The 52,974-nt window shown below is 70.0% G+C and carries 49 protein-coding genes and 2 tRNA genes; 27 read left to right on the forward strand and 24 right to left on the reverse strand.

What is annotated here, in order from left to right; all coding sequences use genetic code 11:
- Positions 1-9 precede the first annotated feature (9 nt).
- Genes JUB11_RS20285 through JUB11_RS20295 form a run of 3 tightly spaced genes read left to right on the forward strand, consistent with a single transcriptional unit; the run spans position 10 to position 2,686 of the window.
- Entirely contained in the window at positions 10-795 is a 786-nt protein-coding gene (locus JUB11_RS20285; RefSeq protein ID WP_207460399.1) for a HAMP domain-containing sensor histidine kinase, read from the forward strand.
- Positions 792-2,330, forward strand: a complete 1,539-nt coding sequence (locus tag JUB11_RS20290) for an ATPase domain-containing protein (RefSeq protein ID WP_207460400.1) — start codon at positions 792-794, stop codon at positions 2,328-2,330. The genes JUB11_RS20285 and JUB11_RS20290 overlap by 4 nt, the downstream gene beginning before the upstream one ends.
- A complete protein-coding gene (locus JUB11_RS20295) occupies positions 2,327-2,686 on the forward strand; it encodes a response regulator (RefSeq protein ID WP_207460401.1) in 360 nt (119 codons plus the stop codon). The genes JUB11_RS20290 and JUB11_RS20295 overlap by 4 nt, the downstream gene beginning before the upstream one ends.
- 175 nt (positions 2,687-2,861) lie before the next feature.
- Here JUB11_RS20295 and JUB11_RS20300 read toward each other — a convergent pair whose 3' ends face one another.
- The 3 genes from JUB11_RS20300 to JUB11_RS20310 all read right to left on the reverse strand — a co-directional run bounded on the left by JUB11_RS20300 (position 2,862) and on the right by JUB11_RS20310 (position 4,890).
- Complete coding sequence (locus JUB11_RS20300; protein ID WP_207460402.1) at positions 2,862-3,488, reverse strand: hypothetical protein; 627 nt, start codon at positions 3,486-3,488, stop codon at positions 2,862-2,864.
- A complete protein-coding gene (locus JUB11_RS20305) occupies positions 3,485-4,297 on the reverse strand; it encodes a hypothetical protein (protein ID WP_207460403.1) in 813 nt (270 codons plus the stop codon). The genes JUB11_RS20300 and JUB11_RS20305 overlap by 4 nt, the downstream gene beginning before the upstream one ends.
- 509 nt (positions 4,298-4,806) lie before the next feature.
- A tRNA-Leu gene (locus JUB11_RS20310) sits at positions 4,807-4,890 on the reverse strand.
- 205 nt (positions 4,891-5,095) lie between these two features.
- Between JUB11_RS20310 and JUB11_RS20315 the strand changes: the two genes are divergently transcribed.
- Positions 5,096-5,263 carry a hypothetical protein gene (locus JUB11_RS20315; RefSeq protein WP_207460404.1) on the forward strand — a complete coding sequence of 56 codons (168 nt, stop codon included), beginning with the start codon at positions 5,096-5,098 and terminating at the stop codon, positions 5,261-5,263.
- Positions 5,264-5,285: 22 nt separating this feature from the next.
- Here the strand turns inward: JUB11_RS20315 and JUB11_RS20320 are convergent, their stop codons facing one another.
- Positions 5,286-6,059, reverse strand: a complete 774-nt coding sequence (locus JUB11_RS20320; protein ID WP_207460405.1) for a molybdopterin-binding protein — start codon at positions 6,057-6,059, stop codon at positions 5,286-5,288.
- Positions 6,060-6,288: 229 nt separating this feature from the next.
- Between JUB11_RS20320 and map the strand changes: the two genes are divergently transcribed.
- From map to fabF, 4 genes are all read left to right on the forward strand, one after another.
- A complete protein-coding gene (gene map, locus JUB11_RS20325; RefSeq protein WP_207460406.1) occupies positions 6,289-7,110 on the forward strand; it encodes a type I methionyl aminopeptidase in 822 nt (273 codons plus the stop codon).
- Positions 7,111-7,198: 88 nt separating this feature from the next.
- Complete coding sequence (radC, locus tag JUB11_RS20330) at positions 7,199-7,969, forward strand: DNA repair protein RadC (protein WP_207460407.1); 771 nt, start codon at positions 7,199-7,201, stop codon at positions 7,967-7,969.
- 212 nt (positions 7,970-8,181) lie between these two features.
- Complete coding sequence (locus tag JUB11_RS20335) at positions 8,182-8,760, forward strand: helix-turn-helix domain-containing protein (protein ID WP_207460408.1); 579 nt, start codon at positions 8,182-8,184, stop codon at positions 8,758-8,760.
- Positions 8,761-8,782: 22 nt separating this feature from the next.
- Complete coding sequence (gene fabF, locus JUB11_RS20340) at positions 8,783-10,048, forward strand: beta-ketoacyl-ACP synthase II (RefSeq protein WP_207460446.1); 1,266 nt, start codon at positions 8,783-8,785, stop codon at positions 10,046-10,048.
- Positions 10,049-10,072: 24 nt separating this feature from the next.
- On the opposite strand, the gene JUB11_RS20345 is transcribed toward fabF, so the two are convergent.
- Positions 10,073-13,378: an EAL domain-containing protein gene (locus JUB11_RS20345; RefSeq protein ID WP_207460409.1), complete on the reverse strand. Its 3,306-nt coding sequence runs from the start codon at positions 13,376-13,378 to the stop codon at positions 10,073-10,075.
- Between the two features lie 367 nt (positions 13,379-13,745).
- On the opposite strand from JUB11_RS20345, the gene purB reads away from it, so the two are divergent.
- Both purB and JUB11_RS20355 read left to right on the forward strand, forming a co-directional pair.
- Positions 13,746-15,041, forward strand: coding sequence for an adenylosuccinate lyase (purB, locus tag JUB11_RS20350; protein WP_207460410.1), 1,296 nt, complete (start codon positions 13,746-13,748; stop codon positions 15,039-15,041).
- Positions 15,042-15,559: 518 nt separating this feature from the next.
- A complete protein-coding gene (locus JUB11_RS20355; protein ID WP_207460411.1) occupies positions 15,560-15,754 on the forward strand; it encodes a hypothetical protein in 195 nt (64 codons plus the stop codon).
- 15 nt (positions 15,755-15,769) lie between these two features.
- Here the strand turns inward: JUB11_RS20355 and JUB11_RS20360 are convergent, their stop codons facing one another.
- On the reverse strand, positions 15,770-16,783 hold the full coding sequence (locus JUB11_RS20360; RefSeq protein ID WP_207460412.1) for a DUF6352 family protein: 1,014 nt from the start codon (positions 16,781-16,783) through the stop codon (positions 15,770-15,772).
- Positions 16,784-17,054: 271 nt separating this feature from the next.
- On the opposite strand from JUB11_RS20360, the gene JUB11_RS20365 reads away from it, so the two are divergent.
- Positions 17,055-17,609, forward strand: a complete 555-nt coding sequence (locus JUB11_RS20365) for a septal ring lytic transglycosylase RlpA family protein (RefSeq protein ID WP_207460413.1) — start codon at positions 17,055-17,057, stop codon at positions 17,607-17,609.
- A 31-nt stretch (positions 17,610-17,640) separates the two neighbouring features.
- Here JUB11_RS20365 and JUB11_RS20370 read toward each other — a convergent pair whose 3' ends face one another.
- Positions 17,641-18,510, reverse strand: coding sequence for an SDR family NAD(P)-dependent oxidoreductase (locus JUB11_RS20370; RefSeq protein ID WP_207460414.1), 870 nt, complete (start codon positions 18,508-18,510; stop codon positions 17,641-17,643).
- A 282-nt stretch (positions 18,511-18,792) separates the two neighbouring features.
- Between JUB11_RS20370 and JUB11_RS20375 the strand changes: the two genes are divergently transcribed.
- Entirely contained in the window at positions 18,793-19,731 is a 939-nt protein-coding gene (locus tag JUB11_RS20375) for a bifunctional riboflavin kinase/FAD synthetase (RefSeq protein WP_207460415.1), read from the forward strand.
- Between the two features lie 478 nt (positions 19,732-20,209).
- Here JUB11_RS20375 and JUB11_RS20380 read toward each other — a convergent pair whose 3' ends face one another.
- Both JUB11_RS20380 and gpt read right to left on the reverse strand, forming a co-directional pair.
- Positions 20,210-21,910 (reverse strand): hypothetical protein, encoded by a 1,701-nt coding sequence (locus JUB11_RS20380; RefSeq protein WP_207460416.1) that lies wholly within the window; start codon positions 21,908-21,910, stop codon positions 20,210-20,212.
- Between the two features lie 146 nt (positions 21,911-22,056).
- A complete protein-coding gene (gene gpt / locus JUB11_RS20385; RefSeq protein ID WP_207460417.1) occupies positions 22,057-22,554 on the reverse strand; it encodes a xanthine phosphoribosyltransferase in 498 nt (165 codons plus the stop codon).
- A gap of 202 nt (positions 22,555-22,756) precedes the next feature.
- On the opposite strand from gpt, the gene JUB11_RS20390 reads away from it, so the two are divergent.
- Positions 22,757-22,833 (forward strand) — tRNA-Arg (locus JUB11_RS20390).
- Positions 22,834-22,941: 108 nt separating this feature from the next.
- Here JUB11_RS20390 and JUB11_RS20395 read toward each other — a convergent pair.
- Positions 22,942-23,229, reverse strand: coding sequence for a hypothetical protein (locus tag JUB11_RS20395; protein ID WP_207460418.1), 288 nt, complete (start codon positions 23,227-23,229; stop codon positions 22,942-22,944).
- 136 nt (positions 23,230-23,365) lie between these two features.
- On the reverse strand, positions 23,366-23,584 hold the full coding sequence (locus JUB11_RS20400) for a hypothetical protein (protein WP_207460419.1): 219 nt from the start codon (positions 23,582-23,584) through the stop codon (positions 23,366-23,368).
- A gap of 581 nt (positions 23,585-24,165) precedes the next feature.
- On the opposite strand from JUB11_RS20400, the gene JUB11_RS20405 reads away from it, so the two are divergent.
- Complete coding sequence (locus JUB11_RS20405) at positions 24,166-24,720, forward strand: YgjV family protein (protein WP_207460420.1); 555 nt, start codon at positions 24,166-24,168, stop codon at positions 24,718-24,720.
- Positions 24,721-24,869: 149 nt separating this feature from the next.
- Here JUB11_RS20405 and JUB11_RS20410 read toward each other — a convergent pair whose 3' ends face one another.
- Positions 24,870-25,382, reverse strand: coding sequence for a ferritin-like domain-containing protein (locus tag JUB11_RS20410; protein ID WP_207460421.1), 513 nt, complete (start codon positions 25,380-25,382; stop codon positions 24,870-24,872).
- Between the two features lie 199 nt (positions 25,383-25,581).
- On the opposite strand from JUB11_RS20410, the gene JUB11_RS20415 reads away from it, so the two are divergent.
- Positions 25,582-26,028 carry a PA2169 family four-helix-bundle protein gene (locus JUB11_RS20415; protein ID WP_207460422.1) on the forward strand — a complete coding sequence of 149 codons (447 nt, stop codon included), beginning with the start codon at positions 25,582-25,584 and terminating at the stop codon, positions 26,026-26,028.
- Positions 26,029-26,081: 53 nt separating this feature from the next.
- On the opposite strand, the gene JUB11_RS20420 is transcribed toward JUB11_RS20415, so the two are convergent.
- Both JUB11_RS20420 and JUB11_RS20425 read right to left on the reverse strand, forming a co-directional pair.
- Positions 26,082-27,158, reverse strand: a complete 1,077-nt coding sequence (locus JUB11_RS20420) for an alkene reductase (protein ID WP_207460423.1) — start codon at positions 27,156-27,158, stop codon at positions 26,082-26,084.
- 34 nt (positions 27,159-27,192) lie between these two features.
- Entirely contained in the window at positions 27,193-27,966 is a 774-nt protein-coding gene (locus JUB11_RS20425) for an SDR family oxidoreductase (RefSeq protein ID WP_207460424.1), read from the reverse strand.
- Positions 27,967-28,081: 115 nt separating this feature from the next.
- Here JUB11_RS20425 and JUB11_RS20430 point away from each other — a divergent pair, with 115 nt between their 5' ends.
- Positions 28,082-29,053 (forward strand): LysR family transcriptional regulator, encoded by a 972-nt coding sequence (locus tag JUB11_RS20430; RefSeq protein WP_207460425.1) that lies wholly within the window; start codon positions 28,082-28,084, stop codon positions 29,051-29,053.
- A gap of 10 nt (positions 29,054-29,063) precedes the next feature.
- Here the strand turns inward: JUB11_RS20430 and JUB11_RS20435 are convergent, their stop codons facing one another.
- Positions 29,064-29,267 carry a DUF1289 domain-containing protein gene (locus tag JUB11_RS20435; RefSeq protein ID WP_207460426.1) on the reverse strand — a complete coding sequence of 68 codons (204 nt, stop codon included), beginning with the start codon at positions 29,265-29,267 and terminating at the stop codon, positions 29,064-29,066.
- 67 nt (positions 29,268-29,334) lie between these two features.
- Positions 29,335-30,018 (reverse strand): sulfite oxidase-like oxidoreductase, encoded by a 684-nt coding sequence (locus JUB11_RS20440; RefSeq protein WP_207460427.1) that lies wholly within the window; start codon positions 30,016-30,018, stop codon positions 29,335-29,337.
- Between the two features lie 199 nt (positions 30,019-30,217).
- Here JUB11_RS20440 and JUB11_RS20445 point away from each other — a divergent pair, with 199 nt between their 5' ends.
- On the forward strand, positions 30,218-32,641 hold the full coding sequence (locus JUB11_RS20445; protein WP_207460428.1) for a mechanosensitive ion channel domain-containing protein: 2,424 nt from the start codon (positions 30,218-30,220) through the stop codon (positions 32,639-32,641).
- A 155-nt stretch (positions 32,642-32,796) separates the two neighbouring features.
- Here the strand turns inward: JUB11_RS20445 and JUB11_RS20450 are convergent, their stop codons facing one another.
- From JUB11_RS20450 to JUB11_RS20460, 3 genes are all read right to left on the reverse strand, one after another.
- Positions 32,797-34,602, reverse strand: a complete 1,806-nt coding sequence (locus tag JUB11_RS20450) for a glycosyl hydrolase family 17 protein (protein ID WP_207460429.1) — start codon at positions 34,600-34,602, stop codon at positions 32,797-32,799.
- A 236-nt stretch (positions 34,603-34,838) separates the two neighbouring features.
- Positions 34,839-35,612 (reverse strand): ferredoxin--NADP reductase, encoded by a 774-nt coding sequence (locus JUB11_RS20455; protein ID WP_207460430.1) that lies wholly within the window; start codon positions 35,610-35,612, stop codon positions 34,839-34,841.
- Between the two features lie 327 nt (positions 35,613-35,939).
- Positions 35,940-37,382: a short-chain fatty acyl-CoA regulator family protein gene (locus tag JUB11_RS20460; RefSeq protein WP_207460431.1), complete on the reverse strand. Its 1,443-nt coding sequence runs from the start codon at positions 37,380-37,382 to the stop codon at positions 35,940-35,942.
- Positions 37,383-38,193: 811 nt separating this feature from the next.
- Here JUB11_RS20460 and JUB11_RS20465 point away from each other — a divergent pair.
- The gene (locus JUB11_RS20465; RefSeq protein ID WP_207460432.1) at positions 38,194-38,757 is read left to right on the forward strand and encodes a DJ-1/PfpI family protein; all 564 of its coding nucleotides are present in this window, start codon (positions 38,194-38,196) and stop codon (positions 38,755-38,757) included.
- Between the two features lie 135 nt (positions 38,758-38,892).
- On the opposite strand, the gene JUB11_RS20470 is transcribed toward JUB11_RS20465, so the two are convergent.
- From JUB11_RS20470 to JUB11_RS20480, 3 genes are read right to left on the reverse strand one after another with little or no spacing between them, the layout of a single operon-like run.
- On the reverse strand, positions 38,893-40,533 hold the full coding sequence (locus tag JUB11_RS20470) for an oligopeptide/dipeptide ABC transporter ATP-binding protein (protein WP_348771473.1): 1,641 nt from the start codon (positions 40,531-40,533) through the stop codon (positions 38,893-38,895).
- Positions 40,530-41,297 (reverse strand): ABC transporter permease subunit, encoded by a 768-nt coding sequence (locus JUB11_RS20475; RefSeq protein ID WP_207460433.1) that lies wholly within the window; start codon positions 41,295-41,297, stop codon positions 40,530-40,532. Before JUB11_RS20475 ends, JUB11_RS20470 begins: the two co-directional genes overlap by 4 nt.
- Entirely contained in the window at positions 41,294-41,992 is a 699-nt protein-coding gene (locus tag JUB11_RS20480; protein ID WP_207460434.1) for a peptide ABC transporter permease, read from the reverse strand. Before JUB11_RS20480 ends, JUB11_RS20475 begins: the two co-directional genes overlap by 4 nt.
- 315 nt (positions 41,993-42,307) lie before the next feature.
- Between JUB11_RS20480 and JUB11_RS20485 the strand changes: the two genes are divergently transcribed.
- From JUB11_RS20485 to JUB11_RS20510, 6 genes are all read left to right on the forward strand, one after another.
- Positions 42,308-44,644, forward strand: a complete 2,337-nt coding sequence (locus JUB11_RS20485) for a VTT domain-containing protein (protein ID WP_207460435.1) — start codon at positions 42,308-42,310, stop codon at positions 44,642-44,644.
- On the forward strand, positions 44,641-45,444 hold the full coding sequence (locus tag JUB11_RS20490) for an endonuclease/exonuclease/phosphatase family protein (RefSeq protein WP_348771474.1): 804 nt from the start codon (positions 44,641-44,643) through the stop codon (positions 45,442-45,444). The genes JUB11_RS20485 and JUB11_RS20490 overlap by 4 nt, the downstream gene beginning before the upstream one ends.
- 283 nt (positions 45,445-45,727) lie before the next feature.
- A complete protein-coding gene (gene phaZ / locus JUB11_RS20495; RefSeq protein ID WP_207460436.1) occupies positions 45,728-46,951 on the forward strand; it encodes a polyhydroxyalkanoate depolymerase in 1,224 nt (407 codons plus the stop codon).
- A 90-nt stretch (positions 46,952-47,041) separates the two neighbouring features.
- On the forward strand, positions 47,042-47,242 hold the full coding sequence (locus JUB11_RS20500; RefSeq protein ID WP_207460437.1) for an antitoxin Xre/MbcA/ParS toxin-binding domain-containing protein: 201 nt from the start codon (positions 47,042-47,044) through the stop codon (positions 47,240-47,242).
- 110 nt (positions 47,243-47,352) lie between these two features.
- Positions 47,353-47,631 carry a hypothetical protein gene (locus JUB11_RS20505; RefSeq protein ID WP_207460438.1) on the forward strand — a complete coding sequence of 93 codons (279 nt, stop codon included), beginning with the start codon at positions 47,353-47,355 and terminating at the stop codon, positions 47,629-47,631.
- Complete coding sequence (locus tag JUB11_RS20510; protein WP_207460439.1) at positions 47,631-48,068, forward strand: hypothetical protein; 438 nt, start codon at positions 47,631-47,633, stop codon at positions 48,066-48,068. Before JUB11_RS20505 ends, JUB11_RS20510 begins: the two co-directional genes overlap by 1 nt.
- A 45-nt stretch (positions 48,069-48,113) precedes the next feature.
- On the opposite strand, the gene JUB11_RS20515 is transcribed toward JUB11_RS20510, so the two are convergent.
- Positions 48,114-49,175, reverse strand: coding sequence for a COX15/CtaA family protein (locus JUB11_RS20515; protein WP_247887197.1), 1,062 nt, complete (start codon positions 49,173-49,175; stop codon positions 48,114-48,116).
- 173 nt (positions 49,176-49,348) lie between these two features.
- Positions 49,349-49,609: an usg protein gene (locus JUB11_RS20520; protein ID WP_207460441.1), complete on the reverse strand. Its 261-nt coding sequence runs from the start codon at positions 49,607-49,609 to the stop codon at positions 49,349-49,351.
- Between the two features lie 323 nt (positions 49,610-49,932).
- Between JUB11_RS20520 and groES the strand changes: the two genes are divergently transcribed.
- From groES to JUB11_RS20535, 3 genes are all read left to right on the forward strand, one after another.
- Complete coding sequence (groES, locus tag JUB11_RS20525; protein WP_207460442.1) at positions 49,933-50,223, forward strand: co-chaperone GroES; 291 nt, start codon at positions 49,933-49,935, stop codon at positions 50,221-50,223.
- Between the two features lie 49 nt (positions 50,224-50,272).
- Entirely contained in the window at positions 50,273-51,916 is a 1,644-nt protein-coding gene (gene groL, locus JUB11_RS20530; RefSeq protein ID WP_207460443.1) for a chaperonin GroEL, read from the forward strand.
- Positions 51,917-52,390: 474 nt separating this feature from the next.
- Positions 52,391-52,974, forward strand: a 584-nt coding sequence (locus JUB11_RS20535; RefSeq protein WP_247887198.1) for a reverse transcriptase domain-containing protein, incomplete at its 3' end; no start/stop codon positions are given.

Below are 52,974 nucleotides of genomic sequence, written 5' to 3' on the forward strand. Positions count from 1 at the left end.
GGGTTATTTTTGACCGATCCATCCCCCAGCACTGACCGGCCCGGCAGCCGGGAGGACGAACTCGCGGCCCGCGTGGCGGAGCTGGAGGAGGCCGTGCGGGCGCGGGACGATTTCCTCGCGATCGCCGCGCATGAGCTGCGCAACCCCATGCACGCGCTGAGCCTTCACCTGGGGCTGGCCCAGGCGCGGGCGGCCAGGCTCGCGGACGCGGAGCTGATCGGGACGCTGGACGGGGCCGGCCGGTCGCTCGAGCGCTACATCGAGCGGGCGACGGTCCTGCTCGACGTGTCGCGCGTCAACGCCGGGCAGCGGGCGCTGCACCTCCAGGATCTCGATCTCGCCGCCCTGGTCCGGCAGGTTGCCGGCGGCCATGCGGCGGAGGCCGCCTACACCGGCGCCGCCTTGCTGCTGGACCTGCCGGACAGCCTGTACGGCCGCTGGGACGGGATGGCGGTGGAGCAGATCCTCGGCAACCTGCTGTCCAACGCCATCAAGTACGGCGCCGGCGGGCCGGTGGAGGTAACGCTGGCCCGCCGGGAGGCCGAGGCGCTGCTGACGGTGCGCGACCATGGCCCCGGCATCGCGGCGGAGGACCTGGAGCGCATCTTCGGGCGGTTCGAGCAGGTGGTCTCCCGCGCGCCGCGGGCGGGATTCGGGATCGGGCTCTGGCTTGTCCGCTCGCTTCTGGAGGCGCAGGGCGGTAGCATCGCCGTGCAGAGCCGGCCGGGCGAGGGCGCCGCCTTCACGGTGCGGCTGCCGCTTGACGCAACACCCTTCGGACATCAGCGCCCATGACCAACGCGCCGGCCACGGCCCCCGAGCATCCGCCCGCCCTCGACCGCGTGCCGAGCGGCATCCACGGGCTGGACCTCATCCTGCGCGGCGGCTTCCTGAGGGGCGGCGTCTACATCATCCAGGGGGTGCCGGGTGCCGGCAAGACCATCCTGGCGAACCAGATGTGCTTCACCCATGTCGCGTCGGGCGGGCGGGCGGCCTATGTCACGCTGCTGGCGGAGTCGCACACGCGCATGCTCCAGCACCTGCGCCCGATGTCCTTATTCGACGAATCCGCGATTCCCGAGCGGCTCTATTACGTCAGCGGCTTCAAGACGCTGGAGGATGAGGGGCTGAAGGGGCTGGTGGACCTGCTGCGCCGCGAGATCCGCGGCCAGAAGGCGAGCCTGATGGTGCTGGACGGTCTGGTCGCGGCGGAGGAGACGGCGGGCTCCGACCGCGAGTTCAAGAAGTTCGTCCACGAGGTGCAGACCCACGCGGCGATGCACGACTGCACCGTGCTGCTGCTGACCAGCGGCAAGCCGGGGCCGGTGCGGGCCGAGCACACCATGGTGGACGGGCTGATCGATCTGGACGACCAGGTGTTCGAGGTGCGCACCGAGCGCGCGCTCCAGGTCCGCAAGTTCCGGGGCAGCGGGTCGCTGCGCGGCCGCCACCCGTTCCGCATCACCACGGACGGGCTGGTGGTCTATCCGCGCATCGAGGCCGTCTTCGGCACGCCGTCGGCCCAGGACCGGCCGACGCACGACCGGATGGCCTCGGGCATCGACGGGCTGGACGGGCTGATCGGCGGCGGGATCGTCCGGGCCAGCACCATGGCCCTGCTGGGCTCCACCGGCATCGGCAAGACCACCTTCGGCCTGCATTTCCTGGCGCGGTCGAGCGAGGCGGAGCCCGGCCTGATGTTCGGCTTCTACGAGACGCCGGAGCGCCTCCGGCTGAAGGCCGCAGCGCTGGGTCTGGATTTCGAGGGGCTGGAGAGGAGCGGCGCCCTGGAGATCGTCTGGCAGGCGCAGGGCGAGAACGTGCTGGACGAGCTGGCGCACCGGCTGCGCGACGCGGTGCGCCGGCGCGGCGTGCGGCGGCTGTTCGTGGACGGGCTGGGCGGCTTCGTCGAATCGGCCGTCCATCCGGAGCGGATGAGCCGCTTCTTCTCGGTCCTGTCGAACGAGCTGCGGGCGCTGGACGTCACCGCGATCTACACGATGGAAACGCGCGAGATCATCGCGCCGACGCTGCAGGTTCCGATCAACGGCATCTCCTCGCTGGTCGAGAACATGGCCGTGCTGCGCTTCGTGGAGGCGCGGGCGCGGACCCGGCGCCTCTTATCCATCATCAAGACGCGCGACAGCGATTTCGACCCGGCGCTCCAGGAGTTCGAGATCACCGGGCGGGGCCTGCGCATCGTCGGGCCCTTCGCGCGGTACGAGAACCTCCTGTCCGGCCAGGCGCACGCGCCGGACGCGCCTTCGCCGGATGCCTCCGCGCCGGGTGCCGGCCCTTCCGAACCGCCGCCCGGCCGGGGTGACGCGTGAAGACGATCCTCCTGGTCGAAGACGAGTTCGGCATCGCGACCGCCTTGACGCTGATCCTGGAGGATGAGGGATACCGCGTCTTCTCCGCCGCCAACGGGCGCAAGGCGCTGGACCGCATGGGGGAGATCGCGCCGGACCTCGTGGTCACGGACTTCATGATGCCGGTGCTGGACGGGGCGGCGCTGGGCCAGGCGCTGCGCGCCGACCCGGCCTGGAAGGACATCCCCATCGTGATGATGAGCGCCGTGCCGGAGGAGTCCGTCGCCAAGCGCTTCGACGGCTACACCGCCTTCCTGCGCAAACCCTTCACCCTGCCGGGCTTCCTCGGTCTCGTGACCCGGATCCTGGGGGACTGAGGCGGAAGGGCATCAAAATCAAAAGCCTGGGAGATGGTGCGGGCGGCGGGGTTCGAACCCGCATGCCATGGACGAAGGATTTCAAGCCCTTTTCAGATCGCTGCGGCCGGGGAGTTCCAAGGTGCGGCGGCGGACAGGCGGAAGCTTGATGCCGGACAGGGAAAGGGCTGCTCCGTCACGTGGCCTTGGAGGCCGGGAACGCATTCAGCGCGGCCTTCGCGCGATCGGCGAACTGATCGACGCGGGCGGCCAGGGAGACCGGATCACCGAGTTCGGCGAGGTCGATCCACTCGCCATAGACGCACACGCCAGTGGCTTCATCGAATAGGGCTTCCCGGTCGTCGGGCCAGTGGTTGACCTCCACCACGACGTTTGAATGCCATGAGGGCGAATCTTCACGCTTGCGCCGGTACTCCAGCAGGTAGAGACGCAACTCGCTGCGGCAGTCCTCGGGCGGCAGGAAGCGCGACGGGTCCGGCTCAAAATTTCCGTTCCGGTCCTTTTCGGCCTTCAATCCGGTATCCGACACGATGTCAATGTACAGGAATTGGTCGCCGATCTCCGCAGGTTCCGTCCCCCGATAACCTTCGAAGCCGATCAGGCTGAACGGCAGCGCATCCCACATCCATTTGGATTCGATGCCCTGGTCCGGCCGGTCGAACTGGTATTCGATGCGGTAGGGAGCGAAGCCCAGCCGCTCGCGGATCATGGCTGCGATGTGCACCACGCGCTTCTGATAGCCCCACAGAAGGCGGTAGGCGCGGCGCACGTCGAGCAACGCGCCGGAGAGGTCCTGGCTCATGATCGACCCTCACGATGGAAGACGGACGGGGCGGTGGTGATTCCGCCGTGGGTGTCAAGAACGGGGAATGGGCGGGGCCACCGGGGAAAAGCCATCTCCGCCCCAGCGCCCAGGCGCAGACCGGCCCATGACCCGGCCAGCATGTCGATCAGCCAGACCGGCCGCGTCACGCGGACGCCATGCATCGCCAGCCCCTCGCGCAGGTCGCGGAGAAGGCGGCGGTGCTCCGGCTGGTCGGGAAGCGCGCGGTCCACGAGTCCGAACAGGTCCAGCCACGACGCGTAGCCGAGGCGGAAATCCTCTTCGTGATCCTGCCCGGTGGTCTCGCGGATGAACGCCAGCGCTCCTCGGCGGAGATCATCGACCGTTTCCGCGCGGCCGTCTCGCAGGCCTGACACGGCCAGCATCCACACGGGCTTTCCCGGATAGCGCCGCCGCGTGGCCAGCCATTCCCGTCCGATTTGATCGGCCTTCTGGCCGGTGCCACGGTCGAAGCGCTTGGCCTCGATCACCAGGACGCCAGTGTCGAACTCGATGGCGACGTCGGGCTCCACCGTCTTGCGCGGGTCTTCCGCTTGCGGCAAGGGCCAACAGGGCCAGAAGATCACCTCCTGAACCACGCGCGGCGTCGGCGGCATGCCCGCCCCGCTCCACAGCGCCGGATCGAACAGGACGCGGATCAGCGTGGCATCGGGCAGGTATGCCAACCGTTCGAACACGGTCGCGGTCGTGGTGTCCTCCAGCAGGCGGACATCGTCGCCCTCGTTCCCGGAGCGCCGCAGCTTGCCGCGCAGGCAAGCGTTCAGCATGGCGCGTCCCCAGCCCGCCGCCGCCCCCGCCGAGGCTTATCCGCCCCAGCCGCCGCCCGCTCGGCGCGGATGCGCTCCAGCAGGACGGAGGCTGGCTCGTCCTTCGGGTCATGCCGGACCAGTTCGCCCCGGAAGGCCTTGGCGAGGATGGATTGGTTGAGGTTGGGGAGGCGGGCGCGAATCTGCCCAACCGTTTGATCTGTCCTTTCAAGCGATGCCAATGCACGGCCGCATCGCTGAACAATTACCGCCTGCGTCGCGTACACGCTGGTTCCTTAGTATGCCTCTATGGCGAATCACCATAAGGTTTACCGCTTTACGACCTGCGCGTGAAGGGTAGGGGATGCGCGTTCGCGTACCCTATGGAAAGCCGCGCCAACATGCGCGCTAGACCTGAAGAGGATGCAAATTTGTCGTCGGGGCCATATAGATCTAAAGGTGATGCGCATCGCGTAGCCGTTTCCCTAAATGGAAAAAGGCAACCTTAAGCTAATGGTCTTCCGGGAGAATGGTGCGGGCGGCGGGGTTCGAACCCGCATGCCATGGGCGAGGGATTTTAAGTCCCTTGCGTCTGCCAATTCCGCCACGCCCGCACTGTGCCAACCGGCCGTTCCAGCAGAGGGATACCGCCCGGTTTGGTTGAACGCATTGATCTGTATCACACCAGACCTACCCGAATGACTTAGACCGTTCGTGCTGGTCCGGTCAAGGGGGTCAAAAGTCGGATTCCGCGACCCGATATGTTGGGCGGAAATCCCCTTCCTCCTAACGTTTCTGCCAATTCCGAAGGACAATACGATGGGAAGCGTCGATTGGATCAGTGTCATCGCGCTGGCGATGGTGGCCGTCCTGGTCGTGCCCGGCGCGCTGGCGCGCAACCGGGGCACCTGGCTGCCCTACGCCGCGGTCTGGCTGGGGGTGATCGTGGCGCTCGTCTGGGGCTACGACCGGTTCGGGCCGTTCTGATCCAGTCTCCTCTCCGCCGCTCTCAACCCTTCGTGCCGTGGGTGACGTTCGGCGTGCCGCCGAGGTCGCGGACCAGCCCGGCCAGCTCCTCCGTCGCGGCGTCCAGCCGGGCCTCGTCGGTGCCGCGCAGGACGAGGCTGACGCCGAAAAAGCCGTTCCGGAAATAGGGGTAGCTGCCGATCTCCAGCTCCGGGTAGCGGTCCTGGAGGGCGCCCAGCCCGGCGGCGATGTTGCCCTCCGCCAGCTCGCAGGCCACCGTGCGGGCGTGCTGCGCCGGGCCGCCCTGCAGCTTCGGCAGCAGCCCGTCCAGCATCGCGCGCATGATCTGCGGCACGCCGGCCATCACGAAGACGTTGCCGATCCGGAAGCCCGGCGCCTGGCTGATGGGGTTGTCGATGAGGGTGGCGCCCGCCGGCACATGGGCCATGCGCAGCCGCGCCTCGTTGAGCTGGCCGGGGGCGTAGTGCCGCTCCAGCCGGGCGACCGCCTCGGCGTTCAGCTCCAGCGCGACGCCGAAGGCCTTGGCGACGCAGGCCGAGGTGATGTCGTCGTGGGTCGGCCCGATGCCGCCGGTGGTGAAGACGTAATCGTAGCGGGCGCGCAGGGCGTTCACCGCCGCGACGATCTCCTCCTCCAGGTCCGGGACGACGCGCGCCTCGCGCACCAGCACCCCGATCCCCATCAGCGTTTCCGCGATGTGCGCCAGGTTCACGTCCTTGGTGCGGCCGGACAGGATCTCGTTGCCGACGATCAGGACGGCGGCGGTCGGGTTGGCGGCGGCGGGGGCGGCGGTCATGCGGGCTTGATCCCTTGTCGTGGTTGGCCGGGGGACGGCGGGACGGGCGGCAGCATAGATGAGCGCGCATCCCCTGTCGCTTCAAGGGCCAGCCTTCAGGGCCGGCCTTCACCGGGCGCTCCCGCGGGCATGCTTTGCCTTGTGCGGCAGCCGTTTTGCGCCTATGTGCTGGCACGCACCGCGCGACGGCATCACACGACGACACCACAGGACGACAGGGCTGACTTTCGTGGACAACGACGACCTCGATTCCCACCGCATCCGGCTGTATGGGCCGGACGACTTCGAGGGCATGCGCCGGGCCGGGCGGCTGGCCGCCGCGACGCTCGATTTCATCGCCCCCTACGTCCAGCCCGGCATCACCACCGGCGAGCTGGACCGGCTGTGCGAGCAGTTCATGCGCGACCACCGGGGCATTCCGGCGTCGCTCGGCTACCGCGGCTACCCGAAGGCGAGCTGCATCTCGGTCAACCATGTGGTCTGCCACGGCATCCCGGGCGAAAAGCGCCTGATGAACGGCGACATTCTGAACATCGACGTCACTCCGATCCTTGACGGCTATTACGGCGACGCCAGCCGCATGTATCTGGCCGGTGACGTCGGCGTGAAGGCGCGCAAGCTCGTCGAGGTGACCTACGAGGCGCTGATGGTGGGCGTCAACATGGTCAAGCCGGGCGTCACCTTGGGCGACATCGGCCATGCCATCCAGACCTACGCCGAGTCGCACCGCTTCTCGGTGGTGCGCGACTTCTGCGGGCACGGGGTCGGGCGCGCCTTCCACGAGCCGCCGTCCGTCCTGCATTTCGGCGTGCCGGGCACGGGTGCCGTGCTGAAGGAGGGCATGATCTTCACCATCGAGCCGATGATCAACACCGGCCGCTACGACGTGAAGATCCTCAGCGACGGCTGGACCGCCGTGACCAAGGACAAGTCGCTGTCCGCCCAGTTCGAGCATTCGGTCGGCGTGACCAAGGACGGGGTGGAGATCTTCACCCTCTCCCCCGCCGGCCACACCGTGCCGCCTTACCCCGCCGAGGCCGCCTCGGCCTGACCGCCTGACGCCATCCGCATGCATTTGCGTGCGGACATGCGCGCGGAAGAGGTATAGTCCTGCGCACACGAACGCAGGACCAGAGCGCATGGCAGGACGCGGCCGCAGCACCGGGGACGGGACGGCGACGGAGGAGGGGGCGGACTCCCCGGTGGAACCGTCCGCCCAGCCCGCCCCCCATCATGCCAACCACCGCGCCCGGCTGCGCCGCCGTTTCCTGGAGGCCGGCCCGGACTCGCTTCAGGATTACGAGCTGCTGGAGATGCTGCTGTTCCAGGCGAGCCCGCGCCGGGACGTGAAGCCGCTCGCCAAGGCGCTGCTCGCCGCCTTCGGCGACCTGTGGGAGGTGATCAACGCGCCGCCGGAGCGGCTGCGCGGCTTCAAGGTGGACGGGGTGTCGCTCGCCAGCGACGCCGCCGTCGCCTCTTTGCGGGTCGTCGGGGCGGCGGCCATCCGCGCCACCCGCCGCCGGGTGATCGACCGGCCGGTGCTGGGCTCCTGGCAGGCGCTGATCGACTATTGCTCGGCCGCCATGGCGCACGAGCCGGTCGAGCAGTTCCGGCTGCTGTTCCTCGACCGCCGCAATAGGCTGATCGCCGACGAGGTGCAGCAGCGCGGCACCGTGGACCACACCCCCGTCTACCCGCGCGAGGTGGTCAAGCGCGCCCTGGACCTGTCGGCCACCGCCCTGATCCTGGTCCACAATCACCCCTCCGGCGACCCCAGCCCGAGCCGCGCCGACATCGAGATGACCAAGGCGGTCGTCCGCGCCGCCGAGGCCATGGGCATCGCCGTCCACGACCACCTGATCATCGGCCGCGGCGCGCACCGCAGCTTCAAGGAGATGGGGCTGTTGTAGCGCACGCTCCGAGCGCGCCGTCTCCGCCAGCCTCTTTCTTCATCGACCGTGTCTCGCCCGCCGGCCTATCCCGGCGGGAGCTATCCTGCTGCCCGGCCATGATGCTTGCATCATGAAAGTCTCTCTGCTAGAGACGCTTTCATGATGATAGTGACGGTGTGGGGCCGGAGGTGTGCGGCCCGCCCGGTCCATCCATTCAGCGGGTGCGCCGCATGCAGCGAAAGAGTTTCGACGGGATGGCCTGCCCGGTCGCCCGCAGCCTGGAGCGGGTCGGGGAGTGGTGGAGCATCCTGATCCTGCGGGACGCCCTCCAGGGGCTGACGCGGTTTGACGAGTTCGAGAAGAGCCTGGGAATCGCGCCGAACATGCTGAGCCGCCGGCTGTCGGCCCTGGTGGAGAACGGGCTGCTGGAGCGCCGGCAGTACAGCGCGAAGCCGCCGCGCTTCGAGTATGTGCCGAGCGCCGCCGGGCGGGACTTCCTGCCGGTCGTGGCGGCGCTGCTCGCCTGGGGCAACCGGCATTGCGCGCCGGAGGGGGCGTCGATCCTGCTGCTCGACGCGGAGACCGGGCGGCCGCTCGATCCGGTCGTGGTGGACCGCCACAGCCTGAAGCCGGTGGAGGCCGGCACCGTGCGGCTCGGCACCGGCCCGGCGGCGACACCGGCCCTGCGGGACGGCATCGCCCGCCGGCCCATGGCCCGCCCCCGCGCGGCGGGGGATGATTTCAAGGATTCAACCGAAACAACGGACCAAGGCCCGGCGGACCGGGCGGGGAGCGGACGGGATGAGTGACGCGCGCAACGGGGTGACGGGCTTGCGCCGGGTGGTGGTGACCGGCCTGGGGTTGGTCAGCCCGCTGGGGCTCGGGGTGGAGCGGTCCTGGAGCCGCCTTGTCGCCGGCGAGTCGGGCATCCGCCGCATCGAGGGCATGGAGACCGGGGACCTGCCCTGCCGGGTCGCGGCACAGGTGCCCGACGGGCCGGCGGCCGACGGCGGCTTCGACGCCGGGGACTGGGTGCCGGCCAAGGAGCGCAAGAAGATGGGCCGCTTCATCGCGCTGGCGATGGCGGCGGCCCATGAGGCCCTGGACGACGCCGGCTGGCATCCGGAGTCGGAGAAGGACCAGACCCGCACCGGCGTGATGATCGGCTCGGGCATCGGCGGGCTGGCGGAGATCGCCGAGGGGGCGGTGGAACTGCACGAGCGCGGACCGCGCCGCATCTCCCCCTTCTTCATCCCGGCGAACCTGATCAACCTGGCCTCCGGCCACGTGTCGATCCGCCACGGGCTGAAGGGCCCGAACCACGGCATCGTCACCGCCTGTTCGACGGGCGCGCACGCCATCGGCGAGGCCGCGCGCAGCATCGCCCTGGGCGACGCCGAGGTCATGGTGGCCGGCGGCACGGAGGCGGCGATCTGCCGGCTGAGCCTCGCCGGCTTCGCGGCGAGCCGCGCGCTCTCCACCGGCTTCAACGAGGATCCGGCCGGCGCGTCGCGCCCCTGGGACCGGCGGCGCGACGGCTTCGTCATGGGCGAGGGGGCCGGCATCCTCGTTCTGGAGGAGCGGGAACACGCCCTGCGGCGCGGTGCGCGCATCCATGCGGAGCTGCTGGGCTACGGCGCCTCGGGCGACGCCTACCACATCACGGCCCCGACCGAGGACGGGGAGGGGGCCTTCCGGGCGATGCGCGCTGCGCTGGACAAGGCCGGGCTGGAACCGGACGCGCTGGACTATGTGAACGCCCACGCCACCTCGACCCCGGCCGGCGACCCGGTGGAGATCGCGGCGGTGCGCCGGCTGTTCGGCGGGCGGAACCCGACGGATCTTTCCATGTCCTCGACCAAGTCGGCGGTCGGGCATCTGCTGGGTGCCGCGGGAAGCGCCGAGGCGATCTTCTCGATCCTGGCGCTCCGCGACCAGCTGGCGCCGCCGACCCTGAACCTGGAGGAGCCGTCCGAGGATTGCGCCGGCATCGACCTCGTCCCCTTGCTGGCGAGGCCGCGCCGGATCCGCAACGTGCTGTCCAATTCCTTCGGCTTCGGCGGGACCAACGCCGCGCTGGTCTTCGGCCCGGCCTGACGGGGCCGCTTTACGCCGCTCCGCTCATGCCACGGAGGCGGCGGGTTCCAGTTCCGGTTCCGGGAGGGGCGGGTTGCAGGCGGAGAGGAAGGCCCGGAAGTCCTCCAGCGGCATCGGGCGGCCCAGCAGATAGCCCTGGATCTGCTCGCAGCCGAGCCCGGCCAAGCGCTCGAACTGCTCCTCCGTCTCCACCCCCTCGGCGAGCGTGCGCATGCGCAGCGAACGGGCCATGCTGATGATCGCCTCGGGGATGGCGTCGCCGTCCTCCTCGCCGCTGGACAGGCCCTGCACGAAGGAGCGGTCGATCTTCAGCTTGTCCACGCGGAAGCGCTTCAGGTAGCTGAGGCTGGAATAGCCCGTGCCGAAATCGTCGATGGCGAGCATCACCCCCATCTCGCGCAGCCGGGCGAGGGTGCGGGCGACGAGTTCGGAATCGTCCATCAGGACGCTTTCCGTCACCTCCAGCTCCAGGCAGCCCGCCGGCAGGTCGTAGGCGGTCAGCCAGGAGGCGACCCGCTCGGCCAGCCCCTCGCGGCGCAGCTGCACCGAGGAGAGGTTGACCGCCATCACCAGCGGGCCGTGCTTGCGGAACTCCGCCATGCGGCGGCAGGCCTCTCCCAGCACCCAGTCGCCGAGCGGAATGATCAGGCCGGTGTCCTCGGCCACGGGGATGAACTGGCCCGGCGGGATCAGCCGCCCGTCCGGCTGGCGCCAGCGGACCAGCGCCTCCACCCCGACGAGCTGCCGGCCGTCGGTCGAGAATTGCGGCTGGTAGTGAAGCTCCATCTCGCGGTTGGCGATGGCGCGGCGCAGGTTGCTCTCCACCCACATCCGGTCCGAGGCGCGCCGGTTCATCTCGGGCGTGAAGAACTGGTAATTGGCGCGGCCCGCCTCCTTGGCCGCGTACATCGCGATGTCCGCGTTCTTCAGCAGCGTGTCGATGGCGGTCCCGTCCTCGGGGTAGACCGCGATGCCGATGGAGGGCGAGATCTGCAGGTCGTGCCCGGCGATGGCGAAGGGGTGGGCCAGCGCCCGCAGGATCTTGCGCGCCACCGTTCCCGCGGCTTCCGCCGTGGCGACGTCGTTGATGAGGATGACGAACTCGTCCCCGCCCTGGCGGCTGACCGTGTCGCTCGACCGCACCGTCTCCAGCAGCCGCTCGCCCACCTCGCACAGCAGCCGGTCGCCGATCGCGTGGCCGAGGCTGTCGTTGATGGTCTTGAAGCGGTCCAGGTCGACGAACAGCAGCGCCACCCGCGTGCCGTGCCGCTCGGCGATGGCGAGCGCGCGCTCCAGCCGGTCGCGCAGCAGGAAGCGGTTGGGCAGGTTCGTCAGGAAGTCGTACTGGGCGAGATGGCGGATGCGCTCCTCCTGGGCGCGCGACTCCGTGATGTCGGAGAAGACCGCGATGAAGTTGACCACCTCGCCCGCCTCGTTGCGGACGGCCTGGATGCTGAGCCATTCCAGGTAGGTCTCGCCGCTCTTGCGGCGGTTCCAGATCTCGCCCTCCCACTGGCCGCCGCCGTCGAGCTGGGCCCACATCTCGGCGAAGAAGCCCGCCTCCTCCCGCCCGGAGCCGAGGATGCCCGGATCCTCGCCGATCACCTCCTCGCGGGAATAGCCGGTGATGCGGCAGAAGGCGTCGTTCACGGCGACGATGCGGTTGCGCTCGTTGGTGACGATGATGCCCTCGGCGGCGTTGTCGAACACCTTCGCCGACAGCCGCAGCTCCCACTCCGCGCGCTTGCGGGCGGAAATGTCGCGCGCGATGGCGCAGCAATAGACGTCGCCCTCGTAGGCGATGCGGCTCGCCGTCACCTCCAGCTCCAGCAGACGACCGTCCCTGGTGCGGTAGACCGTCTCGTACTGCTCCCGCGCGGCGTCGCCCTGCGCCGCGAAGTCGGCCAGCAGGTCGGCCTCGCGGCCGATCAGCTCCTCGGCCGGGGCGCCCAGCGCCTGGGCGCCGAACGTGTTGACGTAGGCGATTCGGAGATCCGCGTCGGCGAGGACGACGATCTCCGACACATGGTCCACGAAGAAGTTCGCGAGGTAGAGCTGGCGCGCCCGCTCGCGCAGCATGCGGTCGCTCACCCGCGCGCTGGTCTGGTAGCGCGTCACGATGCGCCGGATCAGCCGCGTCAGGAACCAGGACAGCGCCACCGACGCGGCGAGCGCCAGCGCCAGGATCGAGCCGGTGGTGACCAGGCGCCCCTGCAGGGCGCGGCCGGTCTCGGCGCGCCGTATCTGCATGATGCGGTCACGGTCCTCCAGATGGGTGCTGGCGATCAGGATCCAGCCCCAGGCGGCCGGCACGGAGACCTGCGACATGCGCCAGATCCTGGCGCGGGTCTGCGGATGCTCCCACTCGTAGCGCATCATGCCGCCGCCGCGCAGGCTGCGGTCCTGGAACTGGAAGATCAGGTCGCGGTCCCGCTTCCAGGGCAGCTCGTAGCTGCGCAGCCCCACCGTGTTCTCCGCGGTCGGGGCGACCAGGATCAGCCCGTCGGTGTTCACCACGCCCATGGAGCCGCCGTTGCCGAAGCGCAGCACCTGGAGGCGGGCCAGCGCCTCCTGCTGGAGCCGGCGCTCGGTCACCACGAGCTGGTCCTCGGCGCCGATGATCCAGCCGAGCGGCTCGAACAGGCGGCCATAGGCCAGCTTCTCCGAACGGCCGCCGGCCATCAGGTCGCCGCCGCCGCCGGTCATGCTGTAGCCGGCGCCGGTGGCGGCGTGCACGCTCTGGCGGACGAAGGCGCTGCGGTCGGGGTTGCTCATCCCCTCGATCATGCGGCGCACGACGTAGGTGCCCTCCGCGTCCCGCTCGTCCAGGCGGGACTTGCCCTCCACGTCGCGGCGCACCGGGAACAGGACGTTGCGCCCCTCCAGATCGTCGATGACGTAGTAGCCGCGCCCTTCGAAGAAGCGCAGCGGCCGCAGCGTCGCCTTGATGGCCTCCTTCAGCTCGTCGGGCGACAGACGGCCCTTCTCGCGGTCGTAGATGGAGCGTGCGATGGTGTGCGCCTCGTCCACCTTGAGGCGGAGCTGCTCCTTCAGCAGCGGCTCCGTCCGGGAGCGCATGAAGGCGAGGTAGGAGCGCGCGTTCTCCACTTCCTGCTGGAGGGTCTGATCCTGTTCGTCGAGGTAGGTCTGCTCGGAGCGCTGGACGTCGGCTTCGAAATCCTGCCAGTCCTGCCACATGAAATAGGCGCCGAGCCCAAGCACCAGCGCCGCCACCAGAGAGAGCGACGCGAGGAACTGCAGCCTGTACAGGCGCGCCTCGTCCGACGAGCGGGACGGTTCACGCAGGGCTTCGACAACCGGATCGGACAAAAGGCGCTCCCGGCAGGCGGACAAAGGCGTCCGTCACTCGGCATAGGTGATAGATCATTGCTCAGCGCGCGTTATAAGGCAACTCTCGCGGAGAGACATCAGCCGGGGTTGGGCGTCTTCATGGCGGGCTGCCCCGCTGTTGCGGCGCCATTCGCCGGTCCGTCCGCTTTCCCCATGCACCGGAACCGGCCCTTCGCGCCGCGCCGGAGCGGTCCCTTGCCGGGCGGATCCGCGCGGGTTCCGGTGAGGAGGGAGCGTCGGGCACAAGGGGCTTTGCAGGCCGGTTCGCCGCGTTTATGGTCCGCCGCGCGCGCGTGATGCCCCGCCGGACGAGCCCGGCGAACCGTTCCAGCCCGGAGAGAGAACCATGATCCCCCGCTACACCCGCCCCGAAATGGCCCGCATCTGGGAGCCGGAGAACAGGTTCCGCATCTGGTTCGAGATCGAGGCCCACGCCTGCGACGCGCAGGCGCAGCTCGGCGTCATCCCGAAGGAGGCGGCCGAGGCCGTGTGGGCGCGCGGCAAGTGGGAGATCGACCGAATCGACGAGATCGAGCGCGAGACCCGCCACGACGTCATCGCCTTCCTGACCAACCTCGCCGAGCATGTCGGGCCGGAGGCGCGCTTCGTCCACCAGGGCATGACCTCGAGCGACGTGCTGGACACCTGCCTCGCCGTGCAGATGACCCAGGCCGCCGACCTGCTGCTGGCCGACCTGGACGGGCTGCTGGCCGCCATCAAGCGCCGCGCCGTCGAGCACAAGAACACGGTCACCATCGGCCGCAGCCACGGCATCCACGCCGAGCCGACCACCTTCGGGCTGAAGCTCGCTGGCCACCACGCCGCCTTCCAGCGCGCCCGCGAGCGTCTGGTCGCCGCGCGCAAGGACATCGCCACCTGCGCCATCTCCGGCGCGGTCGGCACCTACGCCAACATCGACCCGCGCGTGGAGGAGTATGTCGCCGAGAAGCTCGGCCTGGTGCCGGAGCCCGTCTCCACCCAGGTCATCCCGCGCGACCGCCACGCCTTCTACTTCTCCGTGCTGGGCGTGATCGCGTCGAGCATCGAGAACCTGGCGACGGAGATCCGCCACCTCCAGCGCACCGAAGTGCGCGAGGCGGAGGAGTATTTCCATCCCGGCCAGAAGGGCAGCTCGGCCATGCCCCACAAGCGCAACCCGGTGCTGACCGAGAACCTGACTGGCCTCGCCCGCATCGTGCGCGCCGCCGTCGTCCCGGCGCTGGAGAACGTCGCCCTCTGGCACGAGCGCGACATCTCCCACAGCTCGGTCGAGCGCATGTTCGGCCCCGACGCCACCGTCACGCTCGACTTCGCCCTGGCGCGCCTGACCAGCGTGGTCGAGAAGCTGGTCGTCTATCCGGAGCGCATGCAGAAGAACCTGGACGACCTCGGCGGGCTGGTCTTCTCCCAGCGCGTCCTGCTCGCCCTGACCCAGGCCGGCATGAGCCGCGAGGACGCCTACAAGGCGGTCCAGCGCAACGCCATGGACGTCTGGCTGAACGGCGGCAGCTTCCTCGACAACCTGTCCAACGACGCCGACGTCGCCCGGCACATCTCCCGCGACCGGCTGGAGCCCATGTTCGACATGAGCTACCACACCAAGCACGTCGACACGGTGTTCAAGCGCGTCTTCGGCGAGTGAGGTCGGCGGCGCGCGGGTGATTGGGAAAGCGGGGGAAGTCCTTGGAAAAAGGCTTCCCCTGTATTACCCGCTGCCGTTCATGAGCTTTCCGGCCTGGGGTAAGTGGTTTTCCTTCCGACGCTTGTCTGAGGGAAGAACCATCTCCGTCATCCCCGCAGACGCGCATTGGCGCTAACTTTGACGGCTGAGTGACTGAAGCAAGCCTCCGACCGCCCTTCCACCGTCATCCCCGCGGACGCGGGGATCCAGTGTTTCCAAAGGGTCCGCTATGGGAAGTACTGGATTCCCGCTTTCGCGGGAATGACGCAGAGGGAAGGTGCGGGCTTCGGAAAGACGGACCAATGTGCAAAAGTTAGCGCCTTTGCGCGAAAGCGGGGCTCCGGAGGAGAGGTGCATCATGACGGCAAGGGGCGCTGGCTGATCTGCGCGACGAACTGCGGTCCGTTGCTCGCGGGGACGTTCCGTCGCCGGACTGGCTGAGGGCGGAGCGGCAGCCGCTGCCCGGCGCCGGGAGCGTCATGACGCCGGAAAACCGGGAACTGATGCGGCTGATCGATGAGCGGCGTCCGGCAACATTGCCCGAACTCGCCGCGATGGCTGGCCGGGACATGCCGGACCTGTCGCGGTCACTCCAGGATTTGGCGCGTGCCGGACTGGTCTGCCTGGTCCGCGACGGCAGGACGGTCCGCCCCGTGCCGGGCGACAGAACCTGATAGCCGCAAGCCCCCCTACATCGCCCCCGCCAGCGGCAGGTTGACCAGCAGGTTCTGCGGCTTCAGCCGCAGCCGGCGGTCGGGCGTCATGGCCATGCCGAGATAGACGGGGCGGCCGGCGATGTCGGCGCGCATGGCGGCGGGATCGTCGAAGTCCAGGCGGAACAGGGCGAGGATTCGGGCCAGCCGCTCCTCGCCGACCTCCTCGCCGTTGTAGAGGCCGTTCATGATCGCGGTCGCCTCGGCGTCGAGCCCGACGTGCCAGATCCAGCGCTCGTCGCGGATCTGCTGCACCGGCTGGATGCGCACCCGCGTTTGCAGGAAATGGGCGACCCACAGCTCCAGCACCCGGCACAGCGCGTCGAGCCCCGCCGAGGCGAAGGTGACGTCCAGCACTGTGTCGTGCCGTTCGTCGCGGTCCCAGTAGACGGCGTGGCTGGTCTCGTCGAGGATGTCCAGATCGACGCCGCGCGGCTGGGTTCCCGCCTCCACCACCAGCCGGCCGAGGTTGCCGAAGCCGCCGCTGGCGGCCAGCATCTCCACCGTCTCCCAGTCGGCGGCGCGGACCCGCCCGCCGTCCACGGACACCGCCTGCTGGCGGAACAGCATCTCGCCCGCCCGCGCCCTCAGGCCGGACGGCGTGCCGTCCAGGATGCCGCGCAGGATCGCGTGGACGAGCTGGTCGAGGAACAGCGCCGGCACGCCCCGCGCGCCCTCCCGGAAGATCCGCAGGTAGCAGCCCTCCAGCGTTCCCGCCGCCAGCAGCCGGTCGCGGAAGTCCAGCCAGACGGCCCAGTTCTCCCGCGCGTCCGCGTCGCGCAGGGCGTCGAGCCGCGCTCCCGTCACCGGACGCGCGGGGTCTTCCATCAGGGCGGCGTGGAGGGCCATTTCCTCGCGGCAGGCGTCCTCCGGCGGGCGCATCTCCGGCCGCAGCAGGTAGGCGCGCAGGAAGTCCGGCGTGACCGCCAGCCGGCCGTCCGCGCCGCGCGCCAGCAGTTGGTAACCGGAGGCTTTCCAGAAATCGGTCATGCGCGCGCAACCTTGGAGGGGGAGGGTGCCGGGGCTTCCACGCGGCTGGCCGCTTGGATCGGCCACTTGGATCGGCCGCTTGGATCGGGCCCTGGGGATCGGCCCTAAAGATCGGCCTTCCGGCGCCTCCTGCCAACCGCCCCGAATGGGCGGGTTATGCCGCATCGGGAAGGGAATGGCGTGGCACCCCCAAGGCAGGGATTGCCCGCCGTGGGGGAACGCGAGCCCTCCGGCCGGCGTTTCCCTGAACCAACGAGCGAGGATGGAGAGCATGTTGCCAACGCATATTTCCCCGGGCGGGATCCTGCCGAAGGCCATTGGTCTCGCGCTCTGCGCGGCCGCACTCGCGCTGCCGGCCGCCGCCCACGAGAGCAAGAAGGTGGAGGCGCCGCCCCTCCAGGTCGAGCAGACCGAGGACGGCGAGCCCGCCCTGGTCCATGAGGGCGAGGCCTCCTTCTATGGCAAGGGCTTCCACGGCAAGAAGACCGCGACCGGCGAGCGCTTCGACCAGAACAAGGCGACCGCCGCCTCGCGCGAGCTGCCGCTCGGAACCAAGGCCACCGTGACCAACCAGGAGAACGGCAAGAGCATCGACGTCATGATCAACGACCGCGGTCCCTATGTGGACGGGCGCGTCATCGACCTGTCGCAGGGGGCGGCCAAGAAGCTGGACATGATTGAGGACGGCGTCGCCCCGGTGCGGGTCGAGGCCGTTCCCTCCGAACAGCCGACCGAGAAGGCGAAGGAGAAGATCGAGAGCAAGGCCGAGGAGACGGCGGCCGAGAACCAGACTGCCGAGAACCCCCAGCCCGGCACCCGGCAGTAGCCGGAGTGCCAGCCGGGTTGGTTGGCAGAGTTCAGGGCCGGGGCGGCGTGCGGCTGAAGCGGTTGCCCCGGTCCAGAACGCCCAGCAGGACGCCGAGGCCCCCGGTGGCCGCGTGGCGGGACCACAGGAAGGGGCGCAGCGCCTGCCGCGTCCCGAAGCCGCAGACATGCACGCCGCGCCGGCCCAGCGCCTGAAGCCCCTCGCGGGCGACCTTCATCGGGTCGTCCGCGCCGGGGATCGATTCCAGGGCGAAGCCCGCACGCTTGCCGAAGTTGGTGCGGGTGGCGCCGGGGCACAGCACCAGCACGTCCACCGGCTTGCGCGCCAGCTCCGTCATCAGCGCCTCGCCGTAGGCCAGCACGAAGCTCTTGCTGGCGCTGTAGGTGCCGAGGAAGGGCACGGGCTGGAAGGCCGTGGTGCTCGACACCAGCAGCAGCCCGGCCCGCCGGCCGGCGACCGCCGCGCGCTCGATCATGCCGGGCAGCAGCGCGCGGGTCAGCACCGTGACCGCCACCACGTTCAGCTCCACCGTCGCGCGCTCGAATTCCGGCGTGTTCTCCAGCACGGTGCCGAAGGAACCGACGCCCGCGTTGTTGATCAGCAGGTCGATCCCAAGCTCCTCGGCCCGGCCGATCACGGCCTTGCGGCCATCGTCGGTGGTGAGGTCGGCGGCCACCGTCTCCACCCGCCGCCCGGGGCGCTCAAGCTCCTGCCGCGCGGCGTCCAGGTCCTCGGCGTGGCGGGCGACCAGAAGCAGGTCCGTCTCGTCCGGCAGCGACCGGGCGAAGGCGGCCCCGATGCCCGAGGTGGCGCCGGTGATCAGCGCGAAGCGGTAGGGCCTGGCGGTGAAGGGGGCTGCACCCCCGGAGGCGCTGCTGCTGGAGGTGTGGCTCATGGGCATGGCGGCGGTCTTCCGTTGCGCGGTTCTCGTTCCCTGTGACGGTCGGTCGATCCGCCGGGAAGTCAAGACCGGCCGGACGTCAGACCCGGTCGCGGCCGGGCGTCCAGGGGAACATTTACCGGGCGGCTCCGTCGTCCTATATAGTCGCCACCCGGCCGGGAGCCGGCCGTCATGGGGGCCTGCCCCCGAAGGCTATTGGGGCACGGCCCCGGACATGGTTCATCGGGGCACCGCCCCGACCCCAAGGGGGCGCACCGCCCCGAAAGGCAGCAAGGCGCGCGCATGCGAGTGTTCCGACACACGAACGACCTTCCGGCGGAGGTCCGCGGCGCCGTGGTGGCGCTCGGCAATTTCGACGGCGTGCATCTCGGCCACCGGCATGTCATCGCCACGGCCCAGGGCATCGCGCGGGACCTCGGCGCGCCGGCCGGCGCCCTGACCTTCGAGCCGCACCCCCGCAGCGTCTTCCGCCCGGCCGACGCACCCTTCCGCCTGACCCCCTTCCGCATCAAGACCCGCCAGTTCGAGGCGCTGGGCCTCGACCTCGCCGTCGTGCTGCATTTCGACGAGAGCTTCCTGCAGCGCTCCGCCGAATCCTTCGTGGAGGAGGATCTGGTGCGCGGGCTCGGCGTGCGGCACGTCGTCTGCGGCTACGATTTCCTCTTCGGCCATGGGCGCAGGGGCAACGCGGAGCTGCTGAAGGCGCTCGGCGCGCGCCACGGCTTCGGCGTGACCGAGGTCGGGCCGGCGAGGGACGAGGCGGGCGGCGTCTATTCCTCCACCCGCGTGCGCGAGGCGCTCATCGCCGGCGACCCGCGCGAGGCGAGGCGGCTGCTCGGCCGCCCTTGGGAGATCGAGAGCCGCGTCGAGCACGGCGACAAGCGCGGCCGCACCATCGGCTTCCCCACCGCCAACCTGGAACTGCACGACTATCTCCGCCCGGCCTTCGGCGTCTACGCGGTCCGCGCCGGGCTCGACCAGGGGACCGGCACCGTCTGGCACGGCGGTGTCGCCAACATCGGCAACCGCCCGACCGTCGGCGGCACGGTGGCGCGGCTGGAGGCCCACCTGTTCGACTTCGACGGCGACCTCTACCACCAGCACCTGCGCGTCCAGCTCCTCGACTTCATCCGGCCCGAGCGCAAGTTCGCGAGCTTCGACGAGCTGAAGGAGCAGATCGCCCGGGACGCCGGGGCGGCGCGCGCGGCGCTGGCGGGGTAGGAGAGCGGCTGAGCCGCCACGAAGAATCCCCCTTGGCAGGTCGCGCGGGGCTGCGCTATGGTCCTCTCCATGCTGCGCGACCGCTCCATCACGGGCACGCCCCGATATTTTAGCCGCTGGTTTTTCCCGGTGGCCTAGGATCGCGCACATGTGTTGCTGATACCAAAGCCGCCCGGACCCGAGGCGGCTTTCGCGTTTCCGGCATCTGTCTTTCCGACGCAATCGACGAACTCGGTCCTCCGGACGGCCTTCCAACCGAAGGAGTTCGTCATGTTCGATTTCGACGTCGTCACCGGTCCCGTCCCCGCTCCGCGCAACGACAAGCCGGAGCAGGAAACGCCCATGGAGGGAAAGGCCGCGGAGTGATCGCGGCTCGGGCGCTCCCCCTTTCCGCCCGCTGCGGGCAGGGGGGAGCGTCCACCGGCACTACGATGCAGTCCGATACAGTTCAGCCCGCTCCGGTTCAGCCCGCTCCGGTTCAGCCGGACTGCGTTTCCGCTTCCGCTTCCGCGCGCTTGCGGTCGGACAGCTCGATCAGGTCCATCAGCTCGCTGCTCTTCCAGTAGCGCGACTTGCCGACCTCGCTGCGGACGGCGGCGAGCAGGCTGCCGACGAGTTCCGTCTCCTCCGGTGAGGACGGCCCGCCCCCGTTGAGCCGGTGGGTGAGCAGCCGCGTCATGCTGTGGCTGGTCGGCGAGATCCAGCCGCTGACCCTTTGGCCGAAGACGCCGCAGAGCGCGTCGATGCGCAGGAGATGGTCCATGCGGTCGTCCAACGGTTCGGCATCGTCGAACTTCATGGCCCGTTCGACGTTGGCGCGCATCTCCTCCAGCAGCGTGTCGCGCCACTTCACGAGTTCGTAGGTCTCGTAGCCCATGTCGCCGGTCATCCCCTGCCAGCGCCACAGGAAGCGGTTCAGCCACACCACGTCCTCATGGTCCGACACCGGCTGGCGCCGCGCCGCCGCCGCCTGGGCGGAACGCTCCAGGGCGATGCCGGCCACCCGCGACACCACGATCCTGGCGGCCATGCCCCAGCCGTTGCGGAAGGCCGGCTCGCTGCGGCGGTCCTCCATCAGGCCCGCGACGGTCACCGCCTCGATCAGCTCGTCCAACCGGTCCATCAGCGCCTCGATCCGGCCGCGCTCCTTGGCGCTGGGGCGGATGGCGGAGCCGGGGACACGCTCGTTCAGGCGCAGCACGGCGGTGAGCGCCGCCGACAGAGCGCGCAGCGTGCCGAGGAAATGGGCCGTCAGCCCGGCGGTGACGGCGTCGCCCTTCCCGGGATCGACGCCGCTCTGCCGGATGTAGAGCGCCACCACGGCGTAGTTGCGCTTCACGTTCAGCACCGAGAGCGGCAGCAGCAGCGCCGCCGCCTCGGAATCCGGGCCGCGCTCGCGCAGTTCCGCCGTCAGGTCGAGCAGGCGGTCGGCGTGACGGTCAGCCTCCTGCCGGGCACCCTCCTGCCGGGCACCCTCCTGCCGGGCACCCTCCTGTTTGGCACCGCCGCCGGCGGGTGCCGGGAAGCGCGCCAGCGCCTCCGCCGTCCGCCGGATCGGCCCGTCGGCGTGGGCGAGGATGTCGCGCATGGTCTGGACCGTCCCCGCCTCGACCGGGGGCGCCTTCTCGAAAAAGGCCGCGAGCAGGCGGGTGCGGCGGGGCCGGTTGCGCGCCATGGCGGCCAGCAGCTCCTCCATCGCCTTGCGGTTGCCGGTGATGCCGTCCAGATGCTTCACCGCCCCGGCGCGCATGCGCTCCTTCAGGGCCACGGCCACCGGGTCGCGCATGGCGCGGTCGATGATCTCCCGCTGGGCCAGCACGTCCAGCTTCTCCTGCGCCTCGACGGCCAGCAGGGGGAAGACGTCCCGGCTCAGCACCTCCCACAGGGCGCCGACGTCGAGCCGCTGGATCATCCCCGGCACGGAGGTGCCCGCGTGGTAGAGCGCCTCGTCGTCGATCAGGAAGGCTTCGAACAGGGTGGTGAAGAGGCGCCGGGCGCGGTTGGTGCGCTGGCGGTTCAGATGCTCGATGACATACTGGCGGACGAGCTGGACGCGGCCCGCCGGCTCCCCGTCCATGCCCTCGATCTCGCTCAGCAGGTTGTAGACGAGACTCGCGGGCAGGCGCTCGACCAACTCGTTGATCTTGAAGCGGAGTTCGTTGTCGGACTCGTCGTTCATCGCTGGGCGGCCGCCGGAGTGGAGAGGGCTCGTGCTGCTGGTCTTACGAATTAAAGATTAATTTTGGCGTAACGGAACGCGAAGGGCGCCCCTTGCCGCAGCGGGAGACGCCCTTCGGAAGGCGGAACGGCTCCGCGGACGGGGTATCAGGCGCCGCGGTGCTTCTTGGCGATGGGCTGCGAGAATTGCAGCTCGATGTCCCAGGGGAAATGGATCCAGGTGTCCTGGCTGACCTCGGTGATGAAGCTGTCGACCAGGGGCCGTCCGGCGGGCTTGGCGTAGATGGTGGCGAAATGCGCCTTGGGCAGCATCTTGCGCACGATGATCGCCGTCTTGCCGGTGTCCACGAGGTCGTCGATGATCAGCCAGCCGGCGCCTTCGTCGGCCGCGGCCGCCTCGGTGCCCTTCAGCACCATCGCCTCGCGCTGCTGCTGGTGGTCGTAGCTCGACACGCAGACCGTGTCGATCAGGCGGAGTTCCAGCTCGCGCGCGATGATCGCCGCCGGCACCAGCCCGCCGCGGGTGACCGCGACGATGCCCTTCCAGGGTTCCTTGTCGATGAGGCGCCAGGCCAGCGCCTTGGCGTTGCGGTGCAGTTCTTCCCAGGAAACCGGGAAATGCTTGTTGGAAGAGGATTCGGACACGTCGTGGCACTCCGCATGAGCGTTTCGCCGCTTATAGCCCAAGCGCGGAGCCCCCGGCAATCCACAGGGCATGGATGCGGCGGGCGGGCTTTGTCCGCAAGGGATGAAAAAAGCGCTTGCGCGGGGCGGCGGCTTGCGACTAATTTGCGGCACCTTGCTGGACGGCACCGCCGCCCGGCAAGAGCAAGGCCGAAGGCCGGATGCACCCGTAGCTCAACTGGATAGAGCACTGGACTACGAATCCAGCGGTTAGGAGTTCGAATCTCTTCGGGTGCGCCACTCCTGCTTTCAGACGACAAAAGCCGCCACGAGGCGGCTTTTTTGTTGCCCGGATTTCCGTGAGGGCCGGTCTTTCCTCCGGCCCCTCCTTTACTTGGCGAAACGGTCCTAGGCGTCGGCGGTGCGCTCCACCGGGTCCTTGGCGGCCTCGATCTTCGCGGCCTCCAGGGCGGCGGCGCGGGCGGCGCTCCCCGATGTCCAGAGTTCCTCGGGCGGTCCCTTCCTGATCTTCAGAAGCACCGCCGTGCTGGTGCGGTGGTTCGCCGTCTCGGCGGCGGCGTCGATGGCGTCGGCGACGGCGTCGCGTTCGCTGAGATAGGGGCCGTGGGTCTCGTTGCCGACATCCACGAACCACTTGTCCACCCGCTTGGTGACGAAGAAATCGACTCGGGCCATGTTGCCCTCCTCACGCTGCTCGGTCTGTCTTGCGGTCCGGACAGCCTAGAGCAGCCATCCCCCACAGTGGCCCGCGCGGAGTGGGTAAGGGCTGGTGCGGAAGAGTCCGCCATCCCCGCCCCCCATGCCGAAACGCTTATCCTTTCGGTTCCGAAACCGTCCGCATGCGCTGCCGGACGAGCATCCAGGACAGGGACAGCCCCGCCCTTTCCGCGCAGCTGAAATGCCACGGGCGCTCGCGCGCGTCCCCGCTCCAGCGCGGTTCGCCCGCCCGCAGCAGCCGGCCACAATGGCAGCAGACCGTCCGCACCACCCTCGCCGCAGCCTCGTTCCCCTGCTGTCCGACTGCATCCATCGTCCGGCTCCCCTGTCTTTCCGTTTCTTCCCGCCCCCGCGATGCAGTATGGAATCGCGGCATCCTCCGGTGAAATCCGCGAAGGGGCAGGGAAGGGGTGGTTCCGCCCCGCGGGGCTATACCCGAGGGCATAAAGGGTGCCCCGCCGGCTGGCCGGAGCCCCGGAAAATGGCGGAATCCCTAAGCTTCCGCCGCAGTGCCGGACCCGGCGGCGATGCCGGGCCGGAGGCACTCGCCGTTGCCCTCTGTTGCGCGGCGGCGACACTTCCAAGGCTGGGAAAGCCCCCGCCGGAGGCTTGCGGCGGGGGAGCCGCGCGGAGCCGGAACCCGCGCCCCACAAGCGGTCTTGTCCGCGTCGCGGCATGGTGCCGGTGGGGCGTGCCGTGGTCGTCCGGCCACGCCGGAGTCCGTGCGGCAACGCTCCGCATTGCGGGTGTAACGCATTGTTTTGATTGGGATTGTGGTGGCTCTCCGGTCTCAATCTGACCACAGCCTTTTTCATATCTGGTTAACCATCCGGGCCTAGGTTCCGCCGCCGTCGCTGCACCGCCGCACGCATCCGGAATTCTAGGCCTTCCACCATGATCTTCCTTCTCGACCACCTCCCGTCCTTCTCGCTGATCACGCTCACCGGCCTCGCCGGCCTGTCGCTCTCGACCGTGAGCACGCTGCTGGGCAACCGCCGCGCCATCCTGCTGGCGCAGGCCCTGGCCGGTTCCGCCTTCATGGTCCATTACATGCTGCTGGGCGCCACCACGGGCATGCTGATGGCGGTTCTCGGCTTCGTGCAGCTCGCCGTCGCCTGCCAGGACCGGCGCCCGCGCTGGATGTCCGTGCTGTTCGGCGCCACCGTCCCGGCGGCCCTGCTGGTCGCCGCCGCCACTTGGCAGGGACCGATGTCCGCCCTTTCGGCCACCGGCTTCGTGCTCCAGACCGTCGGGCGCTGGCAGCCGTCGGTGACCGCGATGCGCCTGTTCTTCCTGGCGGCCACGGTCATGGGCGCCGGCCACAACATCCTGGCCGGCTCGGCCTTCGGGCTGTGCTCCGACACGCTGGCCATTTCCGGCTACCTGCTGAGCCTGTGGCGCGGGCAGGCCGCCCGTGGCGGCGTGCGCGGCACCGTCGCGGCGGCCTGAGATACCGTGATACAAGGCCCGCTTCCTTTCCGGACCCAAGGCGGCCCGGCGATGCGTCCGGTGGCGGCATGAAAAAAGGGAGGCTTCCCCAGGGGGAAGCCTCCCTTTCCTTTTCCGCCGGCCCCGGAGCGGGGCAGGCCGGCCCGGCGTCAGCGCTTGGCCTCGGCGGCCGACGTCTCTTCCTTGCGCTCCAGGTAGGTCTTGGTGAGCTGCGGCAGGCGCTGCTCCAGCCAGCTCGCCATCTCCAGCTCCTCGTCCAGGTTCTGCTGGACCAGGCGCGCGATCTCGGTCTCGCCGGCGGACTCCGCGGCGGCGATCAGGGCGCGGTAGTTGGCGATCTCGAAATGCTCGAAGGCGTAGTTGAAGATGCCCGCTTTCACGATCTCGTCGCCGACGACGATGCCGGACAGCGACTGGGCGTTGCCGAGCAGCATGGCGACGCCGGTCTTGATCGCCGAGGGGTCGGCGCCGAGCTTCTGCAGGCACTGCTTCAGCCGGTCGGCCTGGCGGTTCGAGACCTCGACATGCTCCTGCACCTTGGCGAGCACCTCGGGGTAGCTCTTGATGCGCTCGGACTGGCGCTCCAGCATCTCCACGGCTTGGTTTTCCATGGCGTAGGCGTCGCGCAGCCAGTCGGTCAACGTGTCCTTCTTGTCACCCATCTTGTCCTCCAGCGCCTCGCGCTCGTCAGGTTGTCTGGTCGGGGATGGCCCCGGATCATCAAGCTTAACAGTGGGCGGAGGATTCTGTTTCCACCGCCCTTCCCGAGAGGCGCCGGGGCCGGCCCTCCCGCCGGCGGAACCTTTGGCGTGGCCGGTGGGTTCTCCGGTCAGGCGGGCATCATGTCACCGGAGGACGGCCATGACGGAGAAGGACAGGATCGTCGACACGCTCAACGATCTCATTCACATCGTGGAGGACAGCCACGAGGGGTACCGGCAGGCCGCCGAAGGCAGCGGCAACGACGACCTGAAGGCGCTGTTCAACGACCTGGGCGCCCAGCGCGGCGCCATCGTCCGCGAGCTTCAGCGCCTCGTGGCCGAGCAGGGCGGGGCGGCCGACATCGGCGGCACCGTGATGGGCGGTGCCCACCGCTTCTTCATGGAGCTGAAATCCACGGTGCTGGGCCAGGACCGCGCGGCCATTCTCGCCGAGGTGCAGCGCGGCGAGGCGGAATGCGTCCGCCGCTACGAGGAGGCGCTGAAGGCCGGCCTGCCGCTTCCCGTCAACGCCGTCATCGCCCAGCATCTCGACCGCATCCGCGCCGACTGCGACCGTATGGGCAGCCTGCGCGGCGTGGTGGCCTGAGGGATTCGGCTCAAGGAATTGCGGCACGCTTTCCGCACGGTTGCCGCGCGCCATCAGCCGGCGCTGGGGTAATCCACGTAACCCTCGGGCCTCTGGGTGAACCAGGTCGCCGTGTCGTCCTTGGCGAGCGGGATGCCCTGGGCGAGGCGGCGCGGCAGGTCCGGGTTGGCGATGTAGGCCCGGCCGAAGGTGACGGCGTCGCCGGTGCCCGCGTCCAGGTCGGCCTGCGCCCGCGCGGCGTCGAAGTCGGAGTTCAGGATCAGCACGCCCTTGAAGGCGGGGCGGATCACCGGCGCCAGCGGCGGCAGGTAGCCCACCCCGAAGCTGCCGTCGAGCGGCGGCTCGCGCAGCTCCAGATGGGCGATGCCGATGGCGGACAGGGCTTGTGCGGCGGCGATGAAGAGGGGCTCGGGATCGCTGTCCCGGATGCCCTGCGTCTCCCCGTTCGGCGACAGGCGGACGCCCGTGCGGTCGGCGCCCACCGTGTCGGCGACTCCCTGCGTCACCTCGCGCAGCAGGCGGATGCGGTTCTCGATGGAACCGCCGTAGGCGTCGTCGCGGTGGTTGTCGCTGTCGCGCAGGAACTGGTCGATGAGGTAGCCGTTCGAGGCGTGGATCTGCACCCCGTCGAAGCCCGCTTCCATCGCGTTGCGGGCGCCGGTCCGGAAATCCCCGATCACGCCGGGGATCTCGTCCAGCCGCAGGGCCCGCGCCGGCTGATAAGGCCGATGGCCGTCGTAGGTGTGGGCGTGGCGGGGGGCCGTGGTGGCGGAGGAGGAGACCGGCTGCGCGCCGCCGAGGAAGCTCGGATGGACGGTGCGGCCCATGTGCCAGAGCTGCGCCAGGATGCGCCCCCCGGCGGCGTGGACCGCGTCGGTGACGCGGCGCCAGCCCGCGATCTGCTCGGGTGACCAGAGGCCGGTGGCGAAGGGCCAGCCGAGCCCCTGCCGGGTGATCCCGATCGCTTCGCTGATGATGAGGCCGGCGCCGGCGCGCTGGGCGTAATAGTCGGCCATCATGGGCGTCGGTACATGGCCGCGCGTGCCACGGGCGCGGGTCATCGGGGCCATCAGGATGCGGTTGGGCGCCTCGATGGCGCCGATCCGGATCGGATCGAAGAGGGTGGGCATGGGGTGGTCCCTTTCTGGGAGGTGATTGACCGGGTCAGATGAGGCGGGCGCCGCCGTCGACGTTCAGCGTCGCGCCGTTCATCCAGCCGTTGGTCATCAGGAAGACCGCCGCGGCGCCGGCCTCCTCCGCCGTGCCCAGCCGGTGCAGGGGCAGGGCCTGCTTCATCGCCGTCACGGCGGCGTCCCGTCCCTCGCCCAGCGCCTTGGACAGGAGCGGCGTCTCGATCGGGCCGGGGGAGAGCGTGTTCACGCGGCGCGGGGCGAGTTCCAGCGCCAGCCCGCGGGCGAGCGCCTCCATGGCCGCCGACGCGGCGGCGAGGACGGCGGTGCCATGGGCGTTGGGCCGGTCGGCGAGCGAGCCGGAGATGAAGGTGACGGACCCGTCCGGGGCGAGCCGGTCGCCGAGCGCGCGGATGGCGTGGACCGACGCCCAGATCCGCTCGTCGAAGGCCCGCCGCAGATGGCCGAGCTCGGCCTCCATCACCTTGCCCACCACGAAGCTGCCGGCGAGCAGCACGAGGTGATCGACATGGGGGATGTTGGCGAGCGCTTCGTGGATGGTGTCGCTGCGCGTGACGTCGGCGGCGCGCCAGCCGTCCAGCCCGTTCTCCGCCGCCGCGCGCTGGGCGCGGGCGCGGTCGGAGCCGATGACGATCACCTCGGCGCCGGCGGCCTTGGCCTGCACGGCGGCCGACAGGCCGATGCCCGAGGTGCCGCCGAAGATGACGACGGTCCGGCCCTGGAGCTGCCCGGCCGGCAGGAGGGACGTCTGGGTGGTCGCGGAGGTGCTGGAAGCGGTGATGGTCATGATCGTCTCCTTGCTGGGCGCCGGGGTTTGGTGCTGGTGTTTGGCGCCGGTGAAGGGGAGATTAGATCCGGGCGGCTTCCTTGATAATCGGGCCCGGTTTCGCTTTACTCATGCCATGACGGCACAAATCGGACTGGACCGGCTCACCGGCCTCATCGCCTTCGCCCGCGCGGCCTCGCTCGGCAGCTACACGGCCGCGGCGCGGTCCCTGGGCGTGTCGCCCTCGGCCGTCAGCAAGAGCGTGCAGCGGCTGGAGCAGCATCTCGGTCTGCGGCTCTTCAGCCGCACGACGCGGTCGCTGACGCTGACGCCGGAGGGGCGCGACCTGCATGAGCGGGCCTTGCGGCTGCTGCGCGAGGCCGAGGAGATCGAGCAGGCTGCCTTCGCGGCGCGGGCCGAACCCGCCGGCACGCTGAAGGTGACCGCACCCCTGCCCATCGGCGTGCATCTGCTGGCGCCGATGCTGCCGCGCTTCCGCGAGCGTTATCCGAAGCTGGCGGTGGATCTGCGGCTGAGCGACCGGTTCGTCGATCTGATCGAGGAGGGGGTGGACGTGGCGATCCGCGTCGGGGACCTGGCGGACTCGCGCCTCATCTCGCGGCAGCTGGCGCCCCAACGTCTCTGCGCCTTCGCCTCACCCGCCTATCTGGCGCGGCGCGGCACGCCCCGCCACCCGGAGGATCTCGTGGGGCACGACTGCGTGAATTTCCGCTACCAGAGTTCTGGACAGAGCTTGCGCTGGCCCTTCCGGGTCGGGGAGCGCGTGCTGGAGATCGTGCCCGACGCAGGCATCGTGCTGGACGTGAGCGACGCGGTGGCGGTGGTTCTCGCCGCCGGGGGCGGCATCGGCATTTCGGCCAGCTACATCGCCGCACCCTACGTCCAGCGGGGCGAGTTGGTTCCGGTCCTGGCGGAGTTCGCGCTGGACCGCGCGCCCATCACCGCGCTGTGGCCCGAAAGCCGGCGCGGCAACCCGAACGTGAAGGCCTTCCTGGCCTTCCTGGGCGAGATCTTTCCCTCGCCCGCACCCTGGGACCTGCTGATCGCGCGGGCCGCCGGGCTGGAGAGGATGGGCGGCCCCGTTTAGCGGATCTTTCTTAGCCGGCTGCCGCCGTGCGAGGGGCGGACAGGCGCCGCGCGTCGGCGCGGTCGCGGGTCGCGCGCCGTTCGTCGGCGTTCATGGTCTTCCAGAACTTGATCTCCTCGCGCGTGCGGAAGCAGCCCAGGCAGGTGCCGGCCTCGCGGTCGAGCTTGCACAGGTTGACGCAGGGCGAGGGGACCTCGTCTTCGATCATCGTCATGGGAACCGGGAAACCACGGGAAGGGGATGCGGAACGCGATGGACGCCCCATCTAGCATCCCCGGCCCTCAATCGGAATAGCGCTCTTCCTTCCAGGGGTCGGCCTCGTTGTGGTAGCCGCGCACCTCCCAGTAGCCGGGATGGTCGTCGGCGGTCAGCTCCAGCCGGGTGATCCACTTGGCGCTCTTCCAGAAATAGAGCTTCGGCACGATGACGCGGACCGGCCCGCCATGGTCGAGGCTGATCGGCTCGCCCTCCCATGTGGTGGCGAGCAGCACGTCCTCGTCCGCGAAGGCGTCGAGCGGCAGGTTGGTCGTGTAGCCGTCGGCGGAGTGGCAGACCACGAAGCGCGCCTCCGGCCGGGGCCGCACGACCGACAGCAGGTGGCGGGCGCTCACCCCTTCCCAGTGGTTGTCGTAGCGCGACCAGGTGGTGACGCAATGGATGTCGGACAGGAAGCGTTCCTGCGGCTGCGCCTGGAAGTCGGCCCAGCGCCAGCCGACGGGGTTCTCCACCAGCCCGTCCACGGTCAGGCGCCAGTTGCCGGTGTCGAGGCGCGGCGTGATGCCGAGGTCGAGCACCGGCCAGTCATCCACCCGGCGCTGGCCCGGCGGCAGCCGCTCGCGGGACGGGTCGGCCTGTTCCCCGGTCAGGGCGCGTCCTTCCCGGGCCCATTTCTCCTTGGTGGCGACGAGCTTGTCGCGGATCTTGCCGTCCTTCTCGAAACCGCTTTCCTCGATGCCGTCGGTCATGCGCCGCTCCCGCCTTCCGTACCATACCGTACATGATGTTCCCTGGGCCTGAAGCTAGGACGAAACTCTGCGTTCGGCCAGCCCCTATGCCCGGCCCCGCTGCCCCGAAAGCGCCGGACCCATCGGGTTGGCAAGGCGGGGCGCGCGGGATACCCTCCCTTCCGGTTTTTCCAGGCAACGGCGAACGGATCTTTCACGGATGCTTTTTGCACGCAGCCGGCGGGGCGGCGGATTGGCCGCCGTCCTGCTGTTCCTCGCGACGCTCGTCACCTTTCCCGTCCTGGCCGCCGAGGGGGCGGCCCCGGCCCAGACCCAGGCAACGTCCTCGGCGGCGGCCGCTCCCGCCGCTCCGGCGGCGCCAAGCGCCGTCCCGTCGGCGGAGCAGATCCAGGCGCTGGTCGCCACGCTGGAGGACCCGGCCACCCGCGCCAAGCTGGTCGAGCAGCTCCGCGCGCTGATGGCGGCGCAGCAGAACCTTCCCGCCACGAGCGGCGCCGCGGCGTCCGCCACGCCGTCCGGCACCGCCGCTCCCTCCACCCCTCAGCCCGCCGCCCAGCCCGCCGGCGCCGCCCCGGCGCCCGCGCAGGCGGAGCCGGCGGACGGGGAGACGCTCGGATCGCGCGCCCTGTCCTTCCTGGCGCAGCAGCTCGACGCCGTGGGGGAGCAGATCATCCAGGTGGTGAATGTCTTCGGCGACGTGCCGGGCATCCTCGACTGGCTCCAGCGGCAGGTGGAGGACCCGTCGGCGCGCGAGCGCTGGGTGGAGCTGTCCCTGCAGTTCGCCCTGATCATCCTCGCCGGCGTGGTGATCGAACGCTTCACCAACTGGCTGCTGAACCCGGCCCGCGCCGCGCTGGCCGCGCGGGCGCCGCGCTCGGCGGTGGGGCGGGTGCCGCTGCTGATGGCCCAGGGCATCCTGGACCTGCTGCCGATCGTCGCCTTCGTCGTGGTCGCCTACGGCATCCTGTCCGCCAGCAGCCCGGCGCCGCGCGTGCGCATGGTGGCGCTGGCCATCATCAACGCCACCGTGATGGTGCAGGCGGTGCTGCTGGCCGCACGGCTGGTGCTGACGCCGGTGACACCGCGGCTGCGGCTGATCCCCATGGGGGACGAGACGGCGGCCTATCTCTATGTCTGGATCCGGCGGCTGTCGGCGACGGCCGTCTACGGCTATTTCATCGCCGAGGGCGCCTATGTGCTGGGGCTGCCGCTCGGCGGCTATGGGGCCGTGCTGAAGCTGCTCGGCCTGCTGATCGCGACGATGCTGATCGTGCTGATCCTGCAGAACCGCGTCTCCGTCGCCGAGTGGCTGCGCGGCACGCCGCTGTCGGGCGATCCGGCGAACGGCGAGCCGGGCGGGAGCGGCGCCGTGCTGCGCACCGCGCGCCGCCGCTTCGCCGACGTCTGGCACGTGCTGGCCATCGCCTACGTGGCGGTCAGCTTCGGCATCTGGATCCTGAACGTCTATGGCGGGTTCGAGTATCTGGTGCGCGCCACCCTGACGACGATCGCCGTCGTGGCGCTGGCGCGGCTGGCGGTGAACGCGACCAACCGGGTGCTGCGGCGCGGCTTCCGCGTCCTGCCGGAGCTGAGCGAACTGTTTCCCCATCTGGAGCAGCGCGCCAACCGGTACCTGCCGATCCTGCACCGCATGGTGAAGGTGGTCATCTGGTTCGCCGCCGCCACGGCGGTGCTGAACGCCTGGGGCGTGGATTCGGTCGGCTATCTGGAGTCGCCGCTCGGCCGCCGCATCCTGGGCAGCGTCATCAGCATCACGCTGATCCTGATCATCTCCGTCATCGCCTGGGAGCTGGTCAGCGGCCTGATCGAGCGGGCGCTCGCCGCCACCGACCACAATGGCCGCGTCATCGAGCGCAGCGCCCGCACGCGCACGCTGCTGCCGCTGCTGCGCAACGCCTTCCTGGTGCTGCTGGTGACGATGGTGGTGCTGATCACCCTGTCGGAGCTGGGCGTCAACATCGCGCCGCTGCTGGCCGGCGCCGGCGTCATCGGCCTCGCCATCGGCTTCGGCTCCCAGACGCTGGTGAAGGACATCATCACCGGCCTGTTCATCCTGTTCGAGGACGCGATCTCCGTCGGCGACGTGGTCAGCGTCGGCGGCCATTCCGGCGTGGTGGAGAGCCTGTCGATCCGCACCATCCGCCTGCGCGACACGACCGGGGCGGTGCATTCCGTGCCCTTCAGCTCCGTCACCACCGTGACGAACATGACGAAGGACTTCTCCTTCGCGGTCTTCCCGATCCGCGTCGCCTACAGCGAGAACACGGACCGGGTGGTCGCGGTGCTGACGCAGCTCGGCGCCGAGCTTCAGGCCGACCCGCTCTTCGCGCCGGACATACTGGCGCCGCTGGAGATCATGGGGGTGGACCAGCTGGCGGAGTCGGGGATCGTCATCATGGCACGCTTCAAGACCCGCCCGATCAAGCAGTGGGGCGTCCAGCGCGAGTTCAACCGCCGCATGAAGCAGCGCTTCGAGGAGCTGGGGATCGAGATCCCCCTGCCGCACATGCAGGTGGTGATGAGCCCCGCCAGCCGCCAGGCGCTGGCCCAGCCGGCGGAAACCCCGGCCATCCCGCCGGGGGCCGCGGGGCAGGGGGCCTGACCGGCCGGCGCCCCTCGGGGGTGACCATCCCCTTCGTCATCCCCGCGAAAGCGGGGATCCAGGGCCATTCAGGGGCGTGGTCGAGTTGCCCTGGATTCCCGCTTTCGCGGGAATGACGGCGGAAAAACAGGCTTCTTTCCAAGCAGGGCGGTGCGTCACGCAGCCCGGCGGAACCACTCGCCGGTGCGCTCGCGGTTGTCGCGGCGGGCGGCGAGAAGGGCGGCGGCGAAGGGAACGGCCAGCAGGAGCTGGAGCAGCGCCCAGCCCAGCGCCTCCCAGTTCGGCTGGGTCCAGTCCACCTCGTGCAGCGACTCCATGATCGGGAGCTGGCCGTAGAGGATCGACTCCATCGGCACGAAGCCCTCGGCCAGCACCGTCAGCAGGGCCGACAGCAGCAGGCCGATAGCGAGCGCGCCCTCCACCGGCATGGCCGCCACGGCCGTGCGCAAGGAGACGCCCGGCCCGTTCGGCACGGCGACGGCCTGCCGGAAGAGCGAGCCCACGGCGAAGGCGCCGAGGCGTCCCGTCCCCTCCGGCCGGCGCAGTGCGCGCAGCGCGCCCAGCCCCACCAGCCCGGCGGCCCCGGCCAGCATGTAGGCGTTGGGGAAGTCGCGGTAGCGGCCGTCCCACACGATCAGCAGACCCCAGACCAGCGCCATCGCGCCGAGCGCCACGGCGGCGAGGCGGCCGACCGTCTCCGTGCGCGACAAGGCCGGGTGACCCCGCAGCCCCGCCAGCGGCTCCAGCGGCAGGGCGCCTGTGGCGAGCGCGCGGCGGGCGGCGAGCAGGGTCGTCACCGACAGCACGGCGATCAGCGCCAGCATGACGGCGGCGAGCAACATGTCGTCCCAGTAATGCTTGCCGTGGATCACGCCGTGGACGGCCTGGGCGAAGAGGGAGGACTGGGCGGTGGCGAGGAGTGCCAGGGCGCCGGCCCCGCCGGCGGTCAGACGGCCGCCCTGCGTCATGACCCAGACCCACAGGGCCAGGGCCAGCGCACTCGACGCGATGAAGTAGGTCATCCAGCGCTGGTTCTCGACCACCGGGCCGGCGAGCGAGAACTTGGCGTTGCGGTCGCTGTCGTAGAGGCCCCAGTGGCCGCCGACGGTCCCCTCGAGCTTCGCCTTCCAGCCCTGGTCGAAGGCCTCGATGATGTTGTAGTCGAAGCCTTCCTGCTCGGCGAGGCGGATGAAGCTGTTGACGAAGCGCGCCTTCTCGACGAGGCCGGTCTCCGCGGCGCCGCGCGAGCGCCCTGCGGTCGGCCAGCCCGTCTCGCCGACCAGGATCGGCTTGCCCGGGAAGCGCTCGGCGATGATGCGGTAGCTTTTGCGGATGCGCTCGGTGGAATCCTCGACGCTGGCCGGCACGTCCTCCCAGTAGGGCAGCAGGTGGATGGTCAGCAGGTCGACATGGTCGGCGACCTGCGGGTACTTGATCCACCATTCCCACACGTCGGCGTAGGAGACCGGCTGCTTCACCGCGGCCTTCACCCGGTCGATGTAGCCGATGAGCTGGTCGACGTTCAGGTCGCGGCGCAGCAGCACCTCGTTGCCGACGATCACGCGGGTGATGACGTCGGGGTAGCGGTTGGCGAGGTCGATGAGGGCGGCGATCTCGCGCTCGTTCTGGGCGGGGGTCGGCGACAGCCAGGCGCCCATGGTCACCTGCATGCCGTGCTTGCGCGCCAGTTCCGGCGCCACGTCGAGCCCGTCCACCGAGCTGTAGGTGCGGATGCCCGCGACCTGCGGGGCGATGGCGACGATGTCCTCCTCGACCTGCTGGGGTGTGGGGATGTCGTAGGTCAGCGGGCTCTGCCCGTCGCGGAAGGGGGCGAAGGAGACGCTCTTCAGCTTGCCGCCGGGCGGCGCCTCAAGGGGCACCGGCTGGTTCGGCAGCGCCCAATAGGCGAAGTTGGCGAGGCCGGCCACGACGAGCACGGCGAGGATCTTCACGAGTCGCATGATGGATTGTCTGTCCGAAGCCTGACCGGGAGGGGAGGGCGGGTTTGTTCGAATGGCGTTTTGCCACAGGCTCGCCACCGCGTCGCGGCGAAAAGGAAAAGGGCGCGCCTCTCTTGCGAAAGGCGCGCCCGTCGAGTTTTCAAGGACAAAGGTGACGTGCCAACGTCACAGGGATCAACGCACCCCGTCCCTGTTTATTCCGGTGTCTGTTCCGGACCCATGCCGATTCCGGGGCCTCAGCGCTCGGCGAAGGCCTTTTCGATGACATAGTGGCCGGGCTCGGCGTTGGTGCCCTGCTGGAAGCCGCGCTCGTCCATGATGGCGCTGGTCTCTTCCAGCATCGCCGGGCTGCCGCAGATCATGATGCGGTCGGCCTCGCGGTCGAAGGGCGTCAGGCCGATGTCGCTGAACAGCTTGCCGTTGCGGATCAGGTCGGTCAGCCGGCCGGTGTTGCGGAACTCCTCGCGCGTCACCGTCGGGTAGTAGATCAGCTTCTCGCGCACCTCGTCGCCGAAGAACTCGTTCTCCGGCAGGACCTTGGTGAACAGCTCCTGGTAGGCCAGCTCGCCGACCGTGCGGGTGCCGTGCGTCAGCACGACGCGGTCGAACTTCTCGTAGACCGTCGGGTCCTTGACGATGCTGAGGAAGGGGGCGAGGCCCGTGCCGGTGCTGAGCAGGTAGAGGTTGCGGCCCGGCAGCAGGTTGTCGACGATCAGCGTGCCGGTCGGCTTGCGGTTGACCAGCAGCGTGTCGCCTTCCTTCAGGTGCTGGAGGTGCGAGGTCAGCGGCCCGTCCGGCACCTTGATGCTGAAGAATTCCAGGTTTTCCTCGTAGTTCGCGCTCGCCATGCTGTAGGCGCGCAGCAGAGGCCGGCCGTTGATCTCCAGACCGATCATCGCGAACTGCCCGTTCTCGAAACGGAAGGACGGGTCGCGCGTGGTGGTGAAGGAGAACAGCGTGTCCGTCCAGTGATGCACGGTGAGGACGCGTTCGTGAATGAGGTTGCTCATGGAATTACCAGGTCCGTGTCGGCGCCGGGGCGCATTGCGGTGCAGCGCGGATCCTTAACAACAGCGCGCCGAAAAAGCCACGAAATAATGCTCACAAAAATGTTGTGGTCTTGCAGGTACCACAAGATGGGCTTGGGAAATCCGTACCCAAGCCCGGTCAGGAGGGGCAAGGCCAAGCGTCATTCACCCTATCGCCGTCATCCCCGCGGACGCGGGGATCCAGGGTTTCCAACGGTTTCGCTATGGAAACGGCTGGATCCCCGCTTTCGCGGGGATGACGAGGGGAAAAGCTGCAGGCTTTGACGAAACGGATCGACGTGCAATCCCTCACCCGCCGTTCGGCGGGGCGAAAAGGTAGGGGGAGAGGCCGCGCAGGTTCTCGTCCACGATCAGCCGGTGGTTCAGCGGGGGGAAGGCGCGCTGCGAGCAGTCCAACCGGGGGCAGAGGCGGCAGTTCACGCCGATGGGGGTGGCGGCACCCGTGTTCTCCAGGTCGAAGCCGTCGGCGTAGACGATCTGGGCGGCGTGCTGCACGTCGCAGCCGAGCCCGATGGCGAAGAGCTGGGGCGGGCTGCGGTGGCCGCCGCCGGCCTTGGCCACCGTGCGGGCGATGGAGATGTAGGCGGTGCCGTCCGGCATCTGCGCCACCTGGCCGTGGATCTTGCCGGGGGTGCGGAAGGCCTCGTAGACGACCCAGCGCGGACAGCCGCCGCCGAAACGGGCGAAATGGAAGCCGGCGCCGGAGAAGCGCTTGGACACGTTGCCGGCGCTGTCCACCCGCAGCAGGAAGAAGGGCACGCCCTTGGCGCCTGGCCGCTGGAGCGTGGTCAGCCGCTGGCAGACCTGCTCGAAGGAGGCGTCGAAGCGGCGGCGCAGGATCTCGATGTCGTAGCGGACCTGGCGCGCGGCTTCCAGGAAAAGCCCGTAGGGCATCAGCACGGCCGCTGCGAAATAGTTGGCGAGCCCGATGCGCGCCAGCCGCCGCGCCTCGTCGCCCTGCATGCCGGCGGCGTCGAGGATGCCGTTCAGCAGGTCGCGGTGGCGGATCAGCGCGATCTGGCAGGCGATCTGGAAGTTGCGGCCGGACGGCGCCAGCATCTCCGACAGCAGGATGCGGCGGGTGTGGCGGTCGAAGCGGCGCACCGCGTAGCCCATCACATCCGACGGCAGCAGCCGCACCCGCACGTTGATGTGGTGGCGCAGCCAGTCGGTCAGGCCGCGGTACAGGTCGCCGCGCTCCAGCTGCGCTTCCTCCCACAGGGCCTCGGCCGCCGCCTCCAGCTCGGGGAAATGGTTGGAATGGGCCTGGAACAGGTCGCGCACCTCCTCCTGCGGGAAGCTCGCGTTCTGCATCAGGTTCAGCTTGTCGCGGTCGGCCATGCGCTCGGCCAGCACCTGGAGGTCGTCGCGCGCGCCACGGAAGCCACGGTAGAGCGCCACCACCGCCTGCCCCAGCGTCGGGGCGACGGCGGCCAGCTCGCGGAAGTCCTGGTTCTTGATGTCCGACCCGTCGAAGAGCGGGTCGGCGAAGACCTCGCGCAGCCCCGCCACCAGCCGGCTCTCCTCGTCCTCCGCGAAGGTCTGGAGGTCGATGCCGAAATGCTGGCCGAGCTTGAGGAGCAGCGGCACCGTGACCGGGCGCTGGTTGTGTTCGATCAGGTTGAGGTAGCTGGGCGAGATGCCGATCTGCTCGGCCATCTGGGCCTGGGTCAGCCCGCGGTCCCGGCGCAGGCGGCGGACCTTCGGCCCGAGCATCGCCTTCTTTTCCATGCTGCAACGCTCCCCCAAGCCGGGCGCCTCCGCGCGGGCGTCCCCTTATTGATGGGGAGTTTACAAACTTTACCGATTTACAGCAAGCCGTGACGGGTCGATGACCGCAAGACACTTTTCCGATCAACGGGTTATTGCAGCTGCGAGTGTCCGATGTAACATCTGGATCAGCTTCCGCGCGGTCGTCCGGTTCCTGGCCGGGCACCGCCGGTAGGCCCCGCGATACGGCTTCGACGGGTATTCACGGTAAGGGCTTTCGACCTGACTTGGCGGCCGGGATTTCCCGGCCGCTTCTCTTTCCAGGCCGCTTCCTTCAGGCCCGGCCCGTCGCCGACCGTCCGTCCGCTTCTCCCGCTTTCCGCTTGCAAGACGGTGGGAAGCCCTCATACTTCCCGGCAGAGTGTTGCGGGGGCTTGAGCCAAGCCGCTGCGTCATGGCTGGGCTGCACCGTCCGCCGGGCGGAGCGCGCGGCGGAAGCCGCAAAGGGCATCCGCCCCTTGTGGTAAGCCGTTCGTGCCGAATCGGCACCTTGGTGTGAGGGCGCGCGGCGGCATCGGCGGCGTGCAAACAGCCATTGACTTGCGGGCTCATCCAGCCCACTTCTGTCCCATGCTCATCATTACCCGATCGGGGCGCGTCCGCCCCGGCGCCGGCGTCTCCTAGACCAGGATCGGTGGCGGACCACGTCGCTGCGCATACCCCCATCCCTGGGGATGTCTTGCGCGGCGCGATGCCGTTTCTCCATGGCACCGCCCCCGTCCGCACTTCCGGCGCGCATGTTCGGGTTGAACAACGAAAGGATAGGACAAGCATGGATCAGTCCCTCGCAGGAAAGACCATCGCCATTCTCGTTGCCAACGGCTTCGAGGAACTCGAAATGACCGAGCCGCAGCGCGCTCTCCTCAAGACCGGCGCCACGCTGCGCACCATCTCCCCCGAGCAGGGCCTCGTGAACGGCTGGCACGGCAAGGCCTGGGGCCATTACTTCCCGGTGGACAAGCAGGTCGGTGAGGTGCTGGGCGCCGATTTCGACATGCTGATCCTGCCGGGCGGCGAGCGCAGCGTCGCCAAGCTGCAGCAGAACGCCCACACCCGCCGCATCGTCGGCCACTTCCTGGACGCCGGCAAGCCGGTGGCCGCCATCGGTCAGGGCATCCAGCTGCTCGCCATCCCGGGCAAGCTGAAGGGCCGCACCCTGACCGCGCCGGAAGCCTTCCGCGCCGAGCTGGAGGCCGCCGGCGCCAAGCTCAGCGAGGAGACGCTGGTCGTCGACAACGTGACGGTCACGGCGCTCGGCCAGGACGAGCTGCCGGCCTTCGTCGAGCAGACGATCAAGGTCTTCGCCGAGGCCGCCGCCGTCCGCAAGGCGGCCTGAGGCGAGCCTTCCGGCCGGGCGTCCGAACTGGCGCCCGGCCAATGAGGTGACTGGTCTTTCCTGCGAAGGGCGGCCGCGCGCATGGCGTGCGGCCGCCTTTTTCGTGTTTTGGCCGCCTTTTTGGCCGCTGATTGTTCAGATTTGGCCAGGTTCCGGGCCGTGGCAGGCCACCCAATGGCCGGGGGCGACCTCCTCCAGCGGCGGCATCGCCTCCGCGCAGGCACCCCGCGCGGACGGGCAGCGCGCCCGCACCGGGCAGCCGGCCTCCTGCCGTCCCTGCGCTTCGCCCGGCAGCAGGCCGGGGCGCTCTCCGCGCGCGGCGGCGACCAGCGCGCGGCTGTAGGGGTGGCGCGCGCCGTCCGCCAGCACCGCCGCGTCCGCCGCCTCGACGACGCGACCGCCCGCCAGCACCAGAGCCCGGTGGGCGACGCGCAGGCCAGTCCCGGCGTCCTGGGTGGCGAGGACCAGCGACACTCCCTCCTCCTCCTGGAGCCGGAGCAGCCGGGCGAGGAACGCCTCGCGTGCCGCGCCGCTCAGCGTGCCGGCGGGCTCGTCCCCGATCAGCAGGCGCGGCTCCGTCACCAGCGCGCGGGCCAGCCCGGCGCGCGCGGCCTCCTCCGGGGTCAGGGCGCCGGGATAACGGCCTCCGGTGGCGGCGGGAAGGCCGGCGCGCTCCAGCGCCCGCCCGATCTGCGCCGGCCGGCGGCCCGCGGGGATGTCCGGACGCAGGCGCTTGAGCAGTTGCGTCAACTGGGCGCCGACGGTCATCAGCGGATCCAGCGCCGCCGCCGGATGCGGGAAGAGGAGCTGGATGTCGCGCCGCATCTCGTCCCCGGCGCGGGCGAGATCCTGCGCCATCCAGGTGACGCGCCCGCCGCTCACCGGCGCCAGCCGCGCCAGCGCGCGGGCCAGCACCGCCTTGCCGCTGCCGGTCTCGCCCAGCAGGGCCAGCGTCTCGCCCCGCGCTACCCCGAAGCTCACCCCCTCCACGGCGGTCAGCACCCGTCCGTCCCCCAGCGGGAAGGCCACGCTCAGGTCGCGCGCCGACAGGACCGGCGGGCCGGACGGGTGCTGCGCCGCGTGCGCAACGGCGGGCGCCGGCGCCGGCGGGCCGAGCCGCCCGCGCTCCAGCGCCAGGACCCGGTCGGCCGGCCCGTCTACCCCATCCTCCGGTCGGCCGGCGAGCAGCAGCGCCACCCCCGCTTCCCGCGCCCAGCCGGCGAGCCGCGCCAGCAGCTCCGCGCGCACGGTCGGGTCGAGCGCCGCCCCCGGGGCATCGGCGAGCAGCAGCGCCGGCCCGCCGGCCATGGCGAGCGCCAGGGCGGCGCGCCAGCGCAGGGCGTCGGTCAGGGCGCGCGGCGGCAGATCCAGAAGCTTCGCCGGCGAGGGCGCGCCCATGCGGTCCAGCGCGGCGGCTGCCCGGACGCGCGCCGCCTCCGGGTCCAGCCCGGCGGTGGCGGACAGAAGCTCGGCGAACTGATGTTCGAGCGGAAGCTCCGGCGCCAGGGCCGGGTTCGCCACGGCCAGCGCGGCCCGGCCGGACACGCGCGCATGGCCCTCCCGCCGCAGCCCGGCCGGCGTCAGACCGGCGAGCGCCCGCAGCAGCAGGCTCTTGCCCGCGCCGGGATCGCCGGTCACCGCCAACACCTCGCCCGCCTCGAGGCGGAGGGATGCCTTCTCGACGTAGAAGCGCTCGCCGTCGTGCAGGGACAGGCCGCGCAGCTCCAGCACCGCTCCGGCACGGGCGGCATCGCCCGGAAGCCCGCCTCCGCTCACCGGTCCGCCTCCGCGCGCAGCCCATCCCCGACGGCGCCCAGCGCCCAGAGGGTCAGGCCCAGCAGCAGCGCCGGGGCCAGCAGGCCCGCCGCGTCGCCGCGCGCCACCGCGGCGCCGATGGCCGTGCCCAACCCCGCCCGCCCGCCCGGCAGCCCGAGCCCGAGCGCGCCGGAGAACCCCTCCGCCGCCAGCGCGCGGGGCAGGGCGGACCAGCCGGCGGCGAGCAGCGGAAGCGCCGCGTTGGGCAGCAGATGGTGCAGCAGCACCTCCCGCCCGGTCGCGCCCGAGGCCCTGGCCGCCGTCAGGAACTCCGCGCGCATCAGCCCGCGCAGGGCGGCCTGCGTTGCCAGCGCCACAGCCGGGGCCGCGGCCAGCGCGGCGGCGGGGAGGAGCATGGCCTTGTCATGGCCGGACAGCCCGCCCGCCAGCGGGACGGCCAGAACCAGCGGCAGCGCGGCGAGCCCGCGCGCGGTCTCCACCAGGCGCCGGCCGGCCGTCCCGCCGAGCGCCGCCGCCAGCAGGCCCCAGGCCAGGCCGATCCCGGCCCCGAGCAGCCCGGCGAGAAAAGCGAAGGACAGGCTGATCCGCGCCGCGTCCAAGGCGCGAGGCAGCGGGTCGCGGGTCGCATCGCCGAGCAGGGCCGCCGCCAGCACGAGTGCCCCCAGCAATGCCGCCAGCAGAGCCAGCCCGGCCGCAGCGGGCGTCCGTGCCGTCAGCCGGCGCCACGCGGCCGGCCAGGGGTGGGTGTCGGGTGGGAGGTTCATCGTCGGGCGCCGTCCGGCCGCGCGAGACCCGCGGCGGCGGCATCGATCAGCAGCGCGAGCCCGGCCAGCCCGGCGAGCGCCGTGAGGGCCAGCCCCGCCTCGCCCGCCCGCGCGGCCTCGACGAACAGGCCTCCGGCGCCCGGCAGGCCGAACAGCCCTTCCGCCGCCGCCGTGCCGGCGGCCATCGCCGCCCCGGCCGAGCCGAGCGCGCGGGCCACCGCGCCCACGGCCGCCGGCCGCGTCCGGCCGCTCAGCACTGCTTCCGCCGGCAGGCCGCGCGCCATGGCGCCGAAGGATTCCGGTGCATCGAGCCGTTCCGTCAGGGCCTCGCGGGCGATGCGCGTGGCTTGCGCCGCCGCCGGCAGGGCGAGCGACGCCCAGGCCGCCAGCCAGGCGGTCCAGCCGGCCGTGGCGCCGGTCAGGGCCGCGAGCACCGCCGCCACGAGGAAGGCGGGCAGCGCCGGCCCGGCTCCCGCCAGCAGCCCGGCCGCCGCCGAAAGCGGGGACGTCCCCACGGGACGCGCGCCCAGCCGCGCGCCGGTCCAGGCCCCTGCGGCCAGCGCCGCCGTGGCGAGGGCGGCCGACGCGGGGAGCTGTGCGGCAACGCGCAGGGCCGGCGCCCAGGGGTCGCCCTCCGCCAGGGCGGCTCCGGCCGTGGCGAGCAGGACGAACAGGAAGAGGGCGGGAATGGGCAAGGTCGGCTGGGCTGCGTTGCGGAAGGCCGGAGGAAGGGGCGGCGGTCCGGCGGCTGGGGTGGCCCGTGCCGCCGTGGGGAGCGTTCCGACCGAAAGGGTAGGGAGAACGGTAAGCGCGATGGGGCCGGGCGGGCAACGGAATTTCTCCGTTCGGCTGAATGGCGCAACGCGCCTCGCGTGCCGACAATTGGGGCTGGCCTTTATTCCCGGCCTTTATTCCCCAGGGCGGCGTGGGCCATCGGCCCCGCCCGCCTGTTTCCGTTCCGGTGCCGCTCCGGCAGTGCCGTCACCAAGGCTTTCAGGTCCGCCCGCCGCATGTCCTTCTCGCCCTACAGTCCGCTCCCCAACACCGGCCCGGCGCGTTCCGGCTTCGCCGGGGCGCCACCCGCGCCGGGTTCCTATGCGCCGGCTGGCCTTGAACCCATCGGTCATGAGGGAGTTCTGGCGCCGGGCCACAATGTCTGGCGGGTGGAGACGGCGCACCGGCTCGGCGTGGTGATCGACGCGGAGGAGTATTTCATCCACGCCAAGGCGGCGATGCGGCGCGCGCGGCGCAGCATCTACCTGACCGCCTGGGACCTCGACACCCGCATCCGGCTGATGCCGCAGACGCGCCGTCCGCGCCGCCCGGACCGGCTGGGCACCCTGCTGAACTGGCTCGCCACGACGCGGCCGGACCTGACCATCCATGTGCTGAAATGGGACTTCGCGGAGCTGTTCGACCTGGCGCGCTGGTCCAAGCCCTTCCTGCTGCGCAACTGGCTGAGCCACCGGCGTCTCCAGTACCGGCTGGACGGCGACCACCCGACCGGCGCCTGCCATCACCAGAAGATGCTGATTGTCGATGACGAGCTGGCCTTCTGCGGCGGGCTCGACATCACGGCCAACCGCTGGGACACGCGCGCCCACCGGGCCGAGGAGCCCCTGCGCCGCCAGCCCGACGGCACCCCTTACGAGCCCTTCCACGATCTGATGATGGCGGTGGACGGGGACGCCGCCCGCGCGCTGGGCGAGCTTTTCCGCGAGCGCTGGTGGCGCGCCACGGGCGTCGCCCTGACGCCGCCCGGCCTGAAGAGCCTGCGGACGCGGCCCCGGCACGGCCCCCGCGCGAAGCTGCGCGCCAGCGTGCCGAGCGATCCCTGGCCGCCGAATCTCGCCCCGCTGCTGCGCGACGTGCCGGTGGGGATCGCCCGCACCGAGCCGGCCGGGAACGGCCGCGCCGAGGTGCGCGAGGTCGAGGCGCTGTACCGGGACGCCATCGCCTCGGCCCGCCGCTTCATCTATCTGGAAAGCCAGTATTTCGCCTCCACCGCCGTGGCCGACGCGCTGAAGGCGCGGCTCGCCGAGCCGGACGGGCCGGAGGTGGTGGTGGTCAACCCGCTCCGCACGACGAGTTGGCTGGAGAACGCGGTGATGCTCGGCGCCCGCGCCCGGCTGACGCGGGAGCTGCGCGAGGCCGACCGCCACGGCCGTTTCCGGCTCTACGCGGCGATGACCGACGGCGGCACGGCCATCACCGTCCACGCCAAGGTCATGGTGGTGGACGACCGCATCCTGCGCATCGGCTCGGCCAACCTGAACAACCGCTCCATGGGGCTGGACACCGAATGCGACCTGGCACTGGAGGCGCCGCCGGACACGGCCCCGGACGGGCCGGGCATGGCGGCCGGCGGCAAGGGGGCCGGCGGCAAGGGGGAGGAGGTGCGCCGCGCCATCGCCGCCGTGCGCGACGACCTGCTGGCCGAGCATCTCGGCACCACGCCCGAGCGCTTCGCCGCCGAACTGGAGCGCCGGGATTCGCTGATCGGCGCGGTGGAAGCCCTGCGCCGGCCCGAGGGGCGGACCCTGGAGCCGCTCGACCGCCAGGAACCCGGCGCCTTCGCCGAGGCGGTGGCCGAGGCGCGCGTCTTCGACCCGGAACGGCCGGTGGGTGCCGTGGAGATCGTGCGCCGCATCCTGCCCTCCAGCATCCCGCGCCGCCATCCCTGGGTGGCGCTGCTCCTGCTGCTGGCCGCCGCCGTCGGGCTGTCGGCGATGTGGCGCTACACCGAGATGCGGGAATGGGCGACGCTGGGTTCGGTGCTGGAGCTGTTCGCGCAGCTGCGCGCCATGCCGCTGGGGCCGCTTCTGCTGGTCCTGCTCTACGTCGCGGGCGGGCTGGTCATGTTCCCGGTGATGCTGCTGGTGGCGGCGACCGCCATCGCCTTCGGTCCGGCGCTGGGCTTCGCGACCGCCATGTGCGGGGTCCTGGCCTCGGCCACCGTCCTGTTCTGGGTCGGGCGCCGGCTGGGGCAGGGGCTGATCGAGCGCTGGGGGGGCCGGTCGGTGAAGCGGATCAGCGCCCGGCTGGCGCGCAGCGGGGTGGTGGCGGTGGCCGGCGTCCGCGCGGTTCCGCTGGCGCCCTTCACCGTGGTGAACCTCGTCTGCGGGGCCTCGCGCATCCGCTTCACCGACTACATCGTGGGAACGGCCGCCGGCATGGCGCCGGGAACCCTTGCCTTCAGCGTGCTGGGGCATCAGCTTGAGCGCACGCTGTCCGCCCCCACGCTGGAGGACATGGCGCTGCTCGCCGGCCTTGCCGCGGCGGCCATGAGCCTGGGCTGGGCGGCCGGCTGGCTCGTGGGCAAGGCAAGGAGGCAGGAGAGGCCGTGATTCGATTCAGTCGTGAGCGCGTGGAGCGATTGGCTGCGGCCTTGCGCGCCCGCCGTCGGAAACTCCGCCTGGACGGGCGGGATGGAACGGTGCCGCCGGGCATGGCCAGCTTGCGCATCGCCACCTGGAACATCCACAGCTGCGTCGGGCTGGACGCCCGCTTCGCTCCGGACCGGATCGCCGAGGTCATCAAGGATCTGGACATCGACCTGATCGGCCTCCAGGAGGTCGGCTGGCACCACCGCGGCGAGACCGGGCTCGACCAGTTCGCCTTCCTGGAGCGGGCAACGGGGCTGAAGGCGCACGCCGGCCCGACCAAGCACAGCGAGCGCGCCCATTACGGCAACGCCATCCTGACCCGTCTGCCCGTGCGCTCCTGCGACACCTTCGACCTCAGCGTCGGCCGGCGCGAGCCGCGCGGCGCCATCGAGGCTGTGGTGGAGGTGGAGGGGCGCGCGGTGCGCGTCATCGTCGCCCATTTCGGGCTGGACCAGTGGGAGCGCGCCGAGCAGGTCGCCCGCATCATGACCCGGGTGGAGGCGCAGCCAGGCCTGCCGACCCTGTTCATGGGCGACCTCAACGAATGGGCGCCGAACTCCGCCCGGCTGCGGCGGCTCGCCCAGGGCTTCGAGGACTGCGCCAATCCCCGCAGCTTCCACGCCCGCATGCCGACCCTGCGGCTCGACCGCATCTACGCCACCGGCGGCCTGACCATCCCCGCCTATCAGGTGGTGCGCAACGTGCTGACCCGCCGCGCCTCGGATCATCTTCCGGTCCGCGCGGTCGTCGCCGTTCCGTAACATTCCGTTCATCCAATTGTTCTAGGAGAAGGAGGTGCTGCTTACGGCGAGGCGGCACCCCTTTGGACGGGACGGCCCGGCCCTCCGGGGAAGGCCCGGCGCACAGGTGCCTTGCGTGAACCCTTTGGACGGTCTGGCTTGTTTCTTCTGTAACAACGCCCAGATGTAAAATATCAGGCCTTGACCTACGCCGATGGGCCTGTCCAAAATGCTTATTGGTACTACCAACGTTCGTATGCCACGTCCCCGGCCGGGTGAGGGATAACCGCTCAAGCGAGGAACTGTGCTCTACCATCTCTACGATATGCAGCACGCAGCCTTGCAGCCCATGCGCATGATGGCGGAAGCCGCCCAGTTCACCTTCCAGAACCCGTTCAGCCCCGTGTCCTACACGAACATGGGGCGCGTGGTCGCCGCCGGGGCGGAGCTGCTGGAGCGCACGACGCGGCGCTTCCCCAAGCCGGCCTTCGGTCTGGACAGCGCCACCGTGAACGGCGAGGCGGTGGCGGTCACCGAACGGATCGTGCTCGGCCTGCCCTTCTGCAACCTGCTGCACTTCGCGAAGCCCGAGGGCACGCCGCGACAGCCGCGCGTGCTGCTGGTCGCCCCGATGTCGGGCCACCACGCGACCCTGCTGCGCGGCACGGTGCAGGCGCTGCTCCAGGACCACGACGTCTTCATCACCGACTGGATCGACGCCCGGCTGGTGCCGCTGTCGAAGGGGGCCTTCGGCCTCGACGACTACATCGACTCCGTGAAGGAGATGATCCGCTTCCTGGGCGACCAGACCCACGTCATCGCGGTCTGCCAGCCGGCGGTCCCGGTGCTGGCCGCCGTGTCGCTGATGGCGGCCGACGGCGAAGCCGTGCAGCCGCGCAGCATGACGCTGATGGGCGGCCCGATCGACCCGATGGCCAACCCGACGGTGCCGGTCAACCTCGCCATGTCGCGCCCGCTCTCCTGGTTCGAGCACAGCGTGATCACCAGCGTGCCCTTCTACTATCCGGGCGCGATGCGGCGGGTCTATCCGGGTTTCATCCAGCTCTCCGGCTTCATGTCGATGAACCTCGACCGCCATGTCGGCGAGCATCTGGGGCTGTTCCGCCACCTCGTGCGCGGCGACGGCGAATCGGCCGAGCAGCACCGCCGCTTCTACGACGAGTATCTGTCCGTCATGGACATGTCGGCGGAGTTCTACCTGGAGACCATCGAGACGGTCTTCCAGAAGCACGCGCTGGCCAACGGCACCATGGTGTCGCGCGGCCAGAAGGTCGAGCCCTCGGCCATCCGCCGCACGGCGCTGATGACCGTGGAAGGCGAGCTGGACGACATCTCCGCCCCCGGCCAGACCGTGGCGGCGCACCGGCTCTGCTCCTCGCTGCCGGAAGCGATGCAGGTCCGCCACTTCCAGGAAGGCGTCGGCCATTACGGCATCTTCAACGGCCGCCGCTGGCGCGAGCTGGTCATGCCGCGCATCCGCGACTTCATCCGCTCCCACGACGCGTGAGGGGCGGCTGAGGAGGCTTGGACCGGGAGCCATCCATGTGCATGATTTGTTGAGATCATGCACATGGGGCCGACTTCAAGGAGAGCCGCCTTGCCACGGAATGATGTCGCGGAAGTCCTTGGCGCCGCCGCCGCTCTGCTTGGCGGCGACGCGGCCAGGGCGGCTCACTGGTTTCGGCAACAGCCGCTGTCCGGGTTCGACGGCAGAACGGCCGAGGAACTGGTCGCCTGTGGGCATACCGATGCCGTGCTGGCCCACCTTGAAACGCTGGGTGACGGCGGATACGCCTGAAAGCTGGGCCTGTTTGCTCCAGTCATGGCGGAAAACAAGCGCGCCATCATCTCGCCATATCCACCGCGGCGCGTTACATTGAAATGAGACCGTGCCGCCCCGGGGGATGCATGAAACAGGACATCTCATTTCGGTTGGACGAAGAGATACTGGAAGCCGCCAGGGCCAAGGCGGAACGTGAGAACCGCACCCTGACGAACTACGTCGAAGCCCTCGTCCGCCGTGATCTCGGTTTGCCTCAGGATGAGGAGGCCAATGACGGCTTCGTGCTTTGGGCGCCCGACGACGTGCGTGACTACACGCTGGTCCGTGATGAGGACGAAACCGACGAGTCCTATCAGGAGCGCAAGGGCCTGATCGAGGCCATTCTCGCCAGCGGCGGGCGCTGATGGCCGTCCCCTTCAAGGAGGGGCATTTCATCCGCTGCCTTTTTCCCTTCACGAGCCATCCCGACGATCCGGCACCGGTCGAGCACATCGGCTATTGCCTGGGCGTCGTCGAGCGCAAGCCGGATGGTCTGGTGGTCGCGGTTTACACGACCACGACGCAACGGCTCGCGAACCAGCCGAAAGCGAAGGGTGTCGCGGAATTCAGCGCCGAGCAGTCTCTCGCCCTGGGACAACGAAAGCCGTTCTCGCTCGACCTGCGCAAGGTGGCGTTCCTGCCATGCACCCCGGAGTTCTTCCCGGCCCTCGGTGACCCCGGATGCGGCATCGTTGGTCACCGTGCGCCGGAACGGCTTCGTGAGGTGATCCGCCGCCTCGCCAAGGAGGCACACGAGGGCAAATTGGTCCGGACGGTCGGGCCGTTGCGGCCACGGTCCTGACGGGCCGCCGCGCCCTGCGCAGGACGCGGCGCTGTCATTGTTCCGTTACCCCCGCGCCCGCAGCTCGTGCAGCAGCCAGACGAGGCCGGTGACGACCAGCAGGGCGCCGGCCTGGTGGGCGGCGGCGATGGGGATCCAGACGACGGTCAGCAGGGTGGCGACGCCCAGCGCCACCTGGACCAGCACCATGGCGGCGGTGTGGCTCGCCAGGACGTGGGCCTTGCGGGGCAGGCCGGCGGCGCGGGCGCGGACCCAGAGGGCGAGCACGGCCAGGGCGGTGACGATGGCCAGCGCGCGGTGGGTGAACTGGATGCCGGCGATGTTCTCCAGCGGGTTCATCCACCAGGGCGACAGGCTGGCGGCCTCCGGCGGGAAGAGGTGGCCGTCCATCAGCGGGAAGCTGTTGAAGGCGAAGCCCGCGTCGGTGCCGGCGACGAAGGCGCCCCAGACGATGGTGAGCGCCACCAGCAGCAGGGCGATCCGCGCGTGAAGCCGCAGGCCGGGTGCCGCCGGGTGGGCGCCGGCGGGCGTCTCCGGCCGCAGCAGGCCGAGCGCCGTGCGCAGCAGCAGCCCGTAGATCAGGATCGCCACGCCCAGATGCAGCGCCAGCCGGTAATGGCTGACGTCGGGCCGGTCCACCAGGCCGCTGATGACCATGTACCAGCCGATCACCCCCTGCAGGCCGCCCAGCAGGAACAGCCCGATCAGCGTCGGCCACAGCTCCTTCGTGACGCGGCCCCTGGCCCAGAAGAACAGGAAGGGGATCAGGAAGGCGAAGCCGATCATCTGCCCCCAGAAGCGGTGGAACCACTCCCAGAAGAAGATCTGCTTGAAGTCTTCCAGCCCCATCCAGCTGTTGTGAGCGCGGAATTCGGGGGTCACCTTGTAGAGGTCGAAGACCCGGTTCCATTCGGTTTCCGACAGGGGCGGCAGGATGCCGATCAATGGCTTCCATTCCACCATCGACAGGCCGGATTCGGTCAGCCGGGTGATGGCGCCGATCACGGCCATGGCGAAGACCATGCCGGCGCAGAACAGCAGCCAATAGGCGACGGGGCGGGTGGAGGGGGCGGCGCGGTCGCCGGCCGTGGCGGTCAGGGTGGTCAAGGCGCAGGTTCCGATGAAACGGGATACGGTAAACGAAACGGAAACTCGCGCCGGAATGTGGGCGCAAAGCCGCGCCGCGTCAAATGAACTGGCCGGGAGCGGGTGCGGCATGAGGGCGCGCCCGCTCTCCCGGCCCTGGTGAAGGGGTAGTCCGGCCTTGCGCCGGGCCGGCCCTACTGCAGCCGGAACTCCGCCGTGTGGCGCCAGACGCCGGGGGTGATCAGCGTCTGGGACGCCAGCGTCACGGAATGCAGCTTGCCGTCCAGGTTCGCCTGCCAGAAATCCAGGAAGCGCCGCAGCACCGGATAATCGGGGGCGATGTCCATGTCCTGCCACAGGTAGCTCTGCAGGAGCTTGGGGTGGTCGGGCATGTGGTAGAGGATCTCCGCCGTGGTCAGGCGGTAGTTGCGAAGCTGAAGGCCGATGTTCGCCATGAGCTGTCTCCATCGCCGTGGAAGCAGGTGGGCACGGGGGGGTGCCAAGGCCGTCCGGGCGGCGCGTCCGATCGGGAACGCGTTACCCTTCCGTGAAAGCTTGCACCCCATCCCATCAACAGGGAAAGAGGTTTTCTGTTTCATATCAATGGATTAGCAGCATGAGGGCGGGAGTGCTGCCAGCATTTCGCACAAAACCCGCTGAAGACCCTCTTGCAACGGCGAAGGGCTTCGACTAGCTCTCTGGCACTCACCGGGGGCGAGTGCTAACAGACCCACCGGGCTGCAATTCCAAAACCAAGCCTTTTTGAGGAGGCCTCCCCATGAAGTTCCGTCCGCTGCACGACCGCGTCGTCGTCAAGCGCCTGGAGTCCGACACCAAGACCAAGGGCGGGATCATCATCCCCGACACCGCCAAGGAAAAGCCCCAGGAGGGCGAGGTGATCGCGGTCGGTGCCGGCGCGCGTGACGAGAGCGGCAAGATCGTCGCGCTGGACGTGAAGGCGGGCGACCGCGTTCTGTTCGGCAAGTGGTCGGGCACCGAGGTGAAGATCGAGGGCCAGGATTTCCTGATCATGAAGGAATCCGACATCATGGGCATCGTCGAGGCCTGAGGCTTCCGTCCCATCCGATCTGAATATCCGAAGTCAAAGGAATCGAGACATGGCTGCCAAGGACGTTAAGTTTTCCGCCAGCGCCCGCGAGAAGATGCTGCGCGGCGTGGACATCCTCGCCGACGCGGTGAAGGTCACGCTGGGTCCGAAGGGCCGCAACGTCGTGATCGAGAAGTCGTTCGGCGCCCCGCGCATCACCAAGGACGGCGTCACCGTCGCCAAGGAGATCGAGCTCTCGGACAAGTTCGAGAACATGGGCGCCCAGATGGTCCGTGAGGTCGCCTCCAAGACCAACGACCTCGCTGGCGACGGCACCACCACCGCGACCGTGCTGACCCAGGCGATCGTCCGCGAGGGCGTCAAGTCGGTGGCCGCCGGCCTGAACCCGATGGACCTGAAGCGCGGCATCGACATGGCTGTCGAGGCCATCGTCGCCGACATCAAGTCGCGCGCCAAGAAGGTCACGACCAACGCCGAAGTGGCCCAGGTCGGCACCATCTCCGCCAACGGCGAGGTCGAGATCGGCCAGAAGATCGCCGAGGCGATGGAGAAGGTCGGCAACGAGGGCGTCATCACGGTCGAGGAGTCCAAGAGCCTCGAGACCGAGCTGGACGTCGTCGAGGGCATGCAGTTCGACCGCGGCTACCTGTCGCCCTACTTCGTGACCAACGCCGAGAAGATGGTCGCGGAGCTGGAGAGCCCCTACATCCTCCTGCACGAGAAGAAGCTGTCCGGCCTGCAGGCCCTGCTGCCGGTCCTCGAGGCCGTCGTGCAGTCCTCGCGCCCGCTGCTGATCATCGCCGAGGACGTCGAGGGCGAGGCGCTTGCCACCCTGGTCGTCAACAAGCTGCGTGGCGGCCTGAAGATCGCCGCGGTGAAGGCGCCGGGCTTCGGTGACCGCCGCAAGGCCATGCTGGAGGACATCGCGATCCTCACCGGCGGCCAGGTGATCTCGGAAGACCTGGGCATCAAGCTCGAGAACGTCACCATCGACATGCTCGGCACGGCCAAGAAGGTCCAGATCACCAAGGAGAACACCACCATCGTCGATGGTGCCGGCTCCAAGGACGACATCGCGGCCCGCACCAGCCAGATCCGCGCGCAGATCGAGGAGACCACCTCGGACTACGACCGCGAGAAGCTGCAGGAGCGTCTGGCCAAGCTGGCCGGCGGCGTCGCGGTGATCCGCGTCGGCGGCGCCACCGAGGTCGAGGTGAAGGAGCGCAAGGACCGCGTTGACGACGCCATGCACGCGACCCGCGCGGCCGTCGAGGAAGGCATCGTCGCCGGCGGCGGCACCGCCCTTCTGTACGCCACCCGCGCGCTGGACGGCATCAAGCCGGGCAACGACGAGCAGCGCGTCGGCATCGACATCATCCGCCGCGCCCTGCAGGCTCCGGTCCGCCAGATCGCCTACAACGCGGGCACGGACGGCTCGATCGTCGTCGGCAAGCTGCTGGACCAGAACGACACCAACTACGGCTACGACGCCGCCAAGGGCGAGTTCACCGACCTGGTGAAGGCCGGCATCATCGACCCGGTGAAGGTCGTCCGCACGGCCCTGCAGGACGCCGCTTCGGTCGCCTCGCTGCTCATCACCACCGAGGCGATGATCGCCGAGAAGCCGGAGAAGAACCCGGCCCCGGCCATGCCGGCCGGCGGCATGGGCGGCATGGGCGACATGGGCTTCTGATCGAAGCCCGTTCGCACACACCGAACGACGGAAGGGCGGCCCCTCGGGGCCGCCCTTTTGTTTGGTGCGCCCAGCATGGGCGTTCTCTTGTGGGTGGAAGTCCCATCGTAAGCTGATCACGGCGAGCGAAGTGAAGCGCAACTGCGGAAGGGCGACCGACCGTGGGGAGGAAGCGTGGATCGAAGCCGCGGGCCGATGAACAAGAACCGGATATGAGGCGCTGCCGACCAGGGCGAGCGGGCCAATGACCGCGAAGCTCTCGTGATCAAGGGGAAGCGGCGTAGATCCGGCGGTCGTGCGGTGACGGAGAGCGTTCTTACCTGGGGAGATCCCGCCTTGCGCCTGAAAGGGCGACGGCGTCGAGCCGGAGCGGGAAGTCAGCAGAGGCCATAGTAGGGAGCGGCGTGGCCGCGACCGAAGGGCCGAACGAGGGAGAGTGGAGTTCGCCCGACGATGTGGAAGGCCAGGCGTCAGATGCCGGAGCAATCCGGGAGGGGGGAAAGGAGGGCGGGTGAAGCCCGTCCGGAGGCCCGCCTTGACGAAGCCGACCACCCGCGCCGGGGCACGGACGCCATGGGGCCGGGGCTGCTCGACGCGGCCCTGGCGCGAGAGAACCTCTTGCGGGCATTGAAGAAGGTGCGGGCCAACGGGGGAGCCGCCGGGGTGGACGGGCTGGACATCGACCAGACCGCCGAACGGCTGAAAACCCACTGGCCGGCCATCCGCGACCGCCTGCGGGAGGGGACGTACCGGCCACAGCCGGTGCGTCGCGTGATGATCCCCAAGCCGGGGGGCGGCGAGCGCGAGCTTGGCATCCCCACGGTGACGGACCGCCTGATCCAACAGGCGGTGCTGCAAGTTCTCCAGCCGATCCTCGATCCCGGCTTCAGCGATCACAGCTATGGCTTCCGGCCTGGTCGGAGCGCGCACGATGCCGTCCTTGCGGCGCAAGGCTTCGTGCAGTCCGGCCGCCGGATCGTCGTGGATGTGGACCTGGAGAAGTTCTTCGACCGGGTGGACCACGACATCCTGATCGACCGCCTGTCCAGGAAGGTCCC

Origin of the sequence: Azospirillum sp. SYSU D00513 (assembly GCF_017356015.1) — a bacterium.
Lineage (GTDB): Bacteria > Pseudomonadota > Alphaproteobacteria > Azospirillales > Azospirillaceae > Azospirillum.

Excerpts from the sequence above, each read along its gene's own strand:
- JUB11_RS20370 (WP_207460414.1), bottom strand. The coding sequence starts at position 18,510 with ATGCCCATGAGCCACACCTCCAGCAGCAGCGCCTCCGGGGGTGCAGCC.
- JUB11_RS20425 (WP_207460424.1), bottom strand. The coding sequence starts at position 27,966 with ATGACCATCACCGCTTCCAGCACCTCCGCGACCACCCAGACGTCCCTC.
- JUB11_RS20290 (WP_207460400.1), top strand. The coding sequence starts at position 792 with ATGACCAACGCGCCGGCCACGGCCCCCGAGCATCCGCCCGCCCTCGAC.
- JUB11_RS20355 (WP_207460411.1), top strand. The coding sequence starts at position 15,560 with ATGACGCCGGAAAACCGGGAACTGATGCGGCTGATCGATGAGCGGCGT.
- JUB11_RS20505 (WP_207460438.1), top strand. The coding sequence starts at position 47,353 with ATGAAACAGGACATCTCATTTCGGTTGGACGAAGAGATACTGGAAGCC.
- JUB11_RS20435 (WP_207460426.1), bottom strand. The coding sequence starts at position 29,267 with ATGACGATGATCGAAGACGAGGTCCCCTCGCCCTGCGTCAACCTGTGC.
- JUB11_RS20475 (WP_207460433.1), bottom strand. The coding sequence starts at position 41,297 with ATGAACCTCCCACCCGACACCCACCCCTGGCCGGCCGCGTGGCGCCGG.
- JUB11_RS20415 (WP_207460422.1), top strand. The coding sequence starts at position 25,582 with ATGACGGAGAAGGACAGGATCGTCGACACGCTCAACGATCTCATTCAC.
- JUB11_RS20410 (WP_207460421.1), bottom strand. The coding sequence starts at position 25,382 with ATGGGTGACAAGAAGGACACGTTGACCGACTGGCTGCGCGACGCCTAC.
- purB (WP_207460410.1), top strand. The coding sequence starts at position 13,746 with ATGATCCCCCGCTACACCCGCCCCGAAATGGCCCGCATCTGGGAGCCG.
- JUB11_RS20510 (WP_207460439.1), top strand. The coding sequence starts at position 47,631 with ATGGCCGTCCCCTTCAAGGAGGGGCATTTCATCCGCTGCCTTTTTCCC.
- JUB11_RS20455 (WP_207460430.1), bottom strand. The coding sequence starts at position 35,612 with ATGAGCAACCTCATTCACGAACGCGTCCTCACCGTGCATCACTGGACG.
- JUB11_RS20380 (WP_207460416.1), bottom strand. The coding sequence starts at position 21,910 with ATGAACGACGAGTCCGACAACGAACTCCGCTTCAAGATCAACGAGTTG.
- JUB11_RS20360 (WP_207460412.1), bottom strand. The coding sequence starts at position 16,783 with ATGACCGATTTCTGGAAAGCCTCCGGTTACCAACTGCTGGCGCGCGGC.
- JUB11_RS20465 (WP_207460432.1), top strand. The coding sequence starts at position 38,194 with ATGGATCAGTCCCTCGCAGGAAAGACCATCGCCATTCTCGTTGCCAAC.
- JUB11_RS20315 (WP_207460404.1), top strand. The coding sequence starts at position 5,096 with ATGGGAAGCGTCGATTGGATCAGTGTCATCGCGCTGGCGATGGTGGCC.
- JUB11_RS20395 (WP_207460418.1), bottom strand. The coding sequence starts at position 23,229 with ATGGCCCGAGTCGATTTCTTCGTCACCAAGCGGGTGGACAAGTGGTTC.
- JUB11_RS20335 (WP_207460408.1), top strand. The coding sequence starts at position 8,182 with ATGCAGCGAAAGAGTTTCGACGGGATGGCCTGCCCGGTCGCCCGCAGC.
- JUB11_RS20320 (WP_207460405.1), bottom strand. The coding sequence starts at position 6,059 with ATGACCGCCGCCCCCGCCGCCGCCAACCCGACCGCCGCCGTCCTGATC.
- JUB11_RS20445 (WP_207460428.1), top strand. The coding sequence starts at position 30,218 with ATGCTTTTTGCACGCAGCCGGCGGGGCGGCGGATTGGCCGCCGTCCTG.
- JUB11_RS20365 (WP_207460413.1), top strand. The coding sequence starts at position 17,055 with ATGTTGCCAACGCATATTTCCCCGGGCGGGATCCTGCCGAAGGCCATT.
- JUB11_RS20440 (WP_207460427.1), bottom strand. The coding sequence starts at position 30,018 with ATGACCGACGGCATCGAGGAAAGCGGTTTCGAGAAGGACGGCAAGATC.
- radC (WP_207460407.1), top strand. The coding sequence starts at position 7,199 with ATGGCAGGACGCGGCCGCAGCACCGGGGACGGGACGGCGACGGAGGAG.
- JUB11_RS20305 (WP_207460403.1), bottom strand. The coding sequence starts at position 4,297 with ATGCTGAACGCTTGCCTGCGCGGCAAGCTGCGGCGCTCCGGGAACGAG.
- JUB11_RS20460 (WP_207460431.1), bottom strand. The coding sequence starts at position 37,382 with ATGGAAAAGAAGGCGATGCTCGGGCCGAAGGTCCGCCGCCTGCGCCGG.
- JUB11_RS20485 (WP_207460435.1), top strand. The coding sequence starts at position 42,308 with ATGTCCTTCTCGCCCTACAGTCCGCTCCCCAACACCGGCCCGGCGCGT.
- JUB11_RS20430 (WP_207460425.1), top strand. The coding sequence starts at position 28,082 with ATGACGGCACAAATCGGACTGGACCGGCTCACCGGCCTCATCGCCTTC.
- JUB11_RS20300 (WP_207460402.1), bottom strand. The coding sequence starts at position 3,488 with ATGAGCCAGGACCTCTCCGGCGCGTTGCTCGACGTGCGCCGCGCCTAC.
- JUB11_RS20400 (WP_207460419.1), bottom strand. The coding sequence starts at position 23,584 with ATGGATGCAGTCGGACAGCAGGGGAACGAGGCTGCGGCGAGGGTGGTG.
- JUB11_RS20450 (WP_207460429.1), bottom strand. The coding sequence starts at position 34,602 with ATGCGACTCGTGAAGATCCTCGCCGTGCTCGTCGTGGCCGGCCTCGCC.
- JUB11_RS20420 (WP_207460423.1), bottom strand. The coding sequence starts at position 27,158 with ATGCCCACCCTCTTCGATCCGATCCGGATCGGCGCCATCGAGGCGCCC.
- JUB11_RS20375 (WP_207460415.1), top strand. The coding sequence starts at position 18,793 with ATGCGAGTGTTCCGACACACGAACGACCTTCCGGCGGAGGTCCGCGGC.
- JUB11_RS20405 (WP_207460420.1), top strand. The coding sequence starts at position 24,166 with ATGATCTTCCTTCTCGACCACCTCCCGTCCTTCTCGCTGATCACGCTC.
- groL (WP_207460443.1), top strand. The coding sequence starts at position 50,273 with ATGGCTGCCAAGGACGTTAAGTTTTCCGCCAGCGCCCGCGAGAAGATG.
- groES (WP_207460442.1), top strand. The coding sequence starts at position 49,933 with ATGAAGTTCCGTCCGCTGCACGACCGCGTCGTCGTCAAGCGCCTGGAG.
- JUB11_RS20520 (WP_207460441.1), bottom strand. The coding sequence starts at position 49,609 with ATGGCGAACATCGGCCTTCAGCTTCGCAACTACCGCCTGACCACGGCG.